Annotated in this window: 58 protein-coding genes, 1 tRNA gene and 1 pseudogene (2 of these 60 only partly in view); 42 read left to right on the plus strand and 18 right to left on the minus strand. The window is 46.6% G+C overall.

Features of this window, described 5'->3' with window-relative positions; genetic code table 11:
* Together V6669_RS10035 and V6669_RS10040 are read left to right on the plus strand one after the other, a co-directional pair.
* A protein-coding gene (locus V6669_RS10035) for a PTS fructose transporter subunit IIABC (protein ID WP_074094412.1) crosses the window boundary here: on the plus strand, window positions 1-1,109 show its 3' portion. 859 nt of this gene lie to the left of the window's left edge; only the last 1,109 of its 1,968 coding nucleotides appear in the window; its start codon lies off the left edge, out of view; its stop codon occupies window positions 1,107-1,109.
* Window positions 1,110-1,309: 200 nt separating this feature from the next.
* On the plus strand, window positions 1,310-2,098 hold the full coding sequence (locus tag V6669_RS10040; protein ID WP_338593447.1) for a class I SAM-dependent methyltransferase: 789 nt from the start codon (window positions 1,310-1,312) through the stop codon (window positions 2,096-2,098).
* 89 nt (window positions 2,099-2,187) lie between these two features.
* Here V6669_RS10040 and V6669_RS10045 read toward each other — a convergent pair whose 3' ends face one another.
* From V6669_RS10045 to V6669_RS10055, 3 genes are all read right to left on the minus strand, one after another.
* Entirely contained in the window at window positions 2,188-3,327 is a 1,140-nt protein-coding gene (locus V6669_RS10045) for a zinc-dependent alcohol dehydrogenase (RefSeq protein ID WP_074094414.1), read from the minus strand.
* 78 nt (window positions 3,328-3,405) lie between these two features.
* Window positions 3,406-4,569: an oxalate decarboxylase family bicupin gene (locus V6669_RS10050; RefSeq protein WP_091032333.1), complete on the minus strand. Its 1,164-nt coding sequence runs from the start codon at window positions 4,567-4,569 to the stop codon at window positions 3,406-3,408.
* Window positions 4,570-4,741: 172 nt separating this feature from the next.
* A complete protein-coding gene (locus tag V6669_RS10055; protein WP_338593451.1) occupies window positions 4,742-5,362 on the minus strand; it encodes a GntR family transcriptional regulator in 621 nt (206 codons plus the stop codon).
* Window positions 5,363-5,562: 200 nt separating this feature from the next.
* Here V6669_RS10055 and garR point away from each other — a divergent pair, with 200 nt between their 5' ends.
* The 3 genes from garR (at window position 5,563) to V6669_RS10070 (ending at window position 9,387) form a co-directional block, all read left to right on the plus strand.
* On the plus strand, window positions 5,563-6,459 hold the full coding sequence (gene garR / locus V6669_RS10060; RefSeq protein ID WP_338593454.1) for a 2-hydroxy-3-oxopropionate reductase: 897 nt from the start codon (window positions 5,563-5,565) through the stop codon (window positions 6,457-6,459).
* 54 nt (window positions 6,460-6,513) lie between these two features.
* The gene (locus V6669_RS10065) at window positions 6,514-7,938 is read left to right on the plus strand and encodes a four-carbon acid sugar kinase family protein (protein WP_338593456.1); all 1,425 of its coding nucleotides are present in this window, start codon (window positions 6,514-6,516) and stop codon (window positions 7,936-7,938) included.
* A 90-nt stretch (window positions 7,939-8,028) separates the two neighbouring features.
* On the plus strand, window positions 8,029-9,387 hold the full coding sequence (locus tag V6669_RS10070) for a GntP family permease (RefSeq protein ID WP_338593459.1): 1,359 nt from the start codon (window positions 8,029-8,031) through the stop codon (window positions 9,385-9,387).
* A gap of 193 nt (window positions 9,388-9,580) precedes the next feature.
* Here V6669_RS10070 and V6669_RS10075 read toward each other — a convergent pair whose 3' ends face one another.
* Window positions 9,581-10,429, minus strand: a complete 849-nt coding sequence (locus V6669_RS10075) for an SDR family NAD(P)-dependent oxidoreductase (RefSeq protein WP_338593462.1) — start codon at window positions 10,427-10,429, stop codon at window positions 9,581-9,583.
* Between the two features lie 169 nt (window positions 10,430-10,598).
* Between V6669_RS10075 and V6669_RS10080 the strand changes: the two genes are divergently transcribed.
* The gene (locus V6669_RS10080) at window positions 10,599-11,036 is read left to right on the plus strand and encodes a MerR family transcriptional regulator (RefSeq protein WP_338593465.1); all 438 of its coding nucleotides are present in this window, start codon (window positions 10,599-10,601) and stop codon (window positions 11,034-11,036) included.
* Between the two features lie 70 nt (window positions 11,037-11,106).
* Here V6669_RS10080 and V6669_RS10085 read toward each other — a convergent pair whose 3' ends face one another.
* A complete protein-coding gene (locus V6669_RS10085) occupies window positions 11,107-12,036 on the minus strand; it encodes an AraC family transcriptional regulator (protein WP_338593468.1) in 930 nt (309 codons plus the stop codon).
* Between the two features lie 159 nt (window positions 12,037-12,195).
* On the opposite strand from V6669_RS10085, the gene V6669_RS10090 reads away from it, so the two are divergent.
* The 5 genes from V6669_RS10090 to V6669_RS10110 all read left to right on the plus strand — a co-directional run bounded on the left by V6669_RS10090 (window position 12,196) and on the right by V6669_RS10110 (window position 16,872).
* Window positions 12,196-12,471 (plus strand): Atu4866 domain-containing protein, encoded by a 276-nt coding sequence (locus V6669_RS10090; RefSeq protein ID WP_338593471.1) that lies wholly within the window; start codon window positions 12,196-12,198, stop codon window positions 12,469-12,471.
* Between the two features lie 24 nt (window positions 12,472-12,495).
* A complete protein-coding gene (locus tag V6669_RS10095; RefSeq protein WP_338593473.1) occupies window positions 12,496-13,233 on the plus strand; it encodes an SDR family oxidoreductase in 738 nt (245 codons plus the stop codon).
* 59 nt (window positions 13,234-13,292) lie between these two features.
* Entirely contained in the window at window positions 13,293-14,195 is a 903-nt protein-coding gene (locus V6669_RS10100) for a LysR family transcriptional regulator (protein ID WP_074094418.1), read from the plus strand.
* Window positions 14,196-14,354: 159 nt separating this feature from the next.
* The gene (locus V6669_RS10105) at window positions 14,355-15,092 is read left to right on the plus strand and encodes a fused MFS/spermidine synthase (RefSeq protein WP_338593477.1); all 738 of its coding nucleotides are present in this window, start codon (window positions 14,355-14,357) and stop codon (window positions 15,090-15,092) included.
* A 163-nt stretch (window positions 15,093-15,255) separates the two neighbouring features.
* Window positions 15,256-16,872: a sensor domain-containing diguanylate cyclase gene (locus V6669_RS10110; protein WP_338593480.1), complete on the plus strand. Its 1,617-nt coding sequence runs from the start codon at window positions 15,256-15,258 to the stop codon at window positions 16,870-16,872.
* 49 nt (window positions 16,873-16,921) lie between these two features.
* On the opposite strand, the gene V6669_RS10115 is transcribed toward V6669_RS10110, so the two are convergent.
* From V6669_RS10115 to V6669_RS10125, 3 genes are all read right to left on the minus strand, one after another.
* Window positions 16,922-17,284 (minus strand): helix-turn-helix domain-containing protein, encoded by a 363-nt coding sequence (locus tag V6669_RS10115; RefSeq protein ID WP_338593483.1) that lies wholly within the window; start codon window positions 17,282-17,284, stop codon window positions 16,922-16,924.
* A gap of 217 nt (window positions 17,285-17,501) precedes the next feature.
* Window positions 17,502-17,897, minus strand: a complete 396-nt coding sequence (locus V6669_RS10120) for a DoxX family protein (RefSeq protein WP_338593485.1) — start codon at window positions 17,895-17,897, stop codon at window positions 17,502-17,504.
* 54 nt (window positions 17,898-17,951) lie between these two features.
* Window positions 17,952-18,944, minus strand: coding sequence for a Gfo/Idh/MocA family oxidoreductase (locus tag V6669_RS10125; protein WP_338593488.1), 993 nt, complete (start codon window positions 18,942-18,944; stop codon window positions 17,952-17,954).
* A 221-nt stretch (window positions 18,945-19,165) separates the two neighbouring features.
* Between V6669_RS10125 and V6669_RS10130 the strand changes: the two genes are divergently transcribed.
* Window positions 19,166-19,250: transfer RNA gene (locus tag V6669_RS10130), tRNA-Leu, on the plus strand.
* A gap of 109 nt (window positions 19,251-19,359) precedes the next feature.
* On the opposite strand, the gene V6669_RS10135 is transcribed toward V6669_RS10130, so the two are convergent.
* Entirely contained in the window at window positions 19,360-19,545 is a 186-nt protein-coding gene (locus V6669_RS10135; RefSeq protein ID WP_036609735.1) for a hypothetical protein, read from the minus strand.
* 158 nt (window positions 19,546-19,703) lie between these two features.
* Here V6669_RS10135 and V6669_RS10140 point away from each other — a divergent pair, with 158 nt between their 5' ends.
* Entirely contained in the window at window positions 19,704-20,858 is a 1,155-nt protein-coding gene (locus V6669_RS10140) for a sn-glycerol-1-phosphate dehydrogenase (RefSeq protein WP_338593493.1), read from the plus strand.
* 223 nt (window positions 20,859-21,081) lie between these two features.
* Here V6669_RS10140 and V6669_RS10145 read toward each other — a convergent pair whose 3' ends face one another.
* The gene (locus tag V6669_RS10145) at window positions 21,082-21,678 is read right to left on the minus strand and encodes a helix-turn-helix transcriptional regulator (RefSeq protein ID WP_017689431.1); all 597 of its coding nucleotides are present in this window, start codon (window positions 21,676-21,678) and stop codon (window positions 21,082-21,084) included.
* Between the two features lie 448 nt (window positions 21,679-22,126).
* On the opposite strand from V6669_RS10145, the pseudogene V6669_RS10150 reads away from it, so the two are divergent.
* The 10 genes and pseudogenes from V6669_RS10150 to V6669_RS10195 all read left to right on the plus strand — a co-directional run.
* Window positions 22,127-22,510 (plus strand): annotated as a pseudogene (locus V6669_RS10150) (phage holin family protein); the annotation flags it as partial.
* A 285-nt stretch (window positions 22,511-22,795) separates the two neighbouring features.
* Window positions 22,796-23,083 carry a Dabb family protein gene (locus V6669_RS10155; protein WP_017689429.1) on the plus strand — a complete coding sequence of 96 codons (288 nt, stop codon included), beginning with the start codon at window positions 22,796-22,798 and terminating at the stop codon, window positions 23,081-23,083.
* A gap of 173 nt (window positions 23,084-23,256) precedes the next feature.
* A complete protein-coding gene (locus V6669_RS10160) occupies window positions 23,257-23,718 on the plus strand; it encodes a HepT-like ribonuclease domain-containing protein (protein ID WP_338593497.1) in 462 nt (153 codons plus the stop codon).
* Window positions 23,719-23,728: 10 nt separating this feature from the next.
* Entirely contained in the window at window positions 23,729-24,643 is a 915-nt protein-coding gene (locus V6669_RS10165; RefSeq protein WP_338593500.1) for a DUF4261 domain-containing protein, read from the plus strand.
* Window positions 24,644-24,828: 185 nt separating this feature from the next.
* Window positions 24,829-25,206, plus strand: a complete 378-nt coding sequence (locus V6669_RS10170) for a YtxH domain-containing protein (RefSeq protein ID WP_338593502.1) — start codon at window positions 24,829-24,831, stop codon at window positions 25,204-25,206.
* A 220-nt stretch (window positions 25,207-25,426) separates the two neighbouring features.
* Window positions 25,427-26,236 carry a glutamate racemase gene (gene racE, locus V6669_RS10175; protein ID WP_036610949.1) on the plus strand — a complete coding sequence of 270 codons (810 nt, stop codon included), beginning with the start codon at window positions 25,427-25,429 and terminating at the stop codon, window positions 26,234-26,236.
* 234 nt (window positions 26,237-26,470) lie between these two features.
* The gene (locus V6669_RS10180; protein ID WP_338594892.1) at window positions 26,471-27,676 is read left to right on the plus strand and encodes a M14 family metallopeptidase; all 1,206 of its coding nucleotides are present in this window, start codon (window positions 26,471-26,473) and stop codon (window positions 27,674-27,676) included.
* Window positions 27,677-27,873: 197 nt separating this feature from the next.
* Window positions 27,874-28,131, plus strand: coding sequence for a hypothetical protein (locus V6669_RS10185; RefSeq protein ID WP_036670081.1), 258 nt, complete (start codon window positions 27,874-27,876; stop codon window positions 28,129-28,131).
* Window positions 28,132-28,273: 142 nt separating this feature from the next.
* Window positions 28,274-28,576, plus strand: a complete 303-nt coding sequence (locus tag V6669_RS10190) for a heme biosynthesis protein HemY (RefSeq protein WP_036670085.1) — start codon at window positions 28,274-28,276, stop codon at window positions 28,574-28,576.
* Between the two features lie 21 nt (window positions 28,577-28,597).
* Window positions 28,598-28,819, plus strand: coding sequence for a DUF1450 domain-containing protein (locus V6669_RS10195; RefSeq protein ID WP_017689421.1), 222 nt, complete (start codon window positions 28,598-28,600; stop codon window positions 28,817-28,819).
* A 100-nt stretch (window positions 28,820-28,919) separates the two neighbouring features.
* Here V6669_RS10195 and V6669_RS10200 read toward each other — a convergent pair whose 3' ends face one another.
* Window positions 28,920-29,318 carry a hypothetical protein gene (locus tag V6669_RS10200; RefSeq protein WP_338593507.1) on the minus strand — a complete coding sequence of 133 codons (399 nt, stop codon included), beginning with the start codon at window positions 29,316-29,318 and terminating at the stop codon, window positions 28,920-28,922.
* Window positions 29,319-29,468: 150 nt separating this feature from the next.
* Between V6669_RS10200 and V6669_RS10205 the strand changes: the two genes are divergently transcribed.
* Window positions 29,469-29,750 (plus strand): hypothetical protein, encoded by a 282-nt coding sequence (locus V6669_RS10205; RefSeq protein ID WP_091017568.1) that lies wholly within the window; start codon window positions 29,469-29,471, stop codon window positions 29,748-29,750.
* 175 nt (window positions 29,751-29,925) lie between these two features.
* A complete protein-coding gene (locus tag V6669_RS10210; protein WP_036670089.1) occupies window positions 29,926-30,756 on the plus strand; it encodes an aldo/keto reductase in 831 nt (276 codons plus the stop codon).
* 295 nt (window positions 30,757-31,051) lie between these two features.
* Here the strand turns inward: V6669_RS10210 and V6669_RS10215 are convergent, their stop codons facing one another.
* From V6669_RS10215 to V6669_RS10230, 4 genes are all read right to left on the minus strand, one after another.
* A complete protein-coding gene (locus V6669_RS10215; protein WP_338593513.1) occupies window positions 31,052-31,777 on the minus strand; it encodes a DsbA family oxidoreductase in 726 nt (241 codons plus the stop codon).
* Window positions 31,778-31,862: 85 nt separating this feature from the next.
* On the minus strand, window positions 31,863-32,288 hold the full coding sequence (locus V6669_RS10220) for a cytidine deaminase (RefSeq protein WP_338593515.1): 426 nt from the start codon (window positions 32,286-32,288) through the stop codon (window positions 31,863-31,865).
* 81 nt (window positions 32,289-32,369) lie between these two features.
* Window positions 32,370-34,370, minus strand: a complete 2,001-nt coding sequence (locus V6669_RS10225) for an LTA synthase family protein (protein ID WP_338593517.1) — start codon at window positions 34,368-34,370, stop codon at window positions 32,370-32,372.
* Window positions 34,371-34,582: 212 nt separating this feature from the next.
* Complete coding sequence (locus V6669_RS10230; RefSeq protein ID WP_074094429.1) at window positions 34,583-35,737, minus strand: class I SAM-dependent RNA methyltransferase; 1,155 nt, start codon at window positions 35,735-35,737, stop codon at window positions 34,583-34,585.
* A 239-nt stretch (window positions 35,738-35,976) separates the two neighbouring features.
* Here V6669_RS10230 and V6669_RS10235 point away from each other — a divergent pair, with 239 nt between their 5' ends.
* On the plus strand, window positions 35,977-36,609 hold the full coding sequence (locus V6669_RS10235) for an O-methyltransferase (RefSeq protein ID WP_036610944.1): 633 nt from the start codon (window positions 35,977-35,979) through the stop codon (window positions 36,607-36,609).
* A 188-nt stretch (window positions 36,610-36,797) separates the two neighbouring features.
* Here V6669_RS10235 and V6669_RS10240 read toward each other — a convergent pair whose 3' ends face one another.
* Entirely contained in the window at window positions 36,798-38,009 is a 1,212-nt protein-coding gene (locus tag V6669_RS10240) for an asparaginase (RefSeq protein WP_338593520.1), read from the minus strand.
* A 485-nt stretch (window positions 38,010-38,494) separates the two neighbouring features.
* Between V6669_RS10240 and V6669_RS10245 the strand changes: the two genes are divergently transcribed.
* Window positions 38,495-39,697, plus strand: coding sequence for a cytochrome P450 (locus V6669_RS10245; RefSeq protein WP_338593522.1), 1,203 nt, complete (start codon window positions 38,495-38,497; stop codon window positions 39,695-39,697).
* A gap of 117 nt (window positions 39,698-39,814) precedes the next feature.
* On the opposite strand, the gene V6669_RS10250 is transcribed toward V6669_RS10245, so the two are convergent.
* On the minus strand, window positions 39,815-41,026 hold the full coding sequence (locus V6669_RS10250) for an MFS transporter (protein WP_017689411.1): 1,212 nt from the start codon (window positions 41,024-41,026) through the stop codon (window positions 39,815-39,817).
* A gap of 204 nt (window positions 41,027-41,230) precedes the next feature.
* Between V6669_RS10250 and hemE the strand changes: the two genes are divergently transcribed.
* From hemE to V6669_RS10280, 6 genes are all read left to right on the plus strand, one after another.
* Window positions 41,231-42,295: a uroporphyrinogen decarboxylase gene (gene hemE / locus V6669_RS10255; protein ID WP_338593526.1), complete on the plus strand. Its 1,065-nt coding sequence runs from the start codon at window positions 41,231-41,233 to the stop codon at window positions 42,293-42,295.
* The gene (gene hemH / locus V6669_RS10260; RefSeq protein WP_338593529.1) at window positions 42,288-43,238 is read left to right on the plus strand and encodes a ferrochelatase; all 951 of its coding nucleotides are present in this window, start codon (window positions 42,288-42,290) and stop codon (window positions 43,236-43,238) included. The genes hemE and hemH overlap by 8 nt, the downstream gene beginning before the upstream one ends.
* On the plus strand, window positions 43,238-44,662 hold the full coding sequence (gene hemY, locus V6669_RS10265) for a protoporphyrinogen oxidase (protein WP_338593531.1): 1,425 nt from the start codon (window positions 43,238-43,240) through the stop codon (window positions 44,660-44,662). The genes hemH and hemY overlap by 1 nt, the downstream gene beginning before the upstream one ends.
* A 185-nt stretch (window positions 44,663-44,847) precedes the next feature.
* On the plus strand, window positions 44,848-46,266 hold the full coding sequence (locus V6669_RS10270) for a CapA family protein (RefSeq protein ID WP_338593533.1): 1,419 nt from the start codon (window positions 44,848-44,850) through the stop codon (window positions 46,264-46,266).
* Window positions 46,267-46,290: 24 nt separating this feature from the next.
* Entirely contained in the window at window positions 46,291-47,043 is a 753-nt protein-coding gene (locus V6669_RS10275; protein WP_338593536.1) for a glycerophosphodiester phosphodiesterase family protein, read from the plus strand.
* A gap of 46 nt (window positions 47,044-47,089) precedes the next feature.
* A complete protein-coding gene (locus V6669_RS10280; RefSeq protein WP_338593539.1) occupies window positions 47,090-47,722 on the plus strand; it encodes a fumarylacetoacetate hydrolase family protein in 633 nt (210 codons plus the stop codon).
* 122 nt (window positions 47,723-47,844) lie between these two features.
* Here V6669_RS10280 and V6669_RS10285 read toward each other — a convergent pair whose 3' ends face one another.
* A complete protein-coding gene (locus V6669_RS10285; RefSeq protein WP_338593542.1) occupies window positions 47,845-48,252 on the minus strand; it encodes a hypothetical protein in 408 nt (135 codons plus the stop codon).
* 389 nt (window positions 48,253-48,641) lie between these two features.
* Here V6669_RS10285 and V6669_RS10290 point away from each other — a divergent pair, with 389 nt between their 5' ends.
* The 9 genes from V6669_RS10290 to V6669_RS10330 form a co-directional block, all read left to right on the plus strand.
* Window positions 48,642-49,202 carry a MarR family transcriptional regulator gene (locus tag V6669_RS10290; protein ID WP_338593544.1) on the plus strand — a complete coding sequence of 187 codons (561 nt, stop codon included), beginning with the start codon at window positions 48,642-48,644 and terminating at the stop codon, window positions 49,200-49,202.
* 59 nt (window positions 49,203-49,261) lie between these two features.
* A complete protein-coding gene (locus V6669_RS10295) occupies window positions 49,262-50,710 on the plus strand; it encodes an aryl-sulfate sulfotransferase (protein ID WP_338593546.1) in 1,449 nt (482 codons plus the stop codon).
* 39 nt (window positions 50,711-50,749) lie between these two features.
* On the plus strand, window positions 50,750-51,778 hold the full coding sequence (locus V6669_RS10300) for an ABC transporter substrate-binding protein (protein ID WP_338593548.1): 1,029 nt from the start codon (window positions 50,750-50,752) through the stop codon (window positions 51,776-51,778).
* 27 nt (window positions 51,779-51,805) lie between these two features.
* The gene (locus tag V6669_RS10305; protein ID WP_338593551.1) at window positions 51,806-52,582 is read left to right on the plus strand and encodes an ABC transporter ATP-binding protein; all 777 of its coding nucleotides are present in this window, start codon (window positions 51,806-51,808) and stop codon (window positions 52,580-52,582) included.
* A gap of 17 nt (window positions 52,583-52,599) precedes the next feature.
* Window positions 52,600-53,373 (plus strand): ABC transporter permease, encoded by a 774-nt coding sequence (locus tag V6669_RS10310; RefSeq protein WP_338593553.1) that lies wholly within the window; start codon window positions 52,600-52,602, stop codon window positions 53,371-53,373.
* A 228-nt stretch (window positions 53,374-53,601) separates the two neighbouring features.
* Window positions 53,602-54,411, plus strand: a complete 810-nt coding sequence (locus V6669_RS10315) for a DUF92 domain-containing protein (RefSeq protein ID WP_264929651.1) — start codon at window positions 53,602-53,604, stop codon at window positions 54,409-54,411.
* Window positions 54,412-54,423: 12 nt separating this feature from the next.
* On the plus strand, window positions 54,424-55,002 hold the full coding sequence (locus V6669_RS10320; RefSeq protein ID WP_017689402.1) for a TetR/AcrR family transcriptional regulator: 579 nt from the start codon (window positions 54,424-54,426) through the stop codon (window positions 55,000-55,002).
* Window positions 55,003-55,062: 60 nt separating this feature from the next.
* Entirely contained in the window at window positions 55,063-56,994 is a 1,932-nt protein-coding gene (locus V6669_RS10325) for an ABC-F family ATP-binding cassette domain-containing protein (protein WP_338593563.1), read from the plus strand.
* Window positions 56,995-57,157: 163 nt separating this feature from the next.
* Window positions 57,158-57,671 carry the 5' portion of a hypothetical protein gene (locus V6669_RS10330; protein WP_338593565.1) on the plus strand. It continues 425 nt past the right edge of the window, so 514 of the gene's 939 nt are visible here — the first part of the coding sequence; the start codon lies at window positions 57,158-57,160; its stop codon lies off the right edge, out of view.

The following is a 57,671-nucleotide window of genomic DNA, read 5'->3' on the forward strand; positions in this document are numbered from 1 at the left end:
TTCGCAAAGCTGTTAACGGCGATGCACCGATCTATCGCAGCCAAGGCGGAAATGCCAAGGAAGAGGGAGCAAGCGCTGGTAAGATCAGTGTAGGTAGCAAAATCTATAAAGATCTGATGAATGGTATCTCGCATATGCTGCCATTTGTTGTAGGTGGCGGTATCCTGCTAGCAATCTCCTTCTTGTTTGAGCAGATTGCTAGTCCTGAAAATCCGATTGTGCAGCTGCTTCAAACGATTGGTGGCGGAACAGGTGCATTCCACTTCCTGATTCCCGTACTTGCCGGATTTATCGCGATGAGTATTGGTGATCGCCCAGCCCTGATGCCTGGTATGGTCGGTGGATTGATGGCGGTTAACTCAAACGCCGGTTTCCTTGGTGGTTTGGCTGCCGGTTTCCTGGCGGGTTATGTAGTTATTGGTCTTCGTAAGTTGTTCAAAGGATTGCCAAAAGCAATTGATGGTTTGAAACCAATCTTGCTGTATCCGGTATTTGGTTTGCTGATCGTGGGTGCCATCAGTTTCTATGTCTTTGATCCAATCTTTGGTTCCCTGAACACATGGCTTGTAGATGCGCTTGGTAATCTGGGAACAGGTAATGCGGTATTGCTGGGCTTGCTGCTTGGCGGTATGATGTCCATCGATATGGGTGGACCGTTCAACAAAGCGGCTTACACGTTCGCTATCGGCGTATTCACATCCAGTGGTAACACAGACGGTGCATGGATGGCAGCGGTTATGGCAGGTGGTATGGTGCCTCCTCTGGCGATTGCACTTGCAACAACGTTCTTCAAATCCAAATTTACAGAGCAAGAACGCAAATCAGGCCTGACTAACTATGTACTTGGATTCTCGTTCATTACAGAAGGTGCAATTCCATTTGCTGCGGCTGATCCATTGCGTGTATTAACTTCTTGTATTCTGGGTTCCGCTGTTGCTGGCGGATTGACACAACTGTGGCACATTAATGTACCAGCTCCGCATGGCGGGATCTTTGTTGCAGCACTGGCGAACCACGCAGTATTGTTCCTGCTCGCTGTTGCGATTGGTTCTGTGATCTCCGGTCTGATTCTGGGACTGTGGAAGAAGTCACCAACGCTCGTGAAGTAACAAATATAAGTAACATCTCCTGGGTGAAATTCACTCGGGGGATGTTTTTTTATTTGAGTTTTTTCGTCGCGTAGTGGAAAGTTGCCTCCGGATTTGTGTAAAATGCTTATTTAGCTTTTACATTCATATGTGGTAAAATAAATATAATTATATTTTGAAACTATGTTTCGTCTGATGAAACTTGTGCAGGAGGAATTGGAATGTCTGATGTAATCAAAAGTCAGGTGCAGAAGCAGTTTGCGGAAAATGCAGGAAAATACGTGACGAGTGCGGGGCATGCCAAAGGTGAGGATCTCGCGTTGCTCGTGGCTTCATCTCAAGCCACTCCGGATATGAACGTGCTGGATATCGCCACTGGGGGAGGGCATGTTGCAAATGCTTTGGCTCCACTTGTTCAGCGGGTGACAGCTCTCGATCTAACAGAAGAAATGCTTCAGGTGGCTGAACAATTTATTAAGGGGAATGGACACGATAATGTAGATTTTGTTGCGGGAGATGCAGAGAAGCTGCCATTCGATGATGATGTCTTTGACCTGGTGACCTGCCGAATCGCTGCTCACCATTTTCCGGACGTTTCTTCGTTTGTTCATGAGGCATTACGAGTAATGAAGCCCGGTGGAAGGTTGTTATTTATTGACAACGTGGCACCTGAACGTGATGAGAATGACCAGTTTTACAATGAAGTGGAGAAGTGCCGGGATGCAAGCCATGTTCGAGCATGGCGCAAGACGGAATGGATTCATATGCTGGAGTATGCGGGCTTCCGAATGGAAATGATGGTTTCCTTCCAGAAGCGTTTTAAATTTGAAGAATGGTGTAATCGTGCAGCACTGCCGGAACGGGAGAGAGGGGAACTTGAAGCAAGCATGTTGAGTGCACCGTCCATCATCCGGAAATTTTTTAATTTTGAAGTAACAACGAACGGAAAGCTCGACAGCTTCCAAGGAGAAAGTGTGTATATCCAAGCGATTAAACCGACCCACGTCTGATTAGGTGTCGATAAAATAAAACAAGCAGAGTACCTTGAACAGGTAGATCTGCTTGTTTTATTTTGCATATTTATATTCAAAGCGACAGTTCAGGGTTTTAGTATAACTTTGGTACATTCGTCTTCATGATCGTTGAAAATGCGATACGCATCGCTTGCATTCTCCAGTGAAATCCGATGGGAGATGATCTCCGTTGGATCAAATTCACCAGCAGTGATTTTGCGGAATAATTCAGGCATGTAATGTATAACAGGAGCTTGTCCCATTTTAAGATTGATATTGCGTTCAAACAGATTACCTAACGGGAACATGTTGTAGGAAGAGCCATATACACCCGTAAGTTGAAGAGTACCGAATTTGCGAATGGCCTTCATGCCGATTTCGATCGCGCTCAGTGAACCGCCATGAAGTTTCAGCTTCTGTCCGATTTCTTCCAGCATGTTCTTTTTACCATCCATACCTACACAGTCGATAACAACGTCGGTCCCGCCTTGTGTAATCTCACGAATGTGCTCACCCATATCATCGTAATCTTCGAAATTAAAGATCTCTGCATCATTCAAACGTTTGGCTTTTTCCAGTCGATAGGGCAGGCGATCCACAGCAATAACGCGTTTGGCACCTTTCATCCAGGCGAACTTCTGCGTCATCAGCCCAATGGGTCCACTACCGAGTACAGTGACCGTATCTCCCGGTTTAACTCCGGCATTCTCCACGCTCCAATATGCGGTTGGAAGAACATCGGACAGGAACAATAAGGCTTCATCTTCCAGTTCACAGGATTCCGGAATCACAAACGGAGTAAAGTTCCCGTAGGGAACACGCAATAATTCTGCCTGACCTCCGGGGTGATTTCCGTAGCGTTCGGTGAACCCAAAATAACCACCTGTATGAATATCCGGATTACCATTGGAATTATCGCACTGGCTCTCCATGTCATGATTGCAATAGAAGCATTCACCACAAGCGATGTTAAAAGGCAGGACCACGCGGTCCCCCTTCTTCACACGTGTCACTTCCGGACCTACTTCTTCTACAATGCCCATCGGTTCATGACCGATAACGTAATCTTTGGCAGCTGGCAGAGCTCCCTGATAAATATGCAAATCTGATCCACATATAGCCGTGGAAGTAATACGAACGATAATGTCATCCTTCTGTTGCAGTTTGGGGTCTTCAACCTCTTTGACTTGAATATCCTTGATTCCCTGAAACGTAACAGCTCTCATCTTCATATTCCTCCTTATATAGTGGGATTCTCTGACAATTACCCCATTTCAGCACAAATGATATAGGTACATACTAAATTAAACGACAGGCCATTTCACTTTACGCAAGGCATCGAGCAACTCAGGCGGTGCATTTAGATTGTCACGGACCAAATCCCGAGGGGTTAATGCCATCCACTGATTCAGCGAGACATCCTCAAAGCGATCACTTCGGAATATCTCCAAAAACCATAAAGTGTCTGTACCGGTATTCTGTATATAGTGTCCCATTGCGACAGGAACATATCCGACATCTCCAGCCCGATAATCAAATGTGCGAGCAATGCCATTGCCTCCAAAGACGGTCATTCTTCCTTGTCCTGTCAGATAGTATTGCCATTCATCTGCATTAGGATGCCAGTGCAGTTCACGCATGGCGCCAGGTCGGATCTCAACGAGGGCGGCTGCAACGGTAGTTGAGATGGGGAAGTTGGTGGAGTCGACAATCCGTACACTTCCGCCAGGTGTAATGAGCGGTTCTTGGGCCAGCAATCGGTGTTTGAATGTGAGAGGAACGGTACCATATGGCGACTGAACTTCCTGGCTCTCGATAGAACCCGGGACGGTATCTTGGAAAATGTAGACCTGTTCCTTCGGCATTGACTGAAAAGCGGATTCGGGTACGCCGAAATTTACAGACAATACCTCTGGTGGCGTATGAGCAAACCAATCGGATATGGATAACGTATTCAGATCGGAGAAGGACCCGTCATCAAACACAAGCAGAAATTCACAACCATCCTCCAGTCCCTGTATGGAATGGGGCAGACCTTTTGGGAAAAACCAGAGATCGCCAGGCCCGACATCCGCAATAAAATTACGTCCATTCTGATCTACCGAAGTGATTCTTGCCGTTCCCCAGATCATATAGGCCCACTCGGATTGTTGATGCCAGTGCAATTCCCGTACACCTCCGGGTGTCAGGCTCATGTTTACACCAGCCAGTGTAGTGGCAATAGGGAGATCCCGTACGGTGATTTCACGTGACCAACCGCCATGGTTCAATTGCATATGTGTATCGGAAAAAGACATTCTCAGATTGGGCAATAACCCATTATCGGTTGCTGGAGGTACCAGCATATCGGGGTTTTGTCTATCTCTCATGACGTCTCTGGGTCCCAGGTCAGGTCCTCCAGCGCCATCACTACGAATGGGTTGCGGGATAAGCATTGGTTTCTCGTTTGGTTGTTGTCCTTTGGTCATTGAGTGATCCCTCCAGATTCAATAACATGTCACACGCGACATTGTATCGTTATGTTTACACCTATGAATCAGGGCCTGGATAATATGAGGGACAAACGACAAAAAAAGACGTGACCGCATGCGGTCACGTCTTTATACGTATGTGAGAAAGTCGAACAATCCATGAATCCGGTTATCGAATCAAATGAAGGCAGAATTCCAGATCGGATTGCAGGTGTTCTTTCATCAGCCGTTCGGCAGTCTGGCCGTCATGTGCCTTGATCGCTTCGCAAATCTGATGATGCTCTTCAATGAGGAAGGGGCGCTGATAATATACAACCGTCTGCCGGAATAGATAAATGACGGATTGCATTTTATCGAACAGATCAATCATCAATGCATTATTACTCGCGCGCATGATGATTTCGTGAAACTCTTTATTGGCTTCCATAATCTCTTCTTTGCTTCCGGTATGTCCCACGTGCACGCAATGCTCAAGAGCCGTCACTTCCTGTGCAGATAAGAAGGCAGCAGCGCATTGTGCCGCATGTCCCTCCAGTAACTTTCGTAATTCAAACGTATTTCTCAGATCGGTCTCGGTTAGCTTGACGACCCGTTTGTTCACGACTAATCCTTCCTGTTCCAGGCGGCGGATGGATTCTCGGATCGGAGTCCGGCTGACATTAAGATCGGTCGCCAGCTTCTCTTCCACAAGTTTGGTTCCCGGAGAAAGGGTACCTTGCAAAATCATGTCCCGCAGCACTTCATAGGCCTGCTGATAGGCTGGGCGGGACTTGTCCGTACTTGGTTGCATTGTATTTCACCTCTACCTTTACTTTAGCGAAAATGAAGGCAATAAACAACAAGATAAAAAACCGAATTTTAAATTCCGGATACATAAATAATAAAATTGTATACAAAAATTAAAATGTTGTGTACAATAACGAATGTGAACAGCAATGAGAGCGATTACAAGAGTGAAAAGCGAAGAATTTAGGCTGGAGGGATTGTAAGATGAAGAAACGAATTGGATTTATTGGACTTGGTATTATGGGACGTCCTATGTCATTGAACCTGATCCGGGCGGGATATGATGTAAGCGTATACGATATTAATCAGACGGCTGTGAAGTCATTGGCTGATGCGGGAGCGCGAGGCGCAGCATCTCCAAAAGAGGTAGCTGAGCATAGTGATGTCATCTTCACGATGCTGCCCAATTCAGAGCATGTTCGCAGCGTAATCACAAGTGAACAAGGTGTGCTGGCAGGAGCCAATAAGGGAAGTATCATTATCGATATGAGCTCCATCTCACCGGTTGTTTCCAAAGAGCTGGCTCAGCTTGTATCCCAATCGGGATTATATATGTTGGATGCACCTGTAAGTGGAGGAGAACCCAAAGCAATAGACGGTACACTCGCCATCATGGTGGGTGGTAATGAAATGATTTTTGAATCTGTGAAAGAAGTTCTGCAAGTGGTAGGACAGGATGTAACACGAGTGGGCGATAATGGCTCCGGTGCAACCGCCAAGCTGGCGAATCAGATTATCGTGAACCTGAATATTGCCGCCATGTCCGAAGCGCTTGTATTTGCAGCGAAGGCTGGTATCGATGTGGAGAAGATGTATCAGGCGATCCGCAGCGGGCTTGCTGGAAGTGCGGTACTGGATGCAAAAGTACCACTCATTCTGGATCGTAACTTTGTCGCTGGAGGACGGATTGATATTAACCTCAAAGACATGACCAATGTGATGGAAACGGCACATGATATCGGGGTTCCTTTACCACTCAGCAGTCAGTTGCTGGAGATCTTCCATGCACTGAAGATTGATGGTAAAGCCGCGGATGACCATGGCGGAATCGTTCAATATTTTGAGAAACTCGCAGGTGTAGAAGTGAGTCGCACCCAATAAAAAATTTAAAAAAGAAAAATAATTTTAATAGATATAGATATGAGGTGGAGAGACATGACCTATCAAACGTTATCGGATATCCCCGCAGCTCTTCGGACGGACAACTCTTCTGAAGGATTGCGAGGACAGATTAAACAATTGCAGGATGCGAGGGCACGCAAAATTATCGTGCTGGATGATGACCCAACTGGTGTACAGACGGTTCATGATATTGATGTGTTGACGCAGTGGGACAAGCCACTGTTGCAGGAGGCATTTCGATCCTCTGAATCGTTATTCTATATTTTGACCAATACACGAGGGCTGGATGCAGATTCAGCGGAACGTATTAATCGGGAGATTGCCCGCAATGTGCAAGAGGTTGCAGCAGAGGAAGGAACGAGCTTCACCTTTGTCAGTCGTAGTGACTCCATGCTGCGTGGGTATTATCCGCTGGAGACGGATGTACTGGCCGAAGAAGTGGCGCGTGTCAGCGGACGTGCATATGACGGACAACTGATTATTCCAGCATTCTTTGAGGCAGGACGGGTTACGATAGGCAACACGCATTATATGGTCGAAGGTGAACAGTTGATTCCAGTTCATGAGACGGAATTTGCCAAGGATAAAGTATTCGGGTATGAGCATGGAGATCTGCCATCATGGGTCGAGGAGAAGACTTCAGGCCGTATTCAGGCTAGTCGCTGCCTTACCATTTCACTGGAGGAGATTCGTCAAGGTGTCGATATGGTCAAAGCAATTTTGCTGAAAGCCGAGGGCAATGTACCGATCATTGTGAATGCGCTCTCTTATGCAGACATGGATGTACTTTCTCTGGCTTTGCTGCAAGCGGAGGATGAGGGTAAAGCTTTTATTTTCCGGACGGCGGCTTCCTTTGTCAAATCGTATGCAGGCATCTCGGATCAGGCATTTCTGCCAAAAGAACAGCTGATCGCAAGCGGACAGGAACAGCATGGAGGTATTGTTGTTGTTGGTTCCTATGTACAGAAGACGACACGTCAACTGGAACAACTGCTTACGTTTCCAGGCATCATAAGTCTGGAGATCGATGTGGAGCGTGTATTAACGCCGGATGGATATACCGAGGAGATTGGACGAGTTATTGGGGAAGCGAACAGGCAGCTTGCGGAGGGGAACAATGTTGTTGTATACAGCAGCCGTAAGCTCATCACAGTTGAAGGACATGAGGGGAATTTCAAGATCAGTCAGACGGTATCGTCAGCTTTGGTTGAGATTGTGCAATCCCTTGAAGTCGTGCCTAAGTTCATCATTGCCAAAGGTGGCATTACATCCAGTGATGTGGCAACAAAAGGTCTGGCCATACGCAAAGCAAGGGTACTCGGTCAGGTGGCTGCGGGTATTCCGGTATGGTTGACAGGGGAAGAAGCCAAATTCAGTGGTATCCCATATATCGTGTTTCCGGGAAATGTTGGCGGGGAAAAAGCCCTTCTGGAAACGGTTGAGAAGATCGAAGCTTAAGCTTATTACGAAGGCACGTAGTGTTCAGGTCGTTTGGGCCAGAGTAAAACCGTGCTGACACAACATAACAACTTGGGGGAGGCTATTCGGATGTATTCCGTATTCGGTCTTAGTCATGATGCAAGTCTGCTGCTCTACGCACTGATATCTATTCTTGGTTTGATTTTGTTGATTGCCAAATTTAAAATGAATCCGTTTGTTGCCCTGATTGTGGGCGCTGTCTTTATGGGATTGATCTCGGGTATGCCGTTCACAGATATCGTGAAGTCTTATCAGGAAGGTGTTGCAAGCGTTCTCGGATTTATCGCGATTGTTCTGGGACTTGGAACGATGCTCGGTAAACTTATGGCCGAGTCTGGTGGTGCCGAACGAATAGCCCAGACGCTCGTACGTGTCTTCGGGGAGAAGAATGTACACTGGGCGATGATGGTTGTTGCGCTGATCTGTGGTATTCCGGTATTTATCCAGGTTGGGATCGTGTTACTCTTCCCGCTGGTGTTTGTTATTGCAAAGCATACAGGGACATCACTCATCAAAATCGGACTCTCACTTGTCGCGGGTCTTGCTGTGGTGCACAGTCTGATTCCACCTCACCCGGCGGCAATGCTTGCTGTAGGAATCTTCAATGCGGATATCGGTAAAACGATCTTCCTGGCCCTGATAGTATCTCTTCCAGCCGCAGCCATTGCAGGTCCGCTCTATGGAACTTGGATTTCCAAGCGAATCAAAGTTGAGACCTCAAGTGAGCTGATGGAACAGTTCACCGAGACCAAAGATCGGGAATTGCCTGGTTTCGGTATCACGCTCTTTACGATTTTGCTTCCGGTAATCCTGATGTTGCTGGCAACGATTGTAGATCTGATGCTGCCAGAGACGAACGGGTTCCGTCAGGTCGTTGATTTCATCGGTAGTCCAATTATTGCACTGCTGCTGGCTTTGCTCTTTGCCTTCTATTCCTTTGGATATGCACGTGGTTTCAGCAAGCAGCAGATATTGAAATATACAAACGATTGCTTGGGTCCAGTTGCTTCTATCATCTTGCTGATTGGTGCAGGGGGCGGATTCAACCGCATCCTGACAGCCAGTGGTGTAGGTGATGCGATCGCAGGATTTGCCCAAAGTGCGCATTTGTCGCCACTCGTGTTAGCCTTTGTCATTGCCGGATTGATTCGTGCGGCGGTAGGTTCAGCTACGGTGGCGATGACAACAGCGGCAGGTATTGTGGCTCCAATCGCCATGACGATGCCCGGAGTAAGCCCTGAGTTGCTGGTGCTTGCAACGGGAGCGGGTTCGATTATTTTGTCCCATGTCAATGATTCGGGCTTCTGGATTGTCAAAGAGTATCTGAACCTGTCTGTGCCTCAGACGCTCAAGACATGGACGGTTATGGAGACCATTCTTGGATTTGCCGCCTTTGGCATGGTGTTATTGTTGAGTGTATTTATCTAACGGGAAAAAACGTTATGTGGACTTTACGATAATGAAGAAATACCCATAATACTAATAAAGCTCATAAAGCTTATAATACCCATAAAACTCATAATGCCATAAACCTAAAAACACGCCGCTTTGGCGTGTTTTTGTTATATTTAGTACTCACGATCTATCATGGTTATGATGGGTTGGATACAGGTTTTCCAGACTACGTTGTACGAAAACGCTGCTCATAAATCTCGTGTACTCGATGGAGAACGGCAGGGCCCTGCTCTGTAAAACAAAGCGCTGCCGCTTTATTTTTCATCAGAAATGTACCGGATTCATGTCTGGTGGGTGATAAAGCCGCACTGTAGAGCAATGAAGCGCCGTGGCTTGGATGAGGGAAGAACCATTTCATAATGGGTTTGATATAAAAGGGCAGGCCGGATGTTTTGTTGCCCCGTAGCGTATTATTTCCACCAGGATCTACGCTAAGTAGTTGTATGCCATCCACATTGGCAGATTTGGCAACCTCGCGTGTCCATAGAGATAAGCCAAGCTTGGAAATGGCATAGGGACCAAACAGCTTTTTGAATTTAGCTGGACGTTCCAGGATGTTCAGATCAAATTGTTTGACCATGTTGAACGCGCTGGTGGAAGTATTGACGACTGTTTTCATCTGTCCTTTGAGCAATAGCTCAACTAATTCCATGTAGATGATGTAAGGGACTACCGTCTGAAGTTCGAAGTGAAGTTCATACCCCTGATCAGAGAAACGAAGTTCGGAAGCACTGCCTCCGGCATTGTTAAACAAAACATCGATCGAATCGGTATCGGATTTGATCTGATTCAGTGCAGTTCTCAGACTGTCGTAGTTGGTCAGATTAGCCTGAACCCAACGAAGCTCTCCTGAACGTAAGGCGTTCTGAATATCGGGTTCCTCGGATGGGAAAGCCGAACGGTTGAGGCCGATTACCTGCCATCCTTCAGCCAGTAACTTGCGTGTCAGTTCAAGACCTATTCCTGACGTTGAACCTGTGATGAGAGCGGTGCGAACCTGATTTTGTATATTCATATATACCTCCAGATAGAATGGGATTACAGAACGAATCTGTATGCTGCGCTCATTCTATAACTTGGAGTCGACTCCAAGTCAAGAGGTGTTGGGATTGAATGGATCATGCTTGACTTGGAGTCAGCTCCAAGTTGTAATATGGAAAGAAATGAATGTGGAGGAGGCCCATATGATGAGCGAGAAAGAAGTATTCTCCATTAAAGAAACATCAGAACAGGCCGGATTATCGGAAGATACCATTCGTTATTATGAGAAGATTGGACTGCTTCCCCAAGCGGAACGCAAAGCCAATCGCCATCGGGTATATCGCTCGGAGGATATCCATACGATGAAGTTGATCACTTGCCTGAAAAAAACAGGAATGTCTCTGGAGGAAATGAAGCCTTATTTACAAATGTCCATGGATTCCGATCTCGCAGATTTCCCGGATGAACGGGAGATGCTGGTGAATCACCGGAAGAAAGTTGAAGCACAGATTGCTTCGCTACAGCAAGTCGTTGATTTTATCGATGAGAAGTTGGAGAAACGAAGTATGTATCCTGATGAATGTCCTATTACCAGGGAGAACGAGTTGTCTGTTTTTGAAAAACAGAACATATTCTCTTGATGGCGCTGCTGCCTATTTAAAACTGAAAACCCACGTCATGATGACGCGGGTCTTTTTGTTGTTTCTAGTTTTAAATATCGAGTGTATGACGAAGTCGTTTGATATCGCTTTTGGGAGGGAGACCATACATGCGGGCATACTCCCGGCTGAATTGAGACGGACTTTCATAGCCAACCTGGAACGCAGCGTCGGCGGCATCGGTTGAACCTGCAAGCAACATTCGCCGGGCTTCATGCAATCGAATTTGTTTCTGGAATTGCAAAGGGCTCATGGCGGTAATGGCTTTGAAATGATGATGTAATGAGGAAGAACTCATGTTGATCATGGCAGCAAGTTGCTCAATCCGAAGTGGCTTGGCGTAATCGGATTGGATGACTTCGATCACCTCGGCGATGTGCTGTGCATGACTGTCTTGAATAGCAAACTGTTTTATGGAATGTCCATGTTCATCCTGAATAATACGATATAGAATCTCGCGGATAAACATAGGGGCAAGGACGGGAATGTCTTCAGGTGTATCCAGCAGCCGAACCAATCGGATCACAGCTTCAAGAAGGGAAGGTTTGGTTGAGCTAACAAACAGTCCTCTTCGTGTTGAATGGTCAGGTTTGGGTTGTGCAGAAGGCGTATCCTGAATCAGATCGAAAATCTGCCCTGAATCAAAATCTAGTCGAACACATAGATAGGGATGTTTGGTTGTAGCCTTTACAACCTGCCCTGAAATAGGCAAGTTTACGGAAGCTACCAAGTACTGTGACAAGTCGTAGGTGTAGCTCTCGCGGCCGAGTATAACTAATTTGGAACCTTGGGCGACAATGCAGAGGGCAGGCTGATGAACGGAATATATGGGGTGTGAGATTTCGGAGGCACGGATTAAGGCAAGGGATGGAATTGCTGTTGTATGTATCCCATCATTTGGGGTGAAATGCTCAATGAGTTGAGCCAATTGTTGCTGCTGCTCCGTGATGCCCGTATCCGTTTCATTTGTTTTGATAAGCATGAATGGTAGCCCCCTTGTAAACCACTATTACTATTATTTTAAAATGCTCTGGAGGAATAGGCAAGAATACAGTGGGATTTTTCTATCGTACAACGACTGATCCTCTACATAATGGAGATAAGCAACGGAATCTTTTGAAGCAGAGAGGAGTGAGAAACAATGGAGCGTAATTCAATGGGTGACCAACAAGAACCAAAACACCCGTATGTGGGGATGTGGGTCACGAAGGATGGATATATCAGACACGAACTTCTTCCTTGCGGTAGATATGATGAAGCTAGAGGGGATCGGCAAAGTGCATATCAGGGTTGTTATGTTGTTCATGGGAAACATATAGAATACGTGGATGATACGGGATTTACAGCGGATGGAGACTTCAGGGACGGCGTTTTGTATCATGCAGGCATGGTTTTGTATAGAGAAAACGTACAATAACAACCGAATAAGGAGCGATATAATATGTCCAATGTAAAAGGGAAAGTTGTTGTCATTACCGGTGCAAGTAGTGGAATTGGTGAGTCAACAGCTCGATTGCTTGCACAGCATGGAGCACATGTAGTTATTGGAGCTAGACGTATGGAACGTTTGGAGGCATTGGCCTCCTCGATTCGTATGGAAGGCGGATCGGTGGAGTATCATTCGCTGGATGTTACCAGCTTGGAAGAGATGCATACGATCGTTGACCTAGCTCAAACTCGCTATGGACGTGTCGATGTTATTTTAAATAACGCTGGAGTCATGCCGCTATCTCCCCTTGAATCGTTAAAAGTAGATGAGTGGAATCGCATGATAGATGTTAACATTCGTGGTGTTCTGCATGGCATTGCGGCTGGACTACCCGTCATGAAAAAGCAGGGTTTCGGCCAGTTTATTAACATAGCCTCTATTGGAGCCTATGCCGTGTCACCAACGGCAGCGGTATATTGTGCAACCAAATACGCGGTCCGCGCCATCTCGGAGGGGTTGCGACAGGAAGTAGGCGGAGATATCCGTGTAACCCTTGTATCACCGGGCGTGACGGAATCAGAACTCGCGGATACGATCTCTGATGAAGAAGCACGTGATCTCATGAAAGAGTATCGACGCATATCCATTCCCGCCTCGGCGATTGCGCAAAGTATCTTGTTTGCCATTAGCCAGCCGACAGAGGTGGACGTAAATGAGATTGTAGTGAGACCGACAGCAAGCATGGCTTAAGTTCGGATCCTCTTTTGGTATATAATAGGTTCAATTGATACGAAAAGAGGAATAGTGCAGTGACATTACAACAACTAAAATATGTGATCGAAGTTGCCACGCGCGGTTCCATGAATGAAGCAGCCAAAAGGTTGTTTATCTCGCAACCCAGCCTTTCGAATGCCATTCGGGATCTGGAGCAGGAGTTGCGAATTACCATTTTTGAACGTACCAATAAGGGAATATCGCTGTCTAAAGAAGGCGTTGAGTTTCTGAGTTATGCACGTCAGGTGGTGGAGCAAGCTGAACTGCTGGAGAATCGTTATCTGAACGCGAAGCCATCCCCGCAGCACTTCTCCGTATCGACGCAGCATTATGCGTTTGCGGTGAATGCCTTTGTTCGTCTGGTACAGCAGTATGGTCAGGATGAATACGAGTTGGCGCTTCGGGAGACAAAGACCTACGAGATTATTCAGGACGTGAAAAGCCTGCGCAGTGAAATTGGCATCCTGTATCTGAATGAGTTCAATGCCAAGGTAATTAACAAATTGTTAAAAGATGCAGGTTTGGTTTTCACGAGTTTGTTCATAGCCAAGCCCCATATCTTTATCAGTGTGAAGAACCCGCTGGCGAAGCAGGAGTCGGTTGCAATCGAGCAACTGCAGGATTATCCGTACTTGTCATTTGACCAGGGAGAGTACAATTCCTTTCATTTTTCCGAAGAGATCCTGAGTACGTTATCTCACCCCAAAAGCATACAGGTCAATGACCGTGCAACATTGTTTAACCTGTTGATTGGTCTGAATGGTTATACGATCTCTACGGGCGTACTTAGCGCTGATCTGAACGGAAACGAGATTATTCCTGTACCGCTGGAATGTGAGGAAACCATTAATGTGGGCTGGATAAGCCACAAGAGTACATCTCTCTCCAATCTGGGCGTAGCATATGTCCAGGCTCTGCATGAGGCCATAGGGTCTTAGTGGTGTTGTATGGTTCATCAAAAGGCCGTTTCCGAATGATCGGAACGGTTTTTTTGTTGTACTGCGATCTTTCAAGTATAGGGTGGTATGTTGTCATCCCGTGTAATAGAATGAAGGTATATGTCGAATAGGTGTGAAAGCACGAAGGGAGAACGGTTAGTGAGAGTTCTGTATCGAAATAAAAGTGAACAGCATGAGCTGACGGTATATGATACCAAAAAGCTTTATGGAGAGAAGGGGCGATTTCGTGTATTAGAGTTCTCCAACGCAGCTGTGCAGGGCGCAATGGATCTGGATGAGCCTGCCCGGATGGTGTTGGAGTATCCAAGAGCGATGGTACATCTAATGGAACAGAATGATCCTGCATTTGATAAGGTATTTGTGGTAGGACATGGTATTGGCACATTGCCCACCTATTTGTCTGATCGTCAGGTTAAGGTGGCTGAACTGGATGCAGAGGTCGCGGAGTTGAGCCAAACCTTTTTTGGATATAAGGGAAGTCCTGTACTCATTGGGGATGGTCGTGAATTATTAGGGCAGGAACCTGCAGGGACGTATGATTATATTATTATTGATGCCTTTACGGCAACGGGTACACCCGAGCAGTTTATATCCAGTGATTTTTTTGCCATGGTCAAGGACAAGCTGGACTCGGATGGATCTGTGCTCCTTAATGTGTTCGGGAGTGCTGGCAACGACCGGCTTGTAAGTGCCATTTACACAACACTTCAGACACAGTTTGCTTATACACGTGCATTCGCATTGCCAACAGAAACAGCGGATGAAGTTCAAAATCGCATTTTAATGGGCAGTCATCACCCAATCGAATTTCAGGTTCGTCAGATGGCAGAGTTTGTAGAACAAGAGCCAGAAGAAGGATATATCATTGTCGATTAGGGCGATCCTGAACAGTGATTCTTCCAGGAAAGTAAAATGTCATTAAATCGTCAATCTTACGATGTAATTGTTAAGATTTCTCAAACTCTTTATTTGATCTTAACAACTTTCGTATAAGATAGAAGGAATATGCCTTTTCATGAAAATCCGGGGGAAGTAAACGATGATTGCACAGATCAAGAGATCTAGATTACGAAGAAAAATAAAAAACATCAAGAAGATCAGCCTCACGGCTTTACTCGGCGGGTTGGTCACTATTTCAGTTATAATGACATTGACCCTCATGGTCATCTCATCTTATACATCTCAGAAACAGTCACTCATTGATAACACCCTTTCGCTAAACTATGCAAGCGCTGTGCAAATGAGCCAAACGCTGGATTCGCTTTTTTATTCCATGCAGGAGAGCTTGAAATATGCAGCCAAATATTTCCCCGATATGGATCACTCCAATACAAAAGAGTTGAATTCCACATTGGATTTGGTTCGCAATAGCAGTAATTTTTTTAATTCCGTTTCTTTGGTAGATAAAGCGGGAGTAATCAGGTCTACCTCACCTTACTCACAGGCTAGTGTAGGTCACCATGTTAGTTCCAATGCAGCAAAAGAAGCGGTTAAATTGAGGACTTCGTATATCTCCGAAGCGTACCAGACACCCAGAACCAAACGCAGAATTGTATTTGTCAGTGAACCGATCTTTGATTCGGCAGGGGAGTACCAAGGAACAATCGGTGGAAATATCTTTTTGCAGGAAAATAATATATTGAGTCTGTCTTTTGGCAGTCAGCTCAAGACAAGTAATGGTTCCTACTTTTTTATTGTGGATAAGAAGGGTACTTTGTTATTTCATCCAAACACCAACCGAATTGGTGAAAATGTCAGTAAAAATGAAGTGGTGCAAAAGCTGCTAATAAACGAGAACGGTAAAGAACAATACAAAAACCTGGCAGGTGTGGATTCACTTGCAGGTTATTACAAAGTTCCATCAACAGATTGGGGCATCGTAATCGTGTCTCCAACCCAAACGGTGTACGATCAGTTGAATCATCATATCCGTATGTTGTTGCTGTACACCTCAGTGCCTTTCCTGATCCTGACCCTTATTGTAGTTCGGGTTGCACGCAAGCTGGCCAGTCCTTTTGCTATGTTGGCTGATTTGGTGAATCAGGTCGATAAGGGTCAAGTGGATCTGCCGGTGATGAAGCCTCACTGGAATAGAGAGGCAGACCTTCTTACAAGAGCGGTTGTTGGCGCATTGGCGAACTTTAGGAAACAGACAAACCAGCTTGTCTATGATGCCAGAACAGATGTTTTAACAGGCATGAACAATCGCAGAACCTTCGAAGAAGTCATCCAGGAATGGATTCAGGATGAAGTGCCATTCTCCATTATTGTTCTGGATATTGACCGCTTCAAATCCATTAATGATACATTCGGGCATCATGCTGGGGATGAAGTACTGAAACACATTGCCAATATCATTCAATTGTCTGTTCGACCAGAAGATGTCTGTGCCCGGTTTGGTGGAGAGGAATTTGTAGTCTTGTTAAGAAATTCCGAGTCTAACGTAGCTTTTGAGATTGCTGAACGTATCCGAATAACGGTCGAAGAAAGTATATTGCCCATAGAACGTTCCGTCACCATCTCGGCTGGAATTGCTGAATATCCGAAGCACTCCACATCATCCACAGAACTGTTTCACTTGGCGGATAATGCATTGTATCAAGCGAAAGAAGAGGGGCGTAACCGTACGGTTACGATCCAGACGGTTATTAAATAAGCAGCAAAGAAGCTGTTCCCTAAAAACAGGGGACAGCTTCTTTTATGTTTTATACCTCTTGTGAGGATCTGGCCAGAACCTCATTTGTATACGTTTCTCCCCAATCTCGCATGCTGAAGATGATCGGCCGTAATGTTTCACCAAAAGGTGTGAGGGAATACTCCACTTTAGGTGGGATCTGGGGGTATATTTCACGATGAACAATTCCACTGCCTTCCAACTCTCGAAGTTGCAGTGTGAGCATACGCTGGGTGATGCCTGGAAACAATTTTCGGAGCTCGTTAAATCTCAAAGGACCAGAGAATAAATGATACAAAATGGCACCTTTCCATTTGCCTCCGATTACACTAAGGGTAACTTCCACGGAACAGCCGTATGGCGTGGGACATGGCTTGGTTGCGTCCTTTTTCATTATAAGTGCACCTCCACTTTACGGTGATTTCTATAGTATCCATTTGGGTGGTTACATTACATAAAGTACGTATAGTTCATGAAAGAGCATATCACTTATTATGCAGATTATAAACCCTAATTCTAGGCTCAGGCAGATGCGATGATGTCTATAAGAAAAAAAGAGCCCCGGTTTCGTCTTGCGAAACATTGAGGCTCCATGTGATGAATTTTGTACATTATATCAGGGCTTCGAGGGAATATGCACCGGCTCCAGCGAGAGCAACACCAAGTAAAGATCCGATCATCACAAGGTTATATTCGAATCCTCCGTTCAGATTCCATAGACCTTTATCGGCATGCACCTTGGCTATGGCTACAATCATCGGAAGAATGAGCAGAACGGCACCAACGATAATCCATAGACCGACTCCAAACAGGAATCCACCGATCAGTTCAGCAAGTCCAGCACACACTGCCAAGGCTCTAGCCGGTTTCAGGCCGATCGCTCCGAAGAATTCAGCCGTCCCTGATATACCCTCGCCTCCAAACCAGCCAAACAGTTTCTTACATGCATGTCCAATCATAATGAAACCAATCACGAGACGAATGATAAGTAGACCTGTGTCCAACATGAGATTAGTTCCTCTTCTCTGGATGTATAAAATATGATGATGAACGTATATACGCTACTTCAATGACGATAGAATGGAGTCACATAGAGCCATCGTTGCAATATTATCCTTGGCGCTGGAATATGGGACGGTCTGATTCTGGCAACACTTTATGAAGTGCACCATTTCACCAACAAACCCGCGTAGATAAAGGTCGCGATAAGCTCCTGACATGGGAGACCCGGAAGGTGTATATACGGTATCTTGTTCCTCGAGAGATTTCCAGGGAAGGCTGGTCGAGCTTCGGGATTGATGAACAGTAAGTGTGTTGATCTCTTCAGCTGACGCAAATCCGTTGTCAAAGGTGACGAGTACACTTTCACTCTCCCGTGACCAAGCACTCATGCCGGTAAAATAAGCACTGCCTACTACGTTATTCTCAAATACAAGGGAAATGCTTTGATTAATGTGTTCCCCATCTTTCACGGCTGTGCCTGTAACTCGTATTGCTTCTCCGAATAAGTAACGCATCAGATCGACCATATGAATGGCAGCGAGCTTCATGAATTGTTCCTCATCCTTGCAAAATGGTGTACTGTCTACAGCGAATTTCATTTGGAATGAACGCACTTTACCTAGCGAATTACTATCAATGAGTTCCTTGAGCTTCATATATACCGGAGCATAACGTTTCATAAAACCGACCATGACAACGACGCCAGCCTGCTCGGCAGCTTCTGCTACAGTGGCGGCTTCGGCTGCGTTCCATCCGAGCGGCTTATCCACGTATACATTCTTGCCAGCCCGAATACATTCGAGAACAAGAGCGGTCTGATCTATAGGCTGGGCGACCACAACGACTCCGTCACAAGTCTCCTGCTGTAACATAAGCCCAGCGTTATCATACGCTTTTCCGTTGCTGCCAAATCGCAGCAGAGCTGCTTCAGAGCGTTCCATACTGCGAGTAGCAATGGCCTGGATCTGCGCTCCGGCTTCAATAACAGAAGGGTAAATATTCGTGGATGCATGAAACCCGGCACCGATAAAGCACAGATTGGTTTTTTCCAAAGTGGATCTCTCCTTCATTTTTGCATTCTTATGGATGGTACATTTGTTTAATACTACGATAGGGTGTTTGAAGTTGAGAAAAAAGGACATATGTCCTATTCTTGATTTGAATAAAAAAAGTTGCATTTTTATTTTGGAGCATGTATACTCTGAATTACGGTAAAACAAGGAATTGCTTCACCGGAACGCTTTTCATCGATGGATGAGGAGATACATATTATGCGGTCGTGGCGGAATTGGCAGACGCGCACGGTTCAGGTCCGTGTGGGCTAACCCCCCGTGGAGGTTCGAGTCCTCTCGACCGCATCTAACAAAAAAGGTTCGTGAGTTGCTCTAGGGCAATTCACGAACCTTTTTTTATTTTGTGGATCATTTGTGTGGAGCCTACATTTTGCTACTGGCATGCTTGCTAATGCTAATGTTGCCGCTGGCGCAGAATGACTGCCGTGATGATCCCGGCAATGGCTCCTGCAATACCGAATAGCGTAACACTGGCAACCACTTCAACCGACTGGAGACGAAACAAAAAAGCGATACCACTGCCGAAAGTGGTTCCAGCGAGAAATCCGAGCGAAATTCCTAATTCTTTCGTTAATTTCATTGTTTCACCTACTTGGAAATGTGAGATATGGATTTGCAAATATTGGGTACAGGCAGTAAAGTGTGATCAGGAAAATCATCACATTTTATTTCCTTTTTTATCTTGTGGTTTTAACCCGTTAATTATGCATGATATCTCATATGGGAGGGTAAGAGCGAATGAATATGAACGAACGAATTGCAGCATGGAATGAGGAAGCACAGCAGTGTGCTTGCGGTCATCAACACCGGGTTGTGGATATGCTGATTCATCTGGAAGCTGGGGCCATTCAGAGGTTACCGGGTTATTTGTCTGAGCAAGGATATCGTCAGGTGACGGTTGTTTATGATCGACATACGTTTCAGGCGGCCGGATCTGATGTGCTGAGTAGTATTCGCGAAGCGGGAAAGCATGCGGATGAGATCGCTCTACCGGAGAATCTGACGGGTGATATCATTGCGGACGAAGCAGCTATTGTACAGGTTATGTTGGGTGTGAGACTCGAAAGTCAGGCTGTAATTGCGGTGGGTTCAGGTACCATTCATGATCTGGTGAGATTTGTTTGTTCCAAAATGAACAAGCCCTTTTTGTCGATCCCTACAGCGGCTTCAGTGGATGGGTTTACCTCTGCGGGTGCGCCCTTAATTGTAAGCGGCGTCAAACAAACATTTCAGGCTGTTCCGCCGGAGGCTATCTTTGCCGATCTGGATATTCTGGAGCAAGCCCCACAAGTGATGACGGCTGCCGGATTCGGAGATATGCTTGGTAAATATACTTCGCTTGCAGACTGGATTGTTTCCCGTGAACTGGGCGGAGAACCGTTCTGTCCAGTTGCTTATCGGATGACAGAAGAAGCGCTGAATACCTGCATAGATCATGTACAAGCGATTGCGGAGGGGCGAGCAGAGGGAGTAGCTGTATTAATGGACGCATTAATTGTTTCCGGTATCTCTATGCTGATCATTGACCATTCCCGTCCGGCATCCGGAGGTGAGCATCATCTGTCCCACATCCTGGAGATGGATCTGATGCAAGCGGGAGAAAGACCGGTTCTGCATGGTGCCAAAGTTGGCGTAGCTTGTGCATTGCTTACGGTGAAATATAAAGAACTTGCACAGAGATCGGGTGAACCGGTGTTTGGGATATATGACCAATTGCCAGAGGCTTCTCAGCTCATCGTATGGTTGGAACAAGTAGGTGGACCTGTGACTACTGAGCAACTCGGTGTAACCCCGGAGATGATGGAACATGCATTCAACACAGCGCATACACTTCGTCCTCGATATACGGGGTTGAGATACATCAATGAAGTGTTAAACACAAGGTTAGGATGACCTTTTAGAGAGAATGGTCTCGATGAAATGCATAAACTTAGCTTGTAGCGGGCTGTGATGGCTCTCCTTGGGAGCAAAAGGCGAAAAAGGGTAGGTTATCTGACATTTCTGATGGAATAGCCAGAACAGTGCTTCAAGTCCGAGAGAGAAGGCATGCATTTTATTTTAAAAAAGGCTCTGACCTCCCTATGGGGAGACCAGAGCCTTTTGGCTGTTCGCTTATTTAGTTGTTGCGACGATCTTTCAAGATGACATCTGCGAACAAAATAGTTTTCGGGATACGGAAAAATTGCTCCGCTTGTTCCTGAAACGCAGCAGAAGGCAGTGTTCCCTGATGCAGCCATTTGCGGAAAGTGCCGGGATGAACCCCGATCCAGTGGCTGACATCTGTCACCGACAAATCATGGACCATACACAAGCCTGTCAAAATACGGTTACTCACCGGAGAACGGGTCACCGTACGCTTCATGAAGCGAGATGACTCGGGTTGACATATGACAGGGCTATTACGCACAACTTCTTCATTGAAGAGAATATGACGCGGGTAGCCGAGTAATTGGCAAGTCTTGTCCAAATTGGTACTGCCGGGTATCCGTCCTTCATATACCCACGCACTGACACTGCGTGAAGAGATGGAGAGGTCTTCAGCAAGCTGGGACAATTTGATATCATTGGCCATCAGCACGGCAAGAAGAACCCGATTGCGGATTTGACAGCGTGTCGGTTTTCGGAATCGTTTAACACGGACGCCTTTTCCCAAGTATTTACGGTTGATCAGAGACCACGCCTGGATGGAATGTTGTTCTGGTTGATTAGGCATATTTCCTCCGATTTTTTTTAACCAAATACTACAATAAACAACGGGGTACTTTCAAGTGCCGGGTTTACCGGTTACAAATGCGTCAATGCGTCAATTCACGATAAAGAGGGAACTACGAACTAGACCATGCGCAATTCACATCCTAGTATATTCCTAGATTACAATGTTTCACTAAAAATGAGGGGAGAAATTGAACCGGAATAAAAATAATATAGTTCTAATTACTTATTATTAGGTCTAAAGAACTTTTATCTGTTTTTTGTTGATATGATGCGGTTTATTTCCCTGAATTCCCCAAAAGCATGTGATTTTCGTTCTCCTGTTGCGAAGAGGATGTGCACAAATCTGAAATGATAAATCCGCATGTTCAGCATGACATGTGACCTGTCAAATCTCTTACTTTTACATATATTGTATGATACTCAAGTGTAAGGGAGAGGTGAGGGACGTGAATCTATCTGTGAATACCTTTGCTGCCATCTCGGGAGCATTTGTTACGTTTGCTTTTGGCGGATGGGATCAGTTACTTAGCCTGCTCGCGGTCGCGATGGCTGTGGATTATATAACAGGTTTGGCAGCGGCGGTAAGAACAGGTACCGGGTTGAATAGCAACATTGGATTTTGGGGGATTGCTCGCAAAGGGCTCATGCTGACCGTTGTTTTGCTTGCTCATCGAATTGATCTGATCATGGGAACCGATTTTATCAAAGGCGGAGCTATTTATTTCTATCTGGTGAATGAACTCATTTCGATAACCGAGAATTATGCCAAAATCGGTCTTCCATTGCCTGCAAAGCTCAGACAGGCCATTGCAGTGTTGAAGAAACAGGAAGATCAGGAGTATCTGATGAATCGTGAATGGGCCAAACCGCAGCAAACTCCAGACAACATTAAGCAGCAGGCTGAAACAGGACAAACTTTGCAGGATGACTCAGCAAAACAGACGGAGGATGGATCTCAAAAGAAATCCGAATCGAAAGGAAACGGTTCGGATTAATTTTTCTTATCAAGAGAACGTTTCCAAGTATCCTTTCGTAATAGAGAACGTTATGATATATTTTGGATACATGAAAATTCATTCATTTCTACTATTATATTAAATGAGGTGCTTGCCCAGATGATAAAACATATTGTCCTGTTCAAAATGAAAGATCGCTCAGCAGAAAGTATTGAAGCTGCAGCCCAGGTGCTTCGCAATCTGGAAGGTAAAATTGATGTCCTAGTTTCACTTGAAATCGGGATTGATGTGCTTCGCTCGGAGAGATCGTTCGACATTTCACTCACGGCGGAGTTTGCGTCACTGGAGGATCTCCAGGCGTATCAGGTACACCCGCTTCATCAGGAAGTTATCAAGTACATGAACGAAGTCAGAGAACAGTCAATTGCAGTGGACTACGAAATCTGATCTGTCATTCAAACTACGTTGAGATAAAGGGGACTCTGCATGAGCGATTTAAGAGACGTTATGGAATTTCTATATATTTTTGTTGTGTTTCTAATCGCTTGTCCTGTGATGATATTCTGGCTTAAGCGAAGAGGGAAACGGAACCGATAACTCACTGAACGGGAAGTGAACGAATGTATTATGTGAACAGAGAACAGATTGCCCGCCGGCTTGCTGCTGTACCGGAAGTAGCTGAAGGGCTTCGCGGGGCAGCAGAGGCTTGGGATGGCAGTCTCATGCTGGGGATGGTACAGGAACGTTGTCTTCACCTGGCGATCGAGATTGTTACCGATGTGGGAAGTTATCTGATAGACGGCTTCATCATGAGAGATGCGAGCAGTTATGATGATATTATTCAGATTAATTATGAAGAAAAGGTTTTTGATCATTCGACCTATGAGATATTGCGTCAGCTTGTCACGTTACGCAAGCCACTGGTGCAGGATTATTACAGTTGGGAGCGGTCTGAGCTTCATCCGCTTAGCGTAGAGTTGCCGACTATACTTGAACATTTTACTACTCAGGTTAGCGCCTACGTGGAAACAGAACTTGGTCCTTTCAATGCGGCACAGACTGAGGGACAGCGTAAGGAATGAGGGAAATCGCATGAAAAATGAATCAAAAGAATTCAATGAAGTAAATACTGAAAGTAACGAAACGAATGAAACACCTTCCGGATTCCATCCGGTGTATATGGTTGAACTCTTGTTCCGGGAACGTCCAGAGGTAGATCGCCTGCGTTTGCAGGAAGCGATGATTCGTCATACAGGACAAGTCCGACTGGATGTGAAACAAGAGAGCGGAGGGCAAAAGCATGAGATGCTCGTCTTCTATCATCTGGACCATAAGGTATCCTTTCAGGAAGGGGATATCCCTGCTCAGACCTGCATGCTTCCTGTGAATGAAATCGCAGATCGTGCACGTTTTGGCGGGGCTCTGCAACAAGCATGGCATTGGCCGGAAGTGGGACAAGTTGTAGAAGCTTCGCGGTACTCCATCCGGATACATGATATGTTCACGGCTGCCATGCCTCGTAAACAGCGCCTGGAGCTGTTTCAGAAGACTGTACTGGCAATCATGGAGAGTCTGACCTGTGATGCGCTGTATTGGTATGGCAGTGATAAGCTGGTTGAACCGGAAGCATATACACAAGCTCAGGAACGTGAGGAACATCTGTATGCAGCCATGAACGTTCGAATGTATCAAGCCGGAGGTACAGAGGAACAGCGCGGGTTGGTCATGGATACCGTGGGATTGTCTGCACTGGGTGTACCTGATGTCCAGTGTCACTTCGTCGGTCTTGATCCAGATACGGTGGCTCAGACCTTACTGGGTGCAGCGTATTACATATTTGATCAGGGGGATGTTCTGCAAGATGGACAGACGCTGGGTTCTTCAGGTGGACGTCGCTGGCGTTGTGAACATCAGGCGGCATTGATTGCACCTGGACGATATGTTATTGATTTGGACCCGGGGGATGAGCATGCCGTGGCTGATCTCGAGCCGGCTCGTCAGAACTGAGTTTAAGCCAAGTCATTTGCATCCATTCAAAAAGGGCGTTCAGATTATTTTTAACATCTGGAGTGTCAAGTCAAGCCTGTGCTGCTTATAATGCATCAACAGAGTAGGCATTCGCCCGGATGGCTGAGCGACAGACCGTTGCTTCTGATCCGGTACTTAAACAATAGTTAAGGGAGAGATGTGACGTGAAGGATTCTAACAAAAGTTTGTTGTGGGGAGCTCTTATTGGCTCCGTGGTTGGTTCAGTAACGGCATTATTGCTGGCGCCGAAATCGGGACGTGAACTTCGTCAGGATATTTCAGAAGGTGCTCGTCAGGTATCGGAGAAAGGTCAGGAACTGGCTGGTATCGTGGGAGAACAAAGTTCGCAGATCGTATCCAAAGTTAAAGAGACCGCAGATGTCGTGATTCAGGATATTCAATCCTGGCGCAATTGCGCTGAAGGGAAAGAAATTCGCATATCGGCAGCCATTGTTGATAACGATATCGATAAAGCAGTGGATGAACCCGGAATTGACATCGTTGCGAAGCTTCCTGCGGATGAGTCCAAGGACGACAACTAAGTAAAAGCTTGATAAGCAGGCTTTCCTCTAATTAGAGGAGAGCCTGCTTTGTTGCGTGTCCACACATAGATGACGTAGCGCGTGGATTTAATTTGAACCCTGCGATGAAATCGGGTAAGATGTAGGTACCTTTTTGCCGGAATGTTCATACGGTAGGAAGAAAGCTCTGAGAAACAATCGTTATGAGAACCAATTCAATGAAGAAGGAAGCGGTGTGTTCGTGCAGCAAGCAATCGCTATATTAGACTCCGGTGTGGGGGGATTGACCGTCGCCAAGGAAGTGATGCGTCAGCTCCCGCGGGAAAAGATCATTTATTTTGGGGATACTGCCCGGACACCGTACGGACCCCGTTCGTCCGAACAAGTAAAACAATTTACGGAACAAATCGTTGATTTCTTGATCCAATTCGATCCGAAGGTTATCGTTATCGCCTGTAACACAGCAACAGCAGCCGCGTTGGAGTATATCCGTGCCAAGGTGAATATGCCTGTCATTGGTGTTATACATCCGGGTGCGCGGGCCGCAATCACAGCGACACGTACAGGACGTATTGGTGTGATTGGTACCACGGGTACAATAGGTAGTGGGGCGTATACATCGGCACTCAAGCAGTTGTCCCCCTATATTGATGTGGTTAGTCAGGCTTGTCCGGCGCTGGTGCCGTTGGTGGAACAAGGTGAATTTCGTTCCGAGCACACGACACATACGGTGGAACAATCATTGGGCGAGATCAAACAACAGCCAATCGATTGTCTTATTCTGGGTTGTACGCATTATCCCTTTCTCATGGACACGATTCAGGAAGTTATGGGACAGGAAGTGAAGTTAATCAGTTCAGCAGATGAAACGGCACGTGAAATCAGTACGATTTTATATGATAAACGAAAGCTAGCCAGTGGGGATGAGACTCCGGTACATCAATTTTTCTGTACGGGGGACCCGCGAATGTTCCAGAATATCACCCGTCGATGGTTGGGGGAGCAGATCTCCAAGACCCCTGTTGTCTGGCAGGTTACGCAATTATCATAGTTATACTCAAAATATGCATGGATAAGACTTTTAATTAATGTATTTTGGTTATGGACTATCCCGGAACTGTGAAGTTTCGGGATTTTTTGTTGTCATTATGCATTAACCGAAGATAAACATGATTCATGTCACATGACGGACAACCCGACCTGCATACATATGTTACAGACACGAGATTGGTCAGAACTGGACAGGGGACCTGTCTTTTCCTGTGGAAAGGAGAACAACATGGATCTGCAGTGGATTATCGTTCAGCGGGGAGATACGTTGCCGCGAATTGCGTCAGCACACCATATGACCAAAGAGTTCCTTGCTGCACTGAACCCGGAAGTGGCTTCCCAGCCATACTTGCTGGCAGGTCAGATGCTGCGTATTGTCCCCGGGACAGGTCGCAGATACGCTGTACCGCCTGGAGAAAGTGTAGGGGAGATTGCAGGGAGATTTGGTCTGGATGAAGAGGTGTTGCGCCAGGCCAATCCCGAAATTACCAACATAACCGACTGGGTTGGTCGCTGTATTCATATTCCGGCTTCGAATGGAAAAACTATTGTAAAGATTCAGGGAGAGTATGGTTATCGAGAATTAATCAGGGATATAGACAAGCTGGAGAATCGATACCCGTTTATTGAGACGGGGTCCATTGGAACAAGTGTCATGGGGAAGTCGCTTCCTTATTTGCGTATTGGGCAAGGGTCGAGACATATCCATGTTAATGCTTCCGTTCATGCGAATGAGTGGTTGACAACAGCAGTTCTGATGAAGTTTATTGAAGAGTATGCCGAGGCGTATAGTACACATGGGGCATGGCATCAATACCAGACAGAACGCTGGATGCAAGAGACGACACTCTGGGCAGTTCCGATGGTTAATCCGGACGGGGTCGAACTGGTTCAGGAAGGTGTGGTCAATCAGCACCCCCATGCACAGCAGTTGTTAGCCTGGAATGCCGACAGATCACATTTCACCCATTGGAAGGCCAACATCAGAGGGGTGGATCTGAATGATCAATTTCCAGCCCATTGGGATGAAGAGGCAGCGAGAAGAGGTATGACCTCACCTGGCCCCAGGGATTATGCAGGGATAGCCCCATTGACAGAACCGGAGGCACAGGCCCTTGCGCAGTGGACGCAGCAACATACATTTGATGTGGTTGTATCCCTGCATAGTCAGGGCCAGGAGATCTATTGGAACTACCGTGATCTGGAACCCAGGGAGAGTGGACCGCTGTCGCGTAGACTCGCCAAAGCTTCCGGGTACAAGGCGGTGAAGCTCGGTGGCAGTGATGCCGGATACAAGGACTGGTTTATTCAAGATTTCGGTAGACCGGGCTTCACGGTAGAAGTTGGATTGGGTGTTAATCCGCTTCCTGTAGAACAGTTTGATGATATCTGTATAGAAGTGGGAATGTTGCTGGCTGAACTGTTATCCAATGGACAATGAGGCAAGACCCCGAATTATGAAGGTGTGAAACTTAACAGCAGATCATTCGTATAACAGGAACGGACGCCATGAGCGACGTTCCGTTTTTATTATTTTTTATAATGGCATGTTACGTCATTCGTTCTGGATGGTTTTCGAACGGGTAATGATGGATATGCCGTTTCGGCGACATATATAATGTTACGGAGGGATTCGAAATGAAGTGGAGAAGACTGCTATCGTTCAAACGATGGACACAAGTTTTCAAAAGGCTCCCCCGGCTGCTCCGGGCTCCGCAGATTCCTTTGGGAGAAAAGCTGTTGTTTATTATTCCGGCGCTGTTGTACTGGGTACTTCCTGACGTAATGCCGTTTATGCCCATTGATGATATCGGGGTCACTTTGATTCTAATGAATTGGTTTGTGAGCCGGGCAGAACGTAAATATCCTGTGCTTCAGGAGGGGACACCTTCTTAATTTGCGACCTAATGGATCATTTTAACATTGAATTCGCATCAATGTTATTGCGAAGAGCGGTAACTTTCTTTACAATAGATGCTGTAGTTTAAGAATGCTGAAATTGTTGAACCCAGCAATTACAATATAGGAGATGAAGAGAATGAACTGCAAAATTACGCGTAATGCTGCTAAAGTATTGAAGCTTGAATTGGACAAGCCGGAGAACGAAGGAAAAAAACTGCGCGTTGTCATCACTCATGCACATGGTGACCATGCTCACTACGGGCTTGATCTCGACACACCAAAAGAAAATGATACGGTTGTATCTACGGATAAAGAGATTGATGTCATTCTTGCGAATGATCAGCCTTTGTTGAACGGTGTTAAAATTGACTACCTCTACTTCCCGGAAGAGGGATTTGTTATTACGAATCCGTCCCAAGGTAATCACGGCGACCACTAAGGGCGCGAAGAAGGGGAAATCATGGCTAACGATATCCGTGTATGCGAAAAGTGTAATCATGTCCGACTGAAATCGATTGTACCCAAGTTGCAAAAAATGGCTCCAGACACGGAGATCAAGATTGGGTGCAAATCCTATTGCGGTCCTTGCGCGAAACGTGCGTTTGTCTTTATCAACGGTCGGTACATCAGTGCACCGACAGAAGAAGAAGTGCTCGCCAAAGTCGCAAAGTTCGTGAAGTAACAGGATATAACAAGGTGAGTGGACGAAAAGTTCAAACATCCGCAAAGGAGGGGCGATGTGCCTCTCCTTTTTTGCGTTTGGATAATAGTGAGTGGCTGCTTCAAAATGCGGCATTCTCTATCATTTCAGTAATTTGGAAGGTATCTTCTCGAATTTCAATGGCAATCACGGTATTATCCTTTTTTAGAAAATGTACATGTCCCAGTCGTTTTTCCTCCAATTCGATCCAACCTGCATCCGCTAACTTCTGAAAATAATCCATTGGCGGGTATAGTCCTTGTTCACCCCCAATATGTTTCAGTTCATACTTAGCCCCTTTTTCAAGGTTGGGATCATCCGAATAAGTTATGTTTTCAATAAGCTTTGCATTAGTTGGAACAGGAATGTCTGGGTTCATGGATGACCCTGTATATCCTTCTATCTCATATGTTGCTGGAGCGCAGCCTTGCACCCAAATGAGGAAGGGCAACATGCAGAGTGTCAATATTATTTTCTTCAAATGAATTCCTCCTGATTCGGCATGATTATCTAATAAACGTAGCCAAATCAACTAAAGTTACGATAAAAACACAAAAGAAGAATAAGGAAGGCTTGTGTTATCCATCCTAAAGGGGTAACAGGAACATGATAATCCCAAGGAGGAATACTCATGCCGAAGCGTTATGATTCCAGTTTGCAAGCAGATACCACCGTATCTCAGGCGCAAAATGCGGTGAACAAGCTTCATTATGCTGTATCTCAGGCCCTGTCACACCCGACAGCACAAACCATTGTTCAGGCGGAACGTCGTCTGGCACATACGGAGCAGGCGATGCGTCAAGCAGAGCTTTCGCTCGGAGGACAAGGCGTTGAGTTGGCAGAAGAGATGTTCATCGAGGAGAAGAGAAGATTGAATTCCATCCAGAGTCAGCACGGTCAAGGGAATTTATAACGTTCCTGTCACGACAGAACCCGCAGAGCAGCAAAGCTTTGCGGGTTTTTCTTATCCTTTTGCAATGACTCCCGATGCATGGGTCTGCTTCGACAACGTGTCGAATGGTCGCTTAAAATTCTGTGAGAAGGTTAATAGAACAAGAGCAGGCAAAATTCCATACGGGAGGTACAGAATGACAAAACATATTACAGATTGTACGATTCTGAACAACGGAGTAACGATGCCATGGCTAGGATTTGGAACATATAAAGCAAAAGGTAAGGAAGTACAACAGGCGGTTGAGACCGCTTTGGAGGTTGGATATCGGAGTATTGATACCGCGTCCATCTATGGCAATGAAGAAGAAGTGGGACAAGCTATTGCAAGCAGTGGTGTTGCCCGTAACGAACTGTTTGTGACGACCAAGCTTTGGAATGAGGATCAGGGATTTGATTCAACGTTGAGAGCATTTGAAGCCAGTCAGAAGGCGCTTGGACTGAATGTGATTGATCTTTACTTAATTCACTGGCCTGGCAGAGACCAGTATAAGGAGACGTGGAGAGCATTCGAACGTCTATATAGCGAAGGAAGTATCCGTGCGATTGGTGTGAGTAACTTTCAAGTACATCATTTGCAAGATATCATAGATGAGGGCGGAACGGTGCCTGCGGTAAATCAGGTAGAGCTGCATCCGGGTCTGATCCAGCAGGAACTTCAGGATTTCTGCGGGGCGCAGGGAATTCAACTGGAGGCTTGGAGCCCGATCATGAAAGGCAAGCTGAACCAAGAGTCCACCCTCAAAGCGCTGGCCCAGAAATATGGGAAAACGCCAGCACAGATTATTCTGCGTTGGGACATTCAGAATCAGATTGTGACGATTCCGAAGTCGGTTACCCCGGAGCGTATTCGTGAGAATGCGGACATCTTTGACTTTGAATTGACACCGGATGAGTTGAGACAGATTGATGCGCTGGATTCAGATAAGCGGACCGGTCCACATCCGGATCAACTGTTCTGGGATTAAGTGGGTGGCGCTAATTGAATATAGTGTTTGATGAACTACTTGTGTTTGTTCCGGCTCCGGATCGTTCTTTCGATCGCTGTTGTCTACAAATTTTTTTGATTCCTCTTTTCAGAGGATAAAATTTGGAGACAAAGGCGAACGCTTCGCTTCTTCAGAATCGATTCCGTCCCCTCCACAGTAACTGTTCATCAAACACAAATATATACAATGAGCTAGAGTCGTGTGTAGCATATAAAAAAAGCAGCAGGATCGGGGGATATCCCCTGATCCTGCTGCTTTTTGTGTGTGAAGTGGCTTAATTTTTTTTCGGGACTTCGCATCCGTCATCTGTGCAAACTCCGCTGCCGTCTGTTTCTGTTGTGTTGGATTCAACCATGGTGAATGGGGAACGCTCGTCCCATGCTTTCTGAATGGCGTCCAGGAATACCTCGTCCGGTTGAGCGCCAGATACGGCGAATTTGCGGTCGAATACAAAGAACGGTACACCGCGGATGCCGAGTTGCTCGCCTTCTGCTTGGTCAGCGCGGACATTGTCGGTGAATTGGTCACTGGACAGCACTGCCGTAGCTGCCTCTCGATCCAAGCCGACTTCCTCTGCTAACTGAGCCAACACTTCAGGGTCGCCGGAGTGTTTACCTTCGATAAAGACAGCTTGGAATATCCGTTCACTCAGTTCAAGCGCTTTGCCTTGTGTATCTGCCCAGTGTGTCAAGCGGTGAGCTGAGAAGGAGTTCGTAGGAATCATGGCATCAATATTGTATTCCAGTCCTGCCGTGCGAGCATTGGCATTCATCTGGGCATTCATACCTTTGGCCTGTTCCACGCTCATATTATATTTGGCAGCCAGATATTCCGAATTGGTTTTGCCTGGGTTCAATGCAGCGTTTGGATCAAGCTCGAAGCTTTTGAATTGCAGTTTCACTTCATCACGGTGTGGAAACTGTTGTAGTACATTCTCCAGGCGGCGTTTGCCGATATAACAGAATGGGCACAGAAAATCAGACCATATCTCAATATTCATTATGTGAAAACCTCCATCATCCATATAGTTGAAACTGATATAGTTACAATTATAAAGCCACTTTCTATAATTCGCAAGGAGATTACTATTTACTCCGATATGCTTTGGACCAATGGTAGGGTTGAATCTCATCCAGTCTCTTGAAGACCAGTTGACCAGAAGGGTCATAGACGGCAGCTTTGACGTCTTCGCCCCAGTAAAATAATCGTTCCTGGCATACGCCGCAAGGTGTAAGGACCTTGAATTCTGAATGCTCGTCATCACGAGCGATACAGAGGGAGTGGGTGACGCGTTCGTTCAATTTGTGGGCTTCCAGATAAGCCCCTGTTTCCATACATAGATGTGTGGCATCGTTGATGACCTCTGGCGCTACGCTAATCAGTAGGGAACCGGCTTCAGTATAGACGGCACCTGCGCCACCCCATCCCTGAGGATAACGTTGCTTCACAAATTCTGCGGCTGCATCGAACAATTTCTGTTCCATATTAAGTGGTTCAGTGTGTAATGTCATGTAATACAAGTTCCCCTTTTTAAATGCAAATACAAATTCAATTCATTTCGTGTATTGTTTAGTTTGTCATTACGATATTAATCATTGAGATGTTGCTGCTCCACTGTCTTCCTCTCGAAAGCGCTGAATCAAATCATAGGTAATTACGGTGTCTGAGACATGTAATCGCTTGGCTGCTTCATCATGACCTGGACGGCAAGCATTGATATCTGTTTTGTCACGTGTGGACAGGTCATAACAAGCGCCGCTCTCATAGATATAATCATCCGATGGAATATAGAATACAGAACCATCCGAAAATGCACCATTACGCAGCACAACTGTACGTGCAGACCCGTCATATACGTCGTTACCCATATGATAATAGGATTGGTCGGACACGCCGAGCAGATGTAATACGGATGGTGTGATGTCCAGTTGTCCCGAAGGTTCGGCGTTGGTTCCGGCAGCAGCTCCGTCCGGTAAATGCACGAGCAGGGGAACCTCATTCATGATCTGTGCCATATCCAGTTCGTTCAGCGAACGTCCCAAGAACTGCTCGTATTGCGATTGTTCCTTGATCGAGTTGTCGTGGTCCCCGTAGAACATAAAAATGGTATTTTCCCATAATCCCCGATTTTTCAGATCCTCCACCATCTTGCCGAGCGCCGAATCTACGTAGTGAACGGATTGCAGATAATCACCGAACATTGTTCCCTGGAACTCGCCTACATCCAGCTGCTGTTTCTCTTTAGGCAGGGCATATGGATGGTGACTGCTGAGTGTAATGAGGAAGGAATAGAACGGTTCGGTCACATCACTACTCATTTTCTCAACGGATTGGCGGAAAAAGGATTCATCAGACAGGGACCAGCCAAGCGGGTCATCCTGTGCAAAATCATTTTTACTATAAAACTTGTCGTACTTCATGTTCTGATACATCGTATACCGATTCCAGAAGCCACTCTCATAAGCGTGAAATACGTTGGTGCTGTACCCGTTGTCCTTCAGAATGGAAGGAAGGGAATCATACGTATGGTCTGCATATCGTACAAAGGCTGATCCAACCGGAAGTGGATGTAGGGAAATGTTTGCGCCAAAATCGGCATCTGACGTTCTGCCCTGACCGGTCTGGTGGTAAAAGTGACTGTAATACTGACTTTCCTTCATCAGTTCATTAAAATGCGGTGTGATCTCCTGACCGCCAATGCTCTGACCAATCATGAAGTTCATAAAAGCCTCACCCTGGACAATGATCACATTGCTGTCTTTATATTTGCCAAACAAGGCATCATTCTGCGGGGCGGTTCCTTGCCTTTCAGCGAAGAATGCCTTTGCTTGCTCAACATCAGCGGGTTCAGCTTGTGGCCCGGAGCCGATGTGGTCTTTGGCATAGTTGTACAGGTCATAACCGTGAAAAGCGAGCAGTCCGGTCACATTGTACATGGACACATTCCACCAGTTGTTATCGAACAGGCCTTTGGCCCATGTTTTGCTGTAAAAATAAATCGGCCCGACGGCGAGTCCCATTCCCAGTACAAAAGCGATGCTGCCAGCCGTGAGACGACGGCGTAACCGTGCCTTGCGATCGTTATAGGAATAACCCCCGTAACCAGTAACAGATGTACTGGAGTACTTCGAACGGTAACTTCTGCTGAGCAGTACGATAGCTGCGAACGGAATGACGACAAGCCAGTCGGCAAAGAACCAGAGATCACTGGTGTAGATCAATGTGGCGATGCTGTCACCCAATGCGTCAACTTGTCTCGCCTGCAACAAAACCGGAATGGTCAAGAAATCCTGGAAATAGCGATAATACACCATATCAGCGTAGATTAGTGCGGTAAGCAGCAGGTTAAGCGCGGCGAGAGACACGATCATGCCTCTACGTGGCAGTAACCAGGTCCAGAAGGACAAGAGTAGTAAAGATCCAATGGCAATGACTTTATCCAGCAGTCCCATCGTAATGTTATAAGCGTGAAGATTGTGATGGAGCCACATGAGTTTGAGCAGCATGAGCACAAGAAAAATAAGATATAACGTTAGTGGATGGTTTAGAAGCCCGCGTGGCATAGAGCTGCGCGAAGGCCGAGTGACAACCATATGTATGTCCTCCTTGCTTTTGTTGTTTTGTTATCGGAATGTAAAATAGGGCTCCATCCATTATAGCGTGGCCTCATGTGTTTTCAACTATGCCTCAGAAGAATTGATTTCTGCGGAATCGAAGAGCGAAGTCGGTGAATTCATATGACCGGATTAGCGCACAAAAAAGTGCCCGAGCCATGGATGGCAGGAGCACTTTGTATTTGCATTGATTATGAAGATTGTGGTGCTTTATTTCGTGGGGGCAATGGGCCCAAATACTGATAGTACTGGGTTTCAATTCGTCCGTTGAACAACTTGCGACGTTTGTCTGCCTTATGACCGAAATACTCCTCGAAAGCTTTGGTCGACGTGATTGCGAAAAAGGACCATGTTGGCATGTCGAGGTAACTGCGCCCTAATGAGCGGAGCAACTTCTGAACTTCTTTTTCTTCACTCAAACGTTCACCATATGGGGGATTGGTAATGATGACACCATATTCACCCTGTGGTCTTGCCCGATGAGCGGGCAGGACGCTGACTTCAATATCTTTGGCGAACCCAGCACTCTTGATTGCTGCCATAGCAACTTCAATTGCTTCCGGATCAATATCGCTACCTGAAATCTGTAACGGGACATCGTCTCGCACAGCATCGAATGCTTCTTCGCGCGCCTGTTCCCACAATTCTTCAGGAATGACAGCCCAGTCCTCAGAGTTGAAGGTCCGACGAAGTCCTGGTGCAATGTTCCAGCCGATCATAGCGGCTTCGATCAGCATTGTGCCTGATCCACAGCATGGATCATAGAATGGACGGGATACATTCCAGCGGCTGAGCTGAATAAGAGCGGCAGCAAGTGTTTCTTTGAGTGGCGCTTCGGTGACGAGTTTACGATAACCCCGTTTATGCAGACCTGGTCCCGTTGTATCCAAAGTAAGCAGGGCGCGATCGTTCAGCAGAATGACCTCAATCACATAACGAGACCCATCCTCTGGGAACCACTCCGTGTCATAAGTTAGCTTCAGTTTCTCTACGATTGCTTTTTTCACGATCCCTTGTGATGCAGGTACACTGCTTAACTGGGATTTTTGGGAGCGACCCTCTACAGGGAATTCGCCGTCGGCTGGAATCCACTCTTCCCAAGGCAGTGCTTTGGTGCCTTCAAACAATTCGTCGAATGTTGTAGCAGGGAATTCACCCATTTTCACCAATACACGATCCGAACTTCTCAGCCACAGATTACAACGGCAAATATCAATATAATCTCCTGTAAAGAAAACCCGGCCGTTGTCGATCGTAACATCTTCATACCCCAGTTGTTTCAGTTCCCGGGCAACAACAGCCTCGAGTCCCATCGCCGAGGTTGCAATCAATTGCAATTGAGCCATGTGATTCATTTCAACTCCATTTCAAGCTGGAGAAGGGAAATCCTTCTCTCTGCTGTATAGTAACGGTGCGGCCTTGCCGCTTTCCGTGAAAAAACTTACAATGAGAAATGCGGTGAACGTATGCACTCCTCTTTCGAGGTGATGCATCAGTCAACCGCCTGTGTTGATAACAAACATTTATTATAGAACATTGGCATCCATATGGAAAGCAGTCCAAGTGTCCAAGGAGGATTTTAGTGGTGAATCTGACCCCTGATGAATATGTAAATCAATTATTTCAAGAGGATGACCTTTTGCTTAAAGTGAAAGAGGCCATCCGTTCGAACGGCATGCCTGAGGTTTCGGTTGCGGCGGCGTATGGACGTTTGCTCACGTTTCTAGCCAAGACATCCAAAGCAGAAGCTGCGCTCGAAATCGGCGTGCTGGGCGGTTACAGTGGGATCTGCATTGCGCGCGGTTTGCGTGAGAATGGAACCCTGACTTCGCTGGAACTAAAAGAGGAATATGCGGCAATGGCGCGTGGTCATCTGGAAGAAGGCGGTTTTGGCGAAAAGGTCGAGTATCGGATTGGCCCGGCGGCAGACAGCCTGGAGCAATTGGAGCAGGAAGGTCGCACATTCGATTTTTTCTTTATTGACGCAGACAAGGAGAATTATCCGGTATATCTTGACTATGCCATTAAGCTGGCCCGGCCAGGTGCTGTCATTGTAGGTGATAATTGTTTCCTGCGTGGTCGTACGCTGAATCCGGACAAGCAGGGCCCGGCCGTGCTAGCTGTTCGCCGTTTCAATGAACAGATGGCAAGCGACCCGCGTCTGGTGACGACGATGTTGCCGGATTACGATGGGCTGGTACTTGCCTGGGTGAAGTGAAAGTGAAAATTTCCTAAAGATAAAACTCCGATGAAACACGAGCTCACGCTCTTATGTTTGTGATGGTGATCGTGATTTTGTACGGAGTTTTCTAAAAACACACAAAGAAAGAGATGACAACATTTTGAATGATCAAAAATGTGTCGTCTCTTTCTTTGTATTTACAGATATCGTTGTAGTCGTTCTATTTATACTTCAGGTGTCCCGTACGTTTCAAACCATTTTTTGATGGTGTCAAAATCATCACTGAAGGACAAGCCTAACATCAATAATACACGAGCTTGTTGTGGACTCAGGTTGTCGCCTGCAATGATACCTTTGCCACCGCCGTATACACTTCCTGAACCCGTCCGAGTGGTGGTCACAAAGATAACACCTTCTTCAATGGCTTTGGTACGGGCTTGTCCCATAGCTCTGGAGATGCCGCCAGCTCCGGTGCCGGAAGTCACGATTCCTTTGGCACCACTGCTCACGAATCCTTCAATGGCTCCACCGCCAGCTTCCTGATACGAGATCGCAATTTCTACTTTGGCCAGATCTGCCTTTGTGATTTTACTTAGATCAAATACGGGCTTTGCTGTACCCTCAGGTTTCAAGGCACGTGCAGGAGCACGGTAGATTCTGATATTTTCTTCATCAATATATCCTACAGCGCCAAGCATCGGCGTTTCAAACGTATCTGTTCGATAATCATTTGTCTTGGTTACACCACGAGCAAGCTGGATTGTGTCATTCAACATGAGTACTGTGCCAAATGAAGTGGTACGACCACTACCTGCAAGTTTGATTGCGTTGTACAGATTGGCTTGAGCGTCAGAACCGATGACAGTCCATGGACGCATGGAGCCTGTGATCACGACAGGTTTGTCACTCTGAACCGTCATATCGAGGAAATACGCGATTTCTTCCATTGTATCTGTACCCGTGGTAACGACAACACTGTCATACATTGCCAGAGCTTTGTCTACCGTCTGCGACAAGTCATAGAGGTCGGTCATGCTATAGGAACCTGAACCTGAGTTTCCGAATTGGAGTGTGCTAACATCAGCAATCTTCTGTTTATCCGGTAATGCGTCTACCATCTCTCCAATGGGAAGTGTACCTGCCTTGTAATTCTGGAAGCTGGTGGCATCCTCGGATTGACCGGCAATCGTTCCGCCAGTTCCGATCACCAATACATTAGGGAGTGCAGATTGCTTGGAAGAGTCTGGTATTGCAGGGATGGAAGTATTGCGAGCTGGAGTAGTGGTTGCTGTCTGAACAGCGCCTGTTGTGCCTTTCACCTCTACCGTAGCCGCGTGCGCAGCGTAGGTTCCAATGGGGGACAATGAGATGGTCAGTGCTGTTAAAGCTGCGGTACTCCATACGGCCCAGGGACGAAGATTGGATGTTTTTCTCATGAATAGCACTCTCCTTCAAGTAAGTGTGATGTTAAGTTTGTTAAGAAGAATATGTATACCATTTCAAATTGATTGTATTTCATGTTAATTAATATGACAAACAAAGATAATGATAGAGTAATCGGTTACATTCGCAGATAATGAGAGTAAAATGATTGTTTATAAGGAATTATGAAAGATTATACATTCATATAGAGATAGAAAGGAACTGATTTTAGTAGTTTTGAAGGAAAATAAGCCCTTTTAATGTTAGTTAATATTACATAATGAGTCTTTTGTCCTGATAAAACGATGTATTTCAATAAAAGAATGTCGAATTGGGACTCATATCAGAAGTGGGTAACAGAAAGAGAGGATAGTAGTAGCGCAATTAGGTAATGGGGCTCAATTATGGTCTAAAGATTGGTTTCGTTATAGAGATATGTTTATAATAGGGGTGATCAACATATGTAAATAAATATATAATATTGATTGGAGGAGAAACGATGAAACAGGCACCGAGAAAGTATGCAAATTACATTCCGATTCGGGAACTGGAGACTTTGGAAGAGAGGTTATCTCCCTTCAAGGTGTATGCAGAACTTCGTGATAACACTCCAGTCCGATATGATGAGCATCGAGAATGTTGGGATGTTTTCGGTTATGAAGATGTGAAGTACGTATTGAAAAATCCGAAACTGTTCTCTTCTGCACGTGATCGTGCCAATACGAGCATGTTGACGACAGATCCTCCCAAACACAAACAGCTACGTGATCTGGTGAACCAGGCGTTTACACCTAAGGCAATCGAAGCGTTGGCTCCACGTATTCAGGAAATCACAGATGAGTTAATTGCTCCACACCTGTCAGAAGGACATATGGAACTTATTGATGACCTTGCAACACCATTGCCCGTCATTGTGATTGCGGAATTGATCGGAGTCCCTGCGACGGATCGTCAAAAGTTCAAAGACTGGTCTGATGTGTTGGTGAAAGGCGCACGTGATGATAGTGAGCAGGCCTTCCAGGAGTTATTGGAGGAGAAAAAAAGAAATATGCAGGAGTTGCATATCTATTTCACTGGCATTATGGAAGAACGTCGGTTGCAGCCAAAGGATGATCTGATCTCGTTACTGCTTGCTGCGGAGATTGATGATCAGAAGTTGACTGCAGATGAAGTGGTAGGCTTCTGTATTCTCTTGCTTGCTGCCGGTAATGAAACAACAACCAACCTGATCACCAATGCGGTTCGTATACTGTCTGAACAACCCGAGCTACAACAGGAGTTGCGCGAACATCCTGAACGGATTACTTCTGCGATTGAAGAGACGCTGAGATATTATCCGCCAATTGTCGCGATTGGGCGGGTCGCCAAGGAAACTGTAGAGTTGAATGGTCAGACGATTCAAGCTGGAGAGCAGGTGATTTCCTGGGTTGGAGCAGCTAATCGGGACAGTGCCCAATTTGAAGACCCGGAAGATTTCATCTCTGATCGCAAGCCCAACAGGCATATGGGATTTGGGTTTGGCATTCATTTTTGTCTGGGGGCACCACTCGCTCGTTTGGAGGCACGGGTAGTTCTTCATACATTGCTTCATCACATGGAGCGTATTCAGCTTGTGCCGGAAACAGTCTTGCAACCGATACAAAGTGCCTTTGTATTTGGTGTGAAACATTATCCGATACAATTCAATCTAATAAATAAATAAATAAATAAATAATGAATGGCACATGAATGACAAAAGCCGCTCTCAGGCCAATTAGGCGCTGGAAGCGGCTTTTTCAATAAAAATTAAGATGGACTCGTTATAGAGATGAATGGGGAATCAGGATTCCCGAATAGAAGCAGGTTTGTTATACAATTTGAATCTGACCCAAACCATATTAAGCAGCAGCAGTCCGCCAGAGACGATAAACAGACCTTCGATCCCTATGAATCCTGCCATAAAACCTCCAATGATCGCTCCAAGCATGTTGCCCAGCGCCAGAGTGCTCGTATTAAAACTGAATGCACGGCTGATCATGCTATCGGACGTATAGGAACGGATCAAGGCATTAACGCTCGGAAGCAGGCCACCCATGAACACACCCATCATGAAACGAACAAGAATGAGCTGCCACACGGTCTGAACAAATGCCTGCGGAATAAGCATGAGTCCTGTTCCTATGAGGGAGAACGTCAGCACCTTGTGAGGACCAATTCGGTCACTCAGCTTGCCGAGAATTGGAGACATCGCCATATTGGATAATCCCGTAACTGCACCGACAAGTCCTGCCCAGAAGGCCACATTTACATCCGAACCATGCAATTTTTGCACATACAGCGGCAAGAGTGACATGGGGCTAATCATCGCAAACTGCAACAGAAACGTCACAGCAAACAGTGCAGGTAGTTGAGGTGACTTGTTCAGCTCCTTCAGACCGGACAATACGGATTGTGCCGGCAGTTTAGCTGCTTCTTGACGGTCAAATTTCTCTCTCACCAGGAACATGGCGAGCATGGAAGCAACAAAGATCAGTCCACCTGTAATGTAGAAAATGGGGCGGAAGCCTACTGCATCCGCTAGCAACCCACCAATAAGCGGACCCAGGATTGTGCCGGCTACCTGCCCGGACTGACTGATTCCCATGGCAAAACCCATGCGGTCTTTCGGAGTGGTACCCGATATCAGCGCAACAGCCGCAGGATTGAAACCGGAGATTGTACCGTTAAGCAAACGCAATAAGAGAAGCTGCCAGGGATTCTGTGCCAGACCCATAAGGGCAATCACGATGGCCATCCCGAATCCTGAACGCAGCAGCATAACTTTTCGACCATACTTATCTGATAACTTGCCCCACAGCGGTTGGAACAAAAATGAGGTGAGGAAATTGGCTGCAAAAATAAATCCGGCCCAAATGCCAATTTCATGTTCGCCAACAACGCCCAGATCTCTTGCGAGATAAAGAGACAAAAATGGGGTAATCATGGTCATGCCCGAATTGACCAAAAATTGTCCGAACCAAAGCACAATGAGGTTTACTTTCCACGTTTTCAAAGTGCTTTCACTTCCTTTCAAAGATATTTCTGTAATTCTCAAAAAAACACCATTCTTTCATTATAACATAATTGGCATATGGGGGATGGGTGTAAGGAATGTCATAGTATTGTCACGTAGAACGCATCTGCATGTGGTTGTTACGGCTGTTTAAAAAGGGCATAATGGTAATTATGAGTCCAAAAACTATTGGAGGCTTCTTACATGAGCTATAATGATCGACTGATTCGGGCAAGTTTCAAACAACAGGTAGACCGTGTCCCGGTATGGTACATGCGTCAAGCTGGGCGTTACGATCCTGAATATCGCAAAATTAAAGAAAAGTACTCCTTGCTAGAAATCTGCAAACAACCCGAGCTGGCGGCCGAAGTTACTCTCATGCCGGTACGCAAACTTGGCGTAGATGCGGCTATTTTGTATTCCGATATTATGAATCCGGTTGCCTCTCTGGGCATTGATTTTGACATTGTAAAAAATATTGGACCGGTAATCGATAATCCTATTCGTTCGGCTGCAGATGTGGATCGGCTGCGTCCCATCGACGTAGAAGGAGATCTGTCACATATTCTGGAAACCATCCGAATTCTGGATAAGGAGCTTGATGTGCCTCTGATTACGTTTGCGGGCGCACCATTCACGATTGCGAGTTATCTGATTGAAGGGCGACCTTCGAAAGGTTATATCCGCACCAAAACGATGATGTACAGCGAGCCTGAGGTGTGGCATAAGCTGATGCAGAAGCTTGGTGATATGGTTATTACATATGTCCGTGCGCATATTGCGAATGGCGGTAAGGCATTCCAGTTGTTTGACAGCTGGGTTGGAGCACTTTCTCCCAAAGACTTCAGAACATATGTGTTGCCTACGATTACCCGTATCTTTACCGAATTATCGGATTTGAATGTACCGAAGATTTATTTCCCTGGTGTTGCATCCGGTGAGTTGTTGCCAGCACTGCATAATCTGCAAGCCGATGTGATTGGACTCGACTGGAGAGTATCCATTTCGGAAGGGCGTAAACGTCTTGGTGGCAAATTTGCAGTACAGGGTAACCTGGACCCATATTTGCTGACTGCCCCGATGGAACTGATTAAGGAGCAAGCAAAAGTGATTATTGACGAAGGAATCAAGGAGCCGGGTTATATTTTCAACCTCGGACACGGACTATTTCCTGAAGCATCGCTAGAGAAGCTCAGAGAACTAACGGCGTATATTCATGAATATTCTGCCGAAGCAATGAAGACTGGGGTGACGGTAACCAATGACTAATACTGTAGGTGTACTGGTGATGTCGTATGGCACACCAGAAAATATGGAGAGTGTTGAAGCGTATTACACACATATCCGCAGAGGACGTCCGCCTGAACCGGAACAATTGAAGGAACTGAAGGATCGTTATGAAGCCATTGTTGGCGGTGTTTTCCCACTTCGGGAGAATACAGACAATCAGGTCAAGGCCCTTCAGGAGACGTTGAACCGCGATGAGCGTGGCACTGATGTGGAATTCCGTTGTTATCAAGGACTGAAGCATGCCTATCCGTTTATTGAGGACGGCGTGGAACAGATGGCGAAGGATGGAATTCAGACAGCGATTGGTATTGTATTGGCTCCTCATTTCTCCACGATGAGTGTAGGCAGTTATATCAAACGTGCGCGTGAAAAAGCAGAAGAGCTGGGCGTTCATATGTCCTTTATTGAGAGTTATCATCTGCATCCGAAGTTAATCCAGGCGTTGTCCACACGTGTTAGTGCCAAGTTGGATGCGTTTGAGGAAGCTGGAGCAAAACGCGGAGATGTGAAGGTGTTGTTCAGTGCTCACAGCCTGCCGGCACGTATTGTGGAGATGGGTGATCCATACCCGCAACAATTGCTGGAGACTTCGGAAGTGATTGCATCACGTGTAGGCATAACCAATTGGCAATTTACGTGGCAGAGTGCCGGACGAACAGCTGAGCCTTGGCTTGGACCGGATATTCTGGATACGTTACAGGAGCTTTCGCGTGAACAGGTAGAGGATGTGCTTGTGGCACCAATCGGGTTTGTCTCGGATCATCTCGAAGTGCTCTATGATCTTGATATTGAGGCCAAATCGATTGCCAAAGAGATCGACATGCGCCTGATGCGTATTGATTCTCTCAATAGCGATCCTCTATACATGGAGACGTTAAGCGACGTTATTATAAGCCAATGGCAGCAAGGGTCGGATGAGTAATGGGTGATAAGAAACGCCGTGTTGTTGTTGTCGGCGGTGGCCTTACCGGCCTCAGCGCGGCATTTTATATCCGCAAGCATTACCGGGAAGCAGGAGTTGAACCTGTGATTACTTTGGTCGAGAAAAGCTCGTCCATGGGAGGCATGATTGAAACACTGCACCGGGATGGATTTGTGATTGAAAAAGGGCCGGATTCTTTCCTGGCTCGCAAAACAGCAATGATTGACCTGGCTAAAGAATTGGAGATTGATCATGAATTGGTCAGTCAGAATCCGGAGTCGAAGAAAACGTATATCATGCAGCGTGGCAAACTTCATCCAATGCCAGCAGGACTTGTTCTCGGTATTCCGACAGAACTAAGACCGTTCCTGAGAAGTGGTCTCGTCTCTCCGGCAGGCAAACTGCGGGCGTTGATGGATTTTGTCATCCCGCCGCGTCGTACAACAGAGGATGAATCGCTCGGTTATATGATTGAACGTCGTCTTGGAGCAGAAGTGTTGGAGAACTTGACGGAACCACTGCTCGCAGGAATCTATGCAGGTGATATGCGGCGATTGAGCCTCCAGGCTACCTTCCCGCAGTTCGGAGAAGTAGAACGTGATTACGGTAGCTTGATCCGAGGCATGATGACAGGTCGTAAACCGGCTGAGACGCATACCGGTACAAAACGGAGCGCTTTTCTGAACTTTCGCCAGGGATTGCAGAGCCTTGTTCATGCGCTCGTCCATGAGTTGCAGGATGTGGATCAACGTCTGAACACCGCGGTGAAGTCACTGCAACGTCTTGATGGAGCGCAGACCAGATACCATGTTGAACTGGGTAATGGCGAAATGCTTGAAGCTGATGATGTAGTGGTTACTGTGCCGACGTATGTCGCGTCGGAGCTGTTGAAACCTCACGTGGACACAGCGGCACTGGATGCGATTAACTATGTATCTGTAGCCAATGTAGTGCTCGCTTTTGAGAAAAAAGAGGTGGAGCATGTATTCGACGGATCGGGTTTCCTTGTTCCGCGAAAAGAGGGTCGAAATATTACCGCTTGCACGTGGACATCGACGAAATGGCTGCATACGAGTCCGGATGATAAAGTACTGCTTCGCTGTTATGTTGGTCGCTCTGGTGACGAACAGAACGTAGAGCTTCCGGATGAAGCGCTGACGGACCTGGTTCTCAAGGATCTGAGAGAGACGATGGGTATTGAAGCAGTGCCGATCTTCTCCGAGATTACAAGGCTTCGTAAATCCATGCCACAGTATCCGGTGGGACACCTCCAACATATTGCCGCCCTTCGTGAGGAGCTTGGCAGCAAGTTACCGGGTGTGTACATTGCAGGTGCAGGTTATGAGGGTGTAGGCTTGCCTGATTGCATCAGACAAGCAAAAGAGATGTCTGTCCAGGCTACACAAGAGCTTGCAGCAGATTAAGTACAGCAAGAGAGCTGTCTCAAACGTAGAATTATCTACTGGAGAGATGGCTTTTTTTATATGAAAATATGGAAGCTAACCGAGTTCGTATCCTTTCAATCGATACAGTTCCAAGGAATGATGGAAATCCAGAATATGCCTGATATAATGGTATGTATGGCTGTGAAGAAGAAGAGGAGTTGCTTATGTATCCCCCAAGATCAGAGCGAAGTGTAAAGAAGAAAATTAGTAAACGCACCCGCAATACAATCGCAATCATCTGGACCGTTAATATTGTATTGATCATGGCAATTGGTCTGGTGGGCATTTTTTATGTCATGAATAACCGTCAGCAACAGGCAGACCAGCCGGTGAAGCAAGAAATTGTTGATCAGGATCAGCCTTCCATTGGAGACGAGGCCAAAGGTGGGGATCAAGTAAGTGCTCCTGACTCGGAGTCCGATGAGACTCCGGAAGAAGAACCCGAAGTTACGGATGAAGAGACAACAGCGGATGCAGATAAGACATCCGGAGTAGCGACACCTGATACTTCAGGCAATACCAACAGTGGGAAAGCCGAATCTGGAACGAAAAAACCAGCGGCGGATTCGACACCGTCCGGCACCAAGGGAAATGTAGGTGTAGATACCGAATCAGGGACGTCGAAACCTTCCAATTCAGCGAAGGATGTCACGATTAACTTTGTTGGCGATATCCAGTTTTCAGGCAAAGTTGCGGAACTGCTGGATAAGAACGGTTATGACTATCCCTTTGCCAAACTAGGCAGATTATTCAAGGATGATGATCTTACCATCGGCAACCTGGAGACACCGATAACCCTGGGTGGTACTGGTGCGGCTAACAAAACATATGTATACAAATCTTCGCCCAAAGCATTGGCGGCAATGGCCTCTGCGGGTTTTGATGCTGTCAATTTGGCTAACAATCATATTCTGGATCAGGGCGTAGAAGGTCTGGTAGATACGTTAACCTATCTCAAGGAATATGGTATAGCTCATACCGGGGCAGGTATGAACAGGGATGAGGCCTATGCACCAGCATATCTGGAACGCAAAGGCATGAAGATTGCATTACTTGGATTCTCCCGCGTTGTACCGGAAACGAGTTGGAAGGCGGAAGGTAATCGGGCTGGCGTGGCTGAAGCCTATGATTCCACAGGGGCAGTGCAAGCGATCCAGGATGCCCGTAAGAAGGCTGATCTGGTGATCGTGGTTGCACACTGGGGAGAGGAACGTGTAAGTACTCCGAATAGTGACCAGACCCGATTGGCTCATGAGTTTGTAGATGCTGGCGCAGATCTGGTCATAGGTGGTCATCCTCATGTGTTGCAAGGGTTGGAGTACTATAAGGGAAAGTGGATTGCATACAGTACGGGAAATTTCATTTTCTCCAGATCAACCACCGAAGAGACGTGGAAAACGGCGGTATTTCAGGCTCGCTGTAGTCAAGATGCAGCTTGCAGCATGAAAGTTATCCCTTATGAGGCCGGGCTAGGTCAGGCCATTCCAATGATTGATGAGGCGAACAAACTGCTGTTGGAACAGATGGCAAAGCTCTCCCCGGGTATTCGATATGATGGGAATGGAGTCGCTTCGCCTAATTAAAAACCTTTTTGAGGAGGGAATCGAATGAACAACCTTTGTGTAGCGCACCGTGGATTTTCTTCTATTGCACCAGAGAATACGATGGCTGCATTCCTGATGGCCATGGAGCGGCCTGAAGTTCAGTGGATGGAGCTGGATGTGCAGTTGTCGCGTGATGGTGTACCCGTGGTCATTCATGATTTTACAGTGGATCGCACGACAAATGGCAAGGGCCTGGTTCGGGAAACCGATTGGGCTGATCTGCAACGTCTGGATGCCGGATCGTGGAAAAATAAGTCTTACAAAGGCGAACGGATTCCGGCGCTAAGTGAATTGTTAGATCGCTCTTGCGGCAGAGTACGTTTGAACATTGAACTGAAAACGCAGGGAGACATGTACCCGGGTCTGCCTGCAGCTGTTATATATGAAGTGAGAAAAAGACATATGCAAAATGATGTTGTGATCACCTCATTTGAACCAGCCGCTCTGATCGAAGTGAAGAAACTTGCACCGGAGATCCAGACGGGGCTGATTATCGATGCACGACCAGGTGATTTGTTAACCGCGCTGCGGCAGATGAATTGTACATTCCTCTCGATTGGATACACCAATGTAGACAAATCTTTAATGAACGAGATGCGGAGTTCAGGTATTCGGGTGATGGCTTGGACAGTGGATGACAAGACCATTATGAAGAAACTGGCGGCAGTTGATCCAGAACTCATGTTATGTACGAACCGTCCTGACGTATGGGAGCTGGCATTTCAGGAGACGAGCAGCCGATTCTTCAGACCCTAACTTTCCTATATGCACTATTCAATCCGATAAAGGTGGTAATATACCCATGTTAACTAACATTCGCAATGTATACTGTGTAGGACGCAATTATAAACTTCATGCTGAAGAATTGGGTAACGCGGTTCCGGATGAACCAATGATCTTTATGAAACCTTCTCATGCAGTCGTGCCCCTAAATGGTGAAACGCTTGAATTGCCTGCTACCAAGGGTGAAGTTCACTATGAAGCTGAATTGGTTGTTCGAATCGGCCGGAGTTATGAGCCAGGTATGGCGATAGATGAGCTGGTGGATGCGTATGCCTTTGGTATTGATTTTACGTTACGTGACGTACAGACCGTGATTAAGAAAAAGGGCCACCCGTGGACAGCCGCCAAAGGGTTCAGAAATTCCGCTCCAGTTACTGCATTTCAGGCGTTCCCGGGTGCGGCAGCATTACTGGAGAAAGACTTTACATTGACCAAAAATGGTGAGGTAGTCCAGCGTGGTAACATTAGTAACATGATCTTCAGTTTACAGGATATTGTGGATTATGTAGGTCACCATTACGGCCTAGGGCCGGGCGATGTCATTTTTACAGGAACACCGGAAGGTGTTGGACCAACACAAGCAGGAGATGTGCTCGAACTGGCATGGGACGGCGAATCCTTGGGTGCCTGCACGATTGGGTCAGCGCAATAAGGATTACACATCACACCTGCTTGAGATGAATAGAGTACAAGAAAGGGGCGTGCATACGCTCCTTTTTGCTGTGTTATCGTGGATATATATTTATATCTTCATCGAACGGATACGCTACTAATTTACGCCAAACTGTATGCTGTATTTGCGCTCTGTGTGACCAACTCTTCCAGTTCAGCTTGTTGTGCAGCATGTTGCTCTAAACTGATACTTCCACTTGCGAGCCGTTCATCCAACTGCTCTCTGAGCTGTCTTACTTGTATAGCAATCACTTCATCCAAATTCCCGTTGTTTTCTTCCGTAATCCTCCTCAGTGATTTCCCGTTGTACAGTTCCTGATACAGATCCGCTTCTGAAGGCTGATTGAGAGCGCTGAGCAGCTCGTCATTGCTTCCCTCACGAGTATCCAAGTCAACGATGGACCACTTAGCACTAGGTATGGGGGAGATGGCGGATTGGCCCCATGCTGTTCCGGCGAAGGACATGGTGACAATCATTGTGCCTATAATAATGACTCTTTTCATATTCATATGGATAATCCTCATTTCTGTAGTTGAGTACGAACTGAATCGTAGCTTGTCGTTGATGTATTTGTAGATGTTTCTATCTGAGAATAGTGTAAACGGGAAACCTGAAGTGAAACTTAAAACAGGATAAGTAATTTCAACCTAGCTGAGAAGGAGTGTAATTAAGAAAAGAACTAAAAATAATTCACACTTGACAGGTTGGGTTAGTTGGTTATATGATAATCTCAATTATTTTAATACTCATTAAATGAACAGTGAACTAATTTGAACTGAAAACTGCATTGAGCTGATTGGACCACCAAAGGCTCCCGGGACTACTCCTCTAAGGAATGTCCTCGGGGGCCTTTTTTCGTATCTTTATTGAAGCTTCAAACGATCAAGGAGGTTATGAAATGAGCGATAGAGACTGGGAAGCGTTGGAGCGGACGGATTGGTTATTTCGCAAAATGGTCAGACGATTTGTCAAAGAGCGGGATCGCATCTCTGTAGAAGGTATCAGCCTGCCAGGCATGCTTATCCTGCACAAGATCATTCGTGAGGGAGAACAGCGACTTGGGGATTTGGCAGAACAATTGGACTTTACATCGGGTGCCATTACAGCTCTGACCGATAAGTTGGAGAAAAAGGGACTCAACATCCGCAGACGAAAGGAAGACGATCGCCGGACGGTTTTACTGGACATCACATCCAGCGGGCGGGAGATGTATGCGAGAAACAGCAATATCGGTGCCCGATGTATCACGCTTCTGTTTGAGGGTTTTACGACGGAGGAACTGGAGCAGCAAAGTCAATTCTACGAGCGGGTAGTAGCGAATCTGGAGGGATTCTCGGACACGGTGCTGGAATTGGCAGAGAACAACGGGATACAAGAACAGGATCGGTCCTCCACAAGTGACCTTGAGCAGAAGCACCGGGACAATACCGGGAAGAAGAGTAACTATCTCAGTTATTGAGGTTGAGTCAAGGTAACGACATTTGATATACCACAAACATTCTAGGGGAGAGATGATCAATGGGACACTCAACAATATATCCAACTGGAGCCACGCTATTCAATCCGAATAAGGCTTGGGGCGGTTATACCGTCTATCAGGCAGGTGAAGAAGGCGTAGTATTGATCGATATGAATGGCAAGGAGGTTCACCTGTGGAAAGGATTGTTAGGGTTTCCGGCCAAAATATTACCTGGCGGCTACGTGCTGGGCAGCACGGGTCGCAGAGATCCGAAGTTCGGTATTCAGGATAATGTCGATCTGGTTCAGGTGGATTGGGACGGCAACATTGTATGGAAATACAATAGCTACGAACACATCGAAGATCCGGGGTATGAGCCATTATGGTATGCCCGCCAGCATCATGATTATCAGCGTGAGGGAAATCCGGTAGGTTATTATGCCCCTGGCCTTGCGCCAAAGACGAAGAGTGGCAAAACACTTATTCTGGCACACAAAAATGTGAGTAACTCGCAAATTTCAGATAAGCCATTGCTTGATGATGCCATTATCGAAGTGGATTGGGAGGGGAAGGTACTCTGGGAGTGGCTGCCTAACGAACACTTTGAAGAATTAGGTTTTGATGAAGCTGCTCGAAATGTTCTGTTCCGTGACCCGAATACACGCTCTTTCGGTCATCTGGGTGGTGGTGTTGGTGACTGGTTACATATTAATTCTGCTTCTTATGTTGGACCCAACCGCTTCTATGAAGAAGGAGACGAACGGTTCCACCCCGACAATATTATCTGGGATGCAAGAGAGGCCAACATTATCGCCATTACAGACAGACAGAGCGGAAAGATCGTGTGGAGACTAGGACCAGACTATACTTCAACTGAAGCGAAACACATTGGCACAATTATCGGGCAGCATCATGCACATATCATTCCCCAAGGTTTACCGGGTGAAGGGAACTTGCTCGTATTCGACAATGGCGGCTGGGCAGGTTACGGCCTTCCAAATCCGGCTTCTCCATTTGGATTGAAACATGCGATTCGGGATCACTCCCGTGTACTGGAGATTAACCCGGTCACCCTGGAGATTGTCTGGCAGTATACCTCGGCAGAAGCAGGTTTCTCGGTTCCGACGGATTCTTATAAATTTTATAGCCCATACATCAGTTCCGCCCAGCGTTTACCTAACGGTAACACCCTGATAACCGAAGGTTCCAATGGCAGATTGTTCGAAGTCACAGCGGAGCATGAGCTGGTATGGGAGTATGTATCTCCTTACACCGATCGGCGGAATACCAATATGGTCTATCGCTCGTATCGAGTTCCTTATCAGTGGGTTCCGCAGTTGGAGAAGCCGCAGGAAGTTGCGATCGAAGCTATTGATGTCTCCAACTACAGAGTGCCGGGAGCAGCAACCAAAGGTTCTGCATCCATCGTGAGCGTAGAGACAACTCTTCCATTTGTGGAGGGTGCAGCCTGTGTGGCAACGTCGGATGAAGGCAAGTCAGGCGGTTAAGCGTCAAGAATCATGACTAGATCGAATGGGGTGTATATTGTGAGAAAACCATCCATAGTAACCGGCATATTGATATTATTTCTGGCTACGACACTCCTATTATCCGGATGCAGTTCAAACGCAGCAGGATCTGGAGCAAAAGACGCTACCGGCAAGAATACCGATAATGTAAAAATTCGAATCGCAGATACAAGTACCAACCCAACGTTCAGGGTAGCCATTGCCAAAGGTTTTTTTGAAAACAGGGGCATTGATGCAGAGAGTATTACGTTTGGCTCACCGGCTGAAGGTGTAAATGCACTATTTATCAAACAGGTTGATATTGCTTACGGTGCGGACTTCCCTGTATTAAATGCTTTGTCTAAAGGGGAATATTCAGTCATCGCTTCTGCAGGTCAGACTACGGATGAAGCGGCAGCCGCCTGGAAGCTGTATGCTAGGGAGAATATTCAGAGTGGAGCGGATTTGAAGGGCAAGAAAGTGAGTTTCATTCGAGGCACATTTATTCCGTATCTATGGGATGAATATTTGAAAGATCAGGGGGTGGCGCTGAGTGATGTGACGCAAATTGGTCAGGGGGCTTTTGATGAAGCCTACATCGCATTGAAACAGGGAGACCTTGATGCCGCTTGGGTTATAGGTTCCGCGTTAACCGATAAATTCGATGCACTCGAAGGAGTACATCAGCTGACGGATATGTCTCAGACCCCTATACGCCTTGGTATGGGACTGGTATCAAGTAATGAATTCATCCAGGCAAACCCTGAAACGGTAAGTGATTTTCTTGCGGCGCTGGATGAAGCATCCACGTATGCCCAAGCGCATCCTGAAGAGGTTGCCGATCTGATGTATCAAGAGACCAAACAGCCTAAAGATGCCACGTTGAAAGACCTTCCGATCAATCCATGGGAAGTTGGATTTACGCAGGCTGCTTATGATAGTTTGGCAGGTCAGAAGCAATATATGGTGGACACCGGAATCATTGAACAGGATTTTGATCTCGACACCAAACTCAATCTGACTTCTCTCCAGCAGGCTCTGCCGGAAAAAGTGACATACAGTAAATAATTCTTATTCAAATGGGAGGTGTCCGTTATGTCCTTACCTGCAACTCAGCATACCATTCATATTGAGCAGCTGTGGAAAACGTATCATGCCCCGACCAATGGGGATGTGCATTATATCATTAAGGATGTCGATCTGGTTATCAAGGGAGGAGAGTTCTTTGTCCTGCTTGGTCCCAGTGGGTGTGGGAAGTCAACGCTGCTGAACATGATCGCGGGGTTTATCTCCAAGTCGGGTGGACAGCTCAAGGTGGATAACAAGGAGATTGACAGACCAGGCAGGGATCGGGCAATGGTATTCCAGCAGGCGGATTCTTCTCTCTTTCCATGGCTAACCGTGAGGGAGAATGTTGAATTCGGACTTCGAATGTCCAAGGTGCCTAAGACGCAACGGCGTGAGATCTCCGATCGTTACATCCAGCTTGTGGGACTGAGTGCTCATGAGGGCAAATTTCCAAAAGAGCTATCAGGTGGCATGAAGCAGCGTGTTCAATTGGCCCGGGTACTTGCGAATGACTCGGCGATCTTGCTGATGGATGAGCCATTCGGTGCGCTGGACGCGATGACGAGACGGACCATGCAGAAGGAACTGGTGAATATTTGGAAAGAAACACATAAAACCGTTATCTTTGTCACACACGATATTCAGGAGGCGTTATTGCTTGGTGAGCGCATAGGCATTATGTCTGTAGGTCCGTCTTCGAATATCACGGATATTTACCACAACACTTTACCTTACCCGAGGAACATCGCCTCGTCTGAGTTCAACACCTTGTATGACCGAATTCAAGGCCACTTTGAAGAATAACTGAGGTGATATACAAGATGAAATGGTTGGAGAAAAAAAGGGTGTCTATCCCGCTTCTATGGGTAACGGTCATCTTAATCTGGCAGCTTGGTGCCCTTATCTATGGGCCTGACGTAATCCCTGGTCCGTGGCACACGATCCTGGGAGCACGCGAATTGATTGCTGACGGTACACTGATGGAGTATATCGGAATCAGCTTCACTCGTGTACTGGCGGGATGGGTACTCGGAAGTATCATTGCTATTCCGGTAGGGCTGATTATTGGCAAAGTTCATCTCATCCGGCTGTTCGCCGAACCGTTCCTTAACTTTATACGTTTTATCCCGCCGATCGCCTTTATTACCTTATTCCTGGTGTGGTTTGGAATTGGAGAGCAATCCAAGATCGCGCTTATTATGTACGCAACCTTCTTCATTGTTGTGCTGAATACACTGACAGGTGTGCTCTCCGTTGAAGAAGATAAAATCCGGTCGGCCCGCAGTATGGGAGCCAATGAACGGCAGATTCTGCTGCATGTGATTGTTCCGGCGACAACCCCGTATATCTTCACGGGTGTGCGACTGGCGATGGGAACCTCGTATATGGCCATAATTGGTGCTGAGATGATTGCCTCGAATGAGGGAGTCGGTTACTTGATCTGGAATTCCAGACTCTTTTTCCGAACAGATTGGATCTTTGTCGGGCTGATTTCCCTGGGTTTTATGGGATTCCTGACGGATCGATTGTTCAACTGGTTTGGTCGCAGAGTACTCTACCGATATGGTGTCATTGGCGGAGCGAAGCGGGGCTAAATTAGGACATAGGAACATTGAATTCCAGACGTTACTTGAAAAGGGAAGTTATCTTGTTTTGACGTTTGATCGATAACCTGTTTTGGCACTTCTACACGAGGCCAATACAGGTTTTTTGTGTGCTGGCGTAAGGAGTTTCGGCATTGAGATCAAACCGTGGTATAATTGAATTTCAAAAATACAATAAACGTCATGCGGGCTGTACATACGCTGCATGCAGGAGAGATTATGGATTGGATTATTGGCGCCGTATGCGCTTCTATGGTGGCAGGTGCTGCCTATGCGAAAAAGTCGCTAACCCTGTCTGGCTGCCTGGCAGCAATCATGATGGGAACGATATATTACGGAGCGGGGAACCTGTTCTGGTTTGGCACGTTATTGTTGTTTTTCATTACTTCAACGTTGCTCTCCAGGTTTCGTAAAGATCGGAAGCAGGAGCTGGAGAAATCCTATGCCAAGTCAGGAAATCGGGATGCGGGACAAGTGATGGCTAATGGTGGAATGGGCATGTTCCTATGCCTGGGATACTGGATATTTCCACATCCGGCATGGGTGTATGCTTTCATTGGTGTAATGGCTACCGTTACATCGGATACATGGGCAACCGAAATTGGGAGTCTCAGTCGCAAGCCGCCGCGCTCTGTTCTCACGTGGAAGGTACTTACTCCTGGTGCTTCAGGAGGGGTCTCACTTCTTGGCACCGTGGCCGCAGCCGTAGGCGGGGCTCTGATTGGTGCGGGAGCATTCTTGTTTTCCTGGATCGCCGGGATAGAAGGGCTTAGTCTGTTTAGTTGGACTTTTGTCGGTCTTGTAGGCGGGTTGGCAGGGGCTTTTGCCGATTCCTATCTGGGCGCAACGGTGCAGATGATGTATCGTTGTACTGTGTGTGGCCGTGAAGTTGAGGTACATGAACATTGCGGGCATCCAACGGTTCGGGCTCGTGGCTGGGCATGGATGAGTAATGACCTGGTGAACGTTCTTAGCTCGGTAATCGGCGGATGTGTGGCGATTGGTTTAGGTAACATTTTGGCGTTGTAGGGGGGAGTACATTTGAGCACGGTACAGGGAGACAAATCGGAGGCTATTTTGGATGCGGCATATGGTATTTTTGGCTCGAAAGGTTTTTATGAGACCAAAATGTCTGATATTGCAGACGAAGCCGGCATCGCAAAAGGCACCATTTATTTATATTTCAAAAGCAAGGAACAATTATTTATCGCAGTATCCAAGCGGGACTGTAACAGCTTTATTAGCCGTCTCGAATATGCTTTGAACTCGCATGAGAACACAGGTGATAAACTTGGAGCAATAGCCAAGACTCACCTTACGTATTATTATGAGCGTCGCAATCATACCAAGCTCTTTTTTATGGCACCCAATAATGATCCGGATCTGATGAAATTCATGAAGGCATTCATGAACCAATACATGAGCATGGTGTGTGAGGTACTGGAGAGTGCAAGTGTACCTGAGCCTGTATTGCTCGCTGAAGCCTATATTGGAATTCTAGACCGGCTGAAGATGGATATCATGTTGAATCCGGAGTTCAATGAGGAACATCTGAACAAACGAATTGCCTTTGCAGCAGCATTGTTTCTGGACGGATGCCGTTCTTTTTTACAAGTTTAAAGGGAGTGCGCGGATGTACGTGATATTGAATTTTAATTTACAGAGAAGTGGGTACGAGCAATGAACATAATGACGGTAGAGCAAATTGCAAAAAGTTATGGCGAAAAAATATTGTTCAAAGATGCTTCATTTGGCATGGCTGATCAGGACAAGATTGGTGTCGTTGGGGTAAATGGAACTGGAAAATCCACGTTTTTGCGTGTGATATCTGGTATGGAACCTGCAGACGCGGGACAGATCTCGATCGGTAATGACGTACGTATTCAGTTTCTGGCACAAAATCCGGACTTCAATCCGGATAATACGGTACTGCAACAAGTATTCGAAGGTGACAGCATGGAAATGAAAACCGTGCGTGAATATACGGAAACGATGGAATTATTGGAACTGAATTCCTCCGATCCAGCCTTGCAAGAGCGATTATTACGTTTGAATCAGCAAATGGAGCAGCTTCAGCTCTGGCAGATGGAGAGTGAAGCGAAAAGTATATTGTCCAAACTGGGTATTCGTCAATTCGATGCACTGATGGGCACATTGTCTGGTGGACAACGCAAAAGGGTAGCGCTCGCTGCTGCGCTGATTCATCCTTGCGAACTGCTCATTCTGGATGAGCCGACCAACCATATTGATAATGATTCGGTCGTTTGGCTGGAGCAGTACTTGCAGAAGCGTCGCGGCGCACTGCTTATGATTACACATGATCGGTATTTCCTGGATCGTGTGGCGAATGTCATGCTGGAATTGGATCATGGACGTTTGTTCCGATACGAAGCGAACTATACACGTTTCCTGGAACTGAAAGCGGAGCGCGAAGAACGGGAAGCTTCTTCCGAACAGAAACGCAAGAACTTGCTTCGGACAGAGCTCGCATGGATTCGTCGTGGTGCCAAGGCACGGACGACAAAACAAAAAGCGAGAATTGATCGCTTCGAACAACTCAAAGACCAACAAGGAGTCCAGCGCTCGGGTTCATTGGAAGTATCGGTTGGCTCCACTCGTTTGGGTAAAAAGATTCTGGAGATCGAGCATCTTTCCAAATCCGTGGGTGGCCGCAAGCTGATCGAAGATCTGAGTTATATTGCCGTACCTGGAGATCGGGTAGGGATTGTTGGACCGAATGGTAGTGGTAAGTCCACGTTGCTACAGATGATATCTGGCAAGTTGGAACCCGATGCAGGTGTGGTTGACGTTGGTCCTACGGTCAATCTGGGCTACTTCACACAGGAGCATCAGGAGATGGACGAATCTCTTCGGGTCATTGAGTACATCAAGGAAGTGGCCGAGAATGTGAAAACGGCCGATGGCTCTCTGATTACAGCATCCCAGATGCTGGAGCGGTTCCTGTTTACTCCGGCATCCCAGTGGACGCCAATCTCCCGTCTTTCTGGTGGAGAGAAGCGTCGTCTGTATCTGCTGCGTGTGCTGATGGCTGCGCCGAATGTATTGCTGCTGGATGAGCCGACGAATGATCTGGACATCCAGACACTCGCTGTACTGGAAGACTACCTGGATGATTTCCCCGGTGTTGTCTTTGTCGTATCCCATGATCGCTATTTCCTTGATCGTACTGTGGATAAAGTGCTGTCTTTTGAGGGCAACGGTGCTGTACGTGTGCACGTCGGCGACTACAGTGAGTATGCGGAATGGATGCTGAAAAATGCGCCTGGAGCTAATCAAGAGAGTGATACAGGAGCGGCGAAGGTGAAGCAGTCATCGGAGAAGACGACTCCTGCAGTGTCAGCGGCTAAACCGAAGTTGAAATTCAGCTTTAAGGAGCAACGTGAATACGACCAGATTGATGAAAATATTGAGAAGGCTGAAGCCAATCTTGTCCGGATTAACAAAGAGATGGAAGAGTCATTTAGTGATTCTGCCCGTCTGCAGGAGTTGATGGCGGAGCAGGTTGAGGCTGAACGTCATCTGGATGAATTGATGGAACGCTGGACCGTTCTGAATGAACTTGCAGAGCAGATTGAACAGAGCAAGTCTTGATTTATAACTAAACATCGCCCTTTCTTCTACAGTGACTTTATGTCGCATTGGAGAAAAGGGCGATTTTTTTGTCTGCGAATTTGCGATTTTATGTGAAACGTTCTGTATGTTCATTACGTTGTATAAGTAAAGAATTCCATAGAAGGGAGAGAACACCACACTTATGTATAAAGAAATTAATGAACAGTTGGCAGTGATCAAGGAAAAGGGGAGAATTTACGAGAAATGGATCAAGCGTCTGGAAAAGCTTCAAACGGAAGAAGCCGAATGGGAAGCAAAGGTAAAACGTCGTCAGGCGCATCTTCAGAAGGAGCAGAAAGATGTTGATCGACTGAACAGTATGACATTGTCAGCATTTTTTTATCAACTGATTGGCAAGAAGACAGAACGGTTGGAGAAGGAAGAGCTGGAGCTCTTGGAGAGCAAGGCTGCATACGACACCGCTTGTCGCATGTTACAAGACGTACAGGAGCAACGAATTCATGTGGAGCAGGAGTTGGAGGGCGGGCGGCAGTATCAGTACTGGCAGAGCGACTATAACGCTCTGTGGGGGAAGAAGGAAGGGCGTCTGCTGGACCAGGATGCGGAATTGCAACACATGGCTGAGAATCGGGAACATCTGGCGAGTGAGCTTCAGGAACTGGATGAGGCTTTCCGGGAAGGGGAATATCTGGTCT

Source organism: Paenibacillus sp. Y5S-9, from assembly GCF_036894235.1.
In the GTDB taxonomy this organism is placed as follows: domain Bacteria; phylum Bacillota; class Bacilli; order Paenibacillales; family Paenibacillaceae; genus Paenibacillus.

Excerpts from the sequence above, each read along its gene's own strand:
- hemE (WP_338593526.1), top strand. The coding sequence starts at position 41,231 with ATGAGCTATAATGATCGACTGATTCGGGCAAGTTTCAAACAACAGGTA.
- V6669_RS10225 (WP_338593517.1), bottom strand. The coding sequence starts at position 34,370 with ATGGTTGTCACTCGGCCTTCGCGCAGCTCTATGCCACGCGGGCTTCTA.
- V6669_RS10070 (WP_338593459.1), top strand. The coding sequence starts at position 8,029 with ATGTATTCCGTATTCGGTCTTAGTCATGATGCAAGTCTGCTGCTCTAC.
- V6669_RS10080 (WP_338593465.1), top strand. The coding sequence starts at position 10,599 with ATGATGAGCGAGAAAGAAGTATTCTCCATTAAAGAAACATCAGAACAG.
- V6669_RS10140 (WP_338593493.1), top strand. The coding sequence starts at position 19,704 with ATGAATATGAACGAACGAATTGCAGCATGGAATGAGGAAGCACAGCAG.
- V6669_RS10145 (WP_017689431.1), bottom strand. The coding sequence starts at position 21,678 with ATGCCTAATCAACCAGAACAACATTCCATCCAGGCGTGGTCTCTGATC.
- V6669_RS10290 (WP_338593544.1), top strand. The coding sequence starts at position 48,642 with ATGAGCGATAGAGACTGGGAAGCGTTGGAGCGGACGGATTGGTTATTT.
- V6669_RS10090 (WP_338593471.1), top strand. The coding sequence starts at position 12,196 with ATGGAGCGTAATTCAATGGGTGACCAACAAGAACCAAAACACCCGTAT.
- V6669_RS10230 (WP_074094429.1), bottom strand. The coding sequence starts at position 35,737 with ATGGCTCAATTGCAATTGATTGCAACCTCGGCGATGGGACTCGAGGCT.
- V6669_RS10325 (WP_338593563.1), top strand. The coding sequence starts at position 55,063 with ATGAACATAATGACGGTAGAGCAAATTGCAAAAAGTTATGGCGAAAAA.
- V6669_RS10295 (WP_338593546.1), top strand. The coding sequence starts at position 49,262 with ATGGGACACTCAACAATATATCCAACTGGAGCCACGCTATTCAATCCG.
- V6669_RS10305 (WP_338593551.1), top strand. The coding sequence starts at position 51,806 with ATGTCCTTACCTGCAACTCAGCATACCATTCATATTGAGCAGCTGTGG.
- V6669_RS10135 (WP_036609735.1), bottom strand. The coding sequence starts at position 19,545 with ATGAAATTAACGAAAGAATTAGGAATTTCGCTCGGATTTCTCGCTGGA.
- V6669_RS10115 (WP_338593483.1), bottom strand. The coding sequence starts at position 17,284 with ATGAAAAAGGACGCAACCAAGCCATGTCCCACGCCATACGGCTGTTCC.
- V6669_RS10245 (WP_338593522.1), top strand. The coding sequence starts at position 38,495 with ATGAAACAGGCACCGAGAAAGTATGCAAATTACATTCCGATTCGGGAA.
- V6669_RS10270 (WP_338593533.1), top strand. The coding sequence starts at position 44,848 with ATGTATCCCCCAAGATCAGAGCGAAGTGTAAAGAAGAAAATTAGTAAA.
- hemH (WP_338593529.1), top strand. The coding sequence starts at position 42,288 with ATGACTAATACTGTAGGTGTACTGGTGATGTCGTATGGCACACCAGAA.
- V6669_RS10195 (WP_017689421.1), top strand. The coding sequence starts at position 28,598 with ATGGCTAACGATATCCGTGTATGCGAAAAGTGTAATCATGTCCGACTG.
- V6669_RS10155 (WP_017689429.1), top strand. The coding sequence starts at position 22,796 with ATGATAAAACATATTGTCCTGTTCAAAATGAAAGATCGCTCAGCAGAA.
- V6669_RS10220 (WP_338593515.1), bottom strand. The coding sequence starts at position 32,288 with ATGACATTACACACTGAACCACTTAATATGGAACAGAAATTGTTCGAT.
- V6669_RS10110 (WP_338593480.1), top strand. The coding sequence starts at position 15,256 with ATGATTGCACAGATCAAGAGATCTAGATTACGAAGAAAAATAAAAAAC.
- V6669_RS10095 (WP_338593473.1), top strand. The coding sequence starts at position 12,496 with ATGTCCAATGTAAAAGGGAAAGTTGTTGTCATTACCGGTGCAAGTAGT.
- V6669_RS10075 (WP_338593462.1), bottom strand. The coding sequence starts at position 10,429 with ATGAATATACAAAATCAGGTTCGCACCGCTCTCATCACAGGTTCAACG.
- V6669_RS10085 (WP_338593468.1), bottom strand. The coding sequence starts at position 12,036 with ATGCTTATCAAAACAAATGAAACGGATACGGGCATCACGGAGCAGCAG.
- V6669_RS10065 (WP_338593456.1), top strand. The coding sequence starts at position 6,514 with ATGACCTATCAAACGTTATCGGATATCCCCGCAGCTCTTCGGACGGAC.
- V6669_RS10055 (WP_338593451.1), bottom strand. The coding sequence starts at position 5,362 with ATGCAACCAAGTACGGACAAGTCCCGCCCAGCCTATCAGCAGGCCTAT.
- hemY (WP_338593531.1), top strand. The coding sequence starts at position 43,238 with ATGGGTGATAAGAAACGCCGTGTTGTTGTTGTCGGCGGTGGCCTTACC.
- V6669_RS10285 (WP_338593542.1), bottom strand. The coding sequence starts at position 48,252 with ATGAATATGAAAAGAGTCATTATTATAGGCACAATGATTGTCACCATG.
- V6669_RS10240 (WP_338593520.1), bottom strand. The coding sequence starts at position 38,009 with ATGAGAAAAACATCCAATCTTCGTCCCTGGGCCGTATGGAGTACCGCA.
- V6669_RS10215 (WP_338593513.1), bottom strand. The coding sequence starts at position 31,777 with ATGAATATTGAGATATGGTCTGATTTTCTGTGCCCATTCTGTTATATC.
- V6669_RS10280 (WP_338593539.1), top strand. The coding sequence starts at position 47,090 with ATGTTAACTAACATTCGCAATGTATACTGTGTAGGACGCAATTATAAA.
- V6669_RS10205 (WP_091017568.1), top strand. The coding sequence starts at position 29,469 with ATGCCGAAGCGTTATGATTCCAGTTTGCAAGCAGATACCACCGTATCT.
- V6669_RS10045 (WP_074094414.1), bottom strand. The coding sequence starts at position 3,327 with ATGAGAGCTGTTACGTTTCAGGGAATCAAGGATATTCAAGTCAAAGAG.
- V6669_RS10165 (WP_338593500.1), top strand. The coding sequence starts at position 23,729 with ATGAAAAATGAATCAAAAGAATTCAATGAAGTAAATACTGAAAGTAAC.
- V6669_RS10120 (WP_338593485.1), bottom strand. The coding sequence starts at position 17,897 with ATGTTGGACACAGGTCTACTTATCATTCGTCTCGTGATTGGTTTCATT.
- V6669_RS10160 (WP_338593497.1), top strand. The coding sequence starts at position 23,257 with ATGTATTATGTGAACAGAGAACAGATTGCCCGCCGGCTTGCTGCTGTA.
- garR (WP_338593454.1), top strand. The coding sequence starts at position 5,563 with ATGAAGAAACGAATTGGATTTATTGGACTTGGTATTATGGGACGTCCT.
- V6669_RS10310 (WP_338593553.1), top strand. The coding sequence starts at position 52,600 with ATGAAATGGTTGGAGAAAAAAAGGGTGTCTATCCCGCTTCTATGGGTA.
- V6669_RS10275 (WP_338593536.1), top strand. The coding sequence starts at position 46,291 with ATGAACAACCTTTGTGTAGCGCACCGTGGATTTTCTTCTATTGCACCA.
- V6669_RS10185 (WP_036670081.1), top strand. The coding sequence starts at position 27,874 with ATGAAGTGGAGAAGACTGCTATCGTTCAAACGATGGACACAAGTTTTC.
- V6669_RS10040 (WP_338593447.1), top strand. The coding sequence starts at position 1,310 with ATGTCTGATGTAATCAAAAGTCAGGTGCAGAAGCAGTTTGCGGAAAAT.
- V6669_RS10190 (WP_036670085.1), top strand. The coding sequence starts at position 28,274 with ATGAACTGCAAAATTACGCGTAATGCTGCTAAAGTATTGAAGCTTGAA.
- V6669_RS10315 (WP_264929651.1), top strand. The coding sequence starts at position 53,602 with ATGGATTGGATTATTGGCGCCGTATGCGCTTCTATGGTGGCAGGTGCT.
- V6669_RS10050 (WP_091032333.1), bottom strand. The coding sequence starts at position 4,569 with ATGACCAAAGGACAACAACCAAACGAGAAACCAATGCTTATCCCGCAA.
- V6669_RS10210 (WP_036670089.1), top strand. The coding sequence starts at position 29,926 with ATGACAAAACATATTACAGATTGTACGATTCTGAACAACGGAGTAACG.